This is a genomic window from Christensenella massiliensis (genome assembly GCF_040409835.1).
Taxonomy (GTDB): domain Bacteria; phylum Bacillota; class Clostridia; order Christensenellales; family Christensenellaceae; genus Christensenella; species Christensenella massiliensis.
In genome coordinates this window covers 2,411,745-2,469,415 of record NZ_CP117826.1, presented here as the reverse complement: position 1 = coordinate 2,469,415, position 57,671 = coordinate 2,411,745, and the positions used below count along the sequence as shown (strand labels likewise).

General features: G+C 48.7%; 60 protein-coding genes (1 of these 60 only partly in view). 12 read left to right on the top strand and 48 right to left on the bottom strand.

The window, feature by feature from the left end; translation table 11 throughout:
• From PUP29_RS12115 to PUP29_RS12070, 10 genes are all read right to left on the bottom strand, one after another.
• Positions 1-948, bottom strand: the 5' portion of a protein-coding gene (locus PUP29_RS12115) for a 4-hydroxybutyrate dehydrogenase (RefSeq protein ID WP_079545464.1). 165 nt of this gene lie to the left of the window's left edge; only the first 948 of its 1,113 coding nucleotides appear in the window; its start codon is at positions 946-948; its stop codon lies off the left edge, out of view.
• 14 nt (positions 949-962) lie between these two features.
• Positions 963-2,270 (bottom strand): acetyl-CoA hydrolase/transferase family protein, encoded by a 1,308-nt coding sequence (locus PUP29_RS12110; protein WP_079545465.1) that lies wholly within the window; start codon positions 2,268-2,270, stop codon positions 963-965.
• A gap of 16 nt (positions 2,271-2,286) precedes the next feature.
• Positions 2,287-2,547, bottom strand: coding sequence for a hypothetical protein (locus PUP29_RS12105; protein WP_079545467.1), 261 nt, complete (start codon positions 2,545-2,547; stop codon positions 2,287-2,289).
• Entirely contained in the window at positions 2,531-2,848 is a 318-nt protein-coding gene (locus tag PUP29_RS12100; RefSeq protein ID WP_353423451.1) for a NifU family protein, read from the bottom strand. The genes PUP29_RS12105 and PUP29_RS12100 overlap by 17 nt, the downstream gene beginning before the upstream one ends.
• A gap of 69 nt (positions 2,849-2,917) precedes the next feature.
• Positions 2,918-4,366, bottom strand: a complete 1,449-nt coding sequence (locus PUP29_RS12095; protein WP_079545469.1) for a 4-hydroxyphenylacetate 3-hydroxylase family protein — start codon at positions 4,364-4,366, stop codon at positions 2,918-2,920.
• 76 nt (positions 4,367-4,442) lie between these two features.
• Positions 4,443-4,607: a hypothetical protein gene (locus tag PUP29_RS12090; RefSeq protein WP_353423449.1), complete on the bottom strand. Its 165-nt coding sequence runs from the start codon at positions 4,605-4,607 to the stop codon at positions 4,443-4,445.
• A 126-nt stretch (positions 4,608-4,733) separates the two neighbouring features.
• On the bottom strand, positions 4,734-6,176 hold the full coding sequence (locus tag PUP29_RS12085; protein ID WP_079545471.1) for a sigma-54 interaction domain-containing protein: 1,443 nt from the start codon (positions 6,174-6,176) through the stop codon (positions 4,734-4,736).
• A gap of 25 nt (positions 6,177-6,201) precedes the next feature.
• Positions 6,202-6,867 carry a response regulator gene (locus PUP29_RS12080; protein WP_079545473.1) on the bottom strand — a complete coding sequence of 222 codons (666 nt, stop codon included), beginning with the start codon at positions 6,865-6,867 and terminating at the stop codon, positions 6,202-6,204.
• A 31-nt stretch (positions 6,868-6,898) separates the two neighbouring features.
• Positions 6,899-7,897 carry a DMT family transporter gene (locus tag PUP29_RS12075; protein WP_353423447.1) on the bottom strand — a complete coding sequence of 333 codons (999 nt, stop codon included), beginning with the start codon at positions 7,895-7,897 and terminating at the stop codon, positions 6,899-6,901.
• Positions 7,898-7,979: 82 nt separating this feature from the next.
• A complete protein-coding gene (locus tag PUP29_RS12070; RefSeq protein WP_079545476.1) occupies positions 7,980-9,005 on the bottom strand; it encodes an N-acetylmuramoyl-L-alanine amidase in 1,026 nt (341 codons plus the stop codon).
• A gap of 105 nt (positions 9,006-9,110) precedes the next feature.
• Here PUP29_RS12070 and PUP29_RS12065 point away from each other — a divergent pair, with 105 nt between their 5' ends.
• On the top strand, positions 9,111-9,866 hold the full coding sequence (locus PUP29_RS12065; RefSeq protein ID WP_079545478.1) for an SDR family NAD(P)-dependent oxidoreductase: 756 nt from the start codon (positions 9,111-9,113) through the stop codon (positions 9,864-9,866).
• A gap of 57 nt (positions 9,867-9,923) precedes the next feature.
• Entirely contained in the window at positions 9,924-10,685 is a 762-nt protein-coding gene (locus PUP29_RS12060) for an SDR family NAD(P)-dependent oxidoreductase (RefSeq protein WP_353423445.1), read from the top strand.
• A gap of 9 nt (positions 10,686-10,694) precedes the next feature.
• Here PUP29_RS12060 and PUP29_RS12055 read toward each other — a convergent pair whose 3' ends face one another.
• Positions 10,695-13,169 (bottom strand): LuxR C-terminal-related transcriptional regulator, encoded by a 2,475-nt coding sequence (locus tag PUP29_RS12055; RefSeq protein WP_079545481.1) that lies wholly within the window; start codon positions 13,167-13,169, stop codon positions 10,695-10,697.
• Between the two features lie 228 nt (positions 13,170-13,397).
• Here PUP29_RS12055 and PUP29_RS12050 point away from each other — a divergent pair, with 228 nt between their 5' ends.
• Complete coding sequence (locus tag PUP29_RS12050) at positions 13,398-13,958, top strand: nuclear transport factor 2 family protein (RefSeq protein ID WP_079545483.1); 561 nt, start codon at positions 13,398-13,400, stop codon at positions 13,956-13,958.
• Between the two features lie 110 nt (positions 13,959-14,068).
• On the opposite strand, the gene PUP29_RS12045 is transcribed toward PUP29_RS12050, so the two are convergent.
• Positions 14,069-14,911: an SDR family oxidoreductase gene (locus PUP29_RS12045; protein WP_353423444.1), complete on the bottom strand. Its 843-nt coding sequence runs from the start codon at positions 14,909-14,911 to the stop codon at positions 14,069-14,071.
• 556 nt (positions 14,912-15,467) lie between these two features.
• On the opposite strand from PUP29_RS12045, the gene PUP29_RS12040 reads away from it, so the two are divergent.
• Positions 15,468-15,710 carry an MATE family efflux transporter gene (locus PUP29_RS12040; protein WP_079545486.1) on the top strand — a complete coding sequence of 81 codons (243 nt, stop codon included), beginning with the start codon at positions 15,468-15,470 and terminating at the stop codon, positions 15,708-15,710.
• A gap of 475 nt (positions 15,711-16,185) precedes the next feature.
• On the opposite strand, the gene PUP29_RS12035 is transcribed toward PUP29_RS12040, so the two are convergent.
• The 5 genes from PUP29_RS12035 to PUP29_RS12015 form a co-directional block, all read right to left on the bottom strand.
• Positions 16,186-16,680, bottom strand: coding sequence for a hypothetical protein (locus tag PUP29_RS12035; protein WP_079547321.1), 495 nt, complete (start codon positions 16,678-16,680; stop codon positions 16,186-16,188).
• Positions 16,681-16,711: 31 nt separating this feature from the next.
• On the bottom strand, positions 16,712-17,320 hold the full coding sequence (locus tag PUP29_RS12030; protein WP_079545490.1) for a recombinase family protein: 609 nt from the start codon (positions 17,318-17,320) through the stop codon (positions 16,712-16,714).
• Between the two features lie 614 nt (positions 17,321-17,934).
• The gene (locus tag PUP29_RS12025) at positions 17,935-18,633 is read right to left on the bottom strand and encodes a hypothetical protein (RefSeq protein WP_079545491.1); all 699 of its coding nucleotides are present in this window, start codon (positions 18,631-18,633) and stop codon (positions 17,935-17,937) included.
• A gap of 63 nt (positions 18,634-18,696) precedes the next feature.
• The gene (locus PUP29_RS12020) at positions 18,697-18,960 is read right to left on the bottom strand and encodes a hypothetical protein (protein ID WP_079545493.1); all 264 of its coding nucleotides are present in this window, start codon (positions 18,958-18,960) and stop codon (positions 18,697-18,699) included.
• A gap of 54 nt (positions 18,961-19,014) precedes the next feature.
• On the bottom strand, positions 19,015-19,779 hold the full coding sequence (locus PUP29_RS12015) for a hypothetical protein (RefSeq protein WP_353423443.1): 765 nt from the start codon (positions 19,777-19,779) through the stop codon (positions 19,015-19,017).
• Between the two features lie 134 nt (positions 19,780-19,913).
• Here PUP29_RS12015 and PUP29_RS12010 point away from each other — a divergent pair, with 134 nt between their 5' ends.
• The gene (locus PUP29_RS12010) at positions 19,914-20,210 is read left to right on the top strand and encodes a helix-turn-helix transcriptional regulator (protein ID WP_079545497.1); all 297 of its coding nucleotides are present in this window, start codon (positions 19,914-19,916) and stop codon (positions 20,208-20,210) included.
• A gap of 50 nt (positions 20,211-20,260) precedes the next feature.
• Here PUP29_RS12010 and PUP29_RS12005 read toward each other — a convergent pair whose 3' ends face one another.
• From PUP29_RS12005 to PUP29_RS11995, 3 genes are all read right to left on the bottom strand, one after another.
• A complete protein-coding gene (locus PUP29_RS12005; protein WP_079545499.1) occupies positions 20,261-21,757 on the bottom strand; it encodes a DEAD/DEAH box helicase in 1,497 nt (498 codons plus the stop codon).
• Positions 21,758-22,763: 1,006 nt separating this feature from the next.
• Positions 22,764-23,669 carry a tyrosine-type recombinase/integrase gene (locus PUP29_RS12000; RefSeq protein ID WP_079545500.1) on the bottom strand — a complete coding sequence of 302 codons (906 nt, stop codon included), beginning with the start codon at positions 23,667-23,669 and terminating at the stop codon, positions 22,764-22,766.
• A 180-nt stretch (positions 23,670-23,849) separates the two neighbouring features.
• Positions 23,850-24,581, bottom strand: coding sequence for a YebC/PmpR family DNA-binding transcriptional regulator (locus tag PUP29_RS11995; RefSeq protein ID WP_079545502.1), 732 nt, complete (start codon positions 24,579-24,581; stop codon positions 23,850-23,852).
• A 224-nt stretch (positions 24,582-24,805) separates the two neighbouring features.
• Here PUP29_RS11995 and PUP29_RS11990 point away from each other — a divergent pair, with 224 nt between their 5' ends.
• Positions 24,806-27,760: a transglycosylase domain-containing protein gene (locus PUP29_RS11990; protein WP_353423441.1), complete on the top strand. Its 2,955-nt coding sequence runs from the start codon at positions 24,806-24,808 to the stop codon at positions 27,758-27,760.
• A gap of 215 nt (positions 27,761-27,975) precedes the next feature.
• On the opposite strand, the gene PUP29_RS11985 is transcribed toward PUP29_RS11990, so the two are convergent.
• From PUP29_RS11985 to PUP29_RS11940, 10 genes are all read right to left on the bottom strand, one after another.
• On the bottom strand, positions 27,976-28,512 hold the full coding sequence (locus tag PUP29_RS11985) for a 2-oxoacid:acceptor oxidoreductase family protein (RefSeq protein WP_079545506.1): 537 nt from the start codon (positions 28,510-28,512) through the stop codon (positions 27,976-27,978).
• A 2-nt stretch (positions 28,513-28,514) separates the two neighbouring features.
• Entirely contained in the window at positions 28,515-29,252 is a 738-nt protein-coding gene (locus tag PUP29_RS11980) for a thiamine pyrophosphate-dependent enzyme (RefSeq protein ID WP_079545507.1), read from the bottom strand.
• A gap of 1 nt (position 29,253) precedes the next feature.
• On the bottom strand, positions 29,254-30,315 hold the full coding sequence (locus tag PUP29_RS11975) for a 3-methyl-2-oxobutanoate dehydrogenase subunit VorB (RefSeq protein WP_079545509.1): 1,062 nt from the start codon (positions 30,313-30,315) through the stop codon (positions 29,254-29,256).
• A 33-nt stretch (positions 30,316-30,348) separates the two neighbouring features.
• Positions 30,349-30,555, bottom strand: coding sequence for a 4Fe-4S dicluster domain-containing protein (locus PUP29_RS11970; protein ID WP_079545511.1), 207 nt, complete (start codon positions 30,553-30,555; stop codon positions 30,349-30,351).
• 72 nt (positions 30,556-30,627) lie between these two features.
• A complete protein-coding gene (locus PUP29_RS11965) occupies positions 30,628-31,311 on the bottom strand; it encodes a hypothetical protein (protein WP_079545512.1) in 684 nt (227 codons plus the stop codon).
• Positions 31,312-31,388: 77 nt separating this feature from the next.
• A complete protein-coding gene (locus PUP29_RS11960) occupies positions 31,389-32,642 on the bottom strand; it encodes a CdaR family protein (RefSeq protein ID WP_079545514.1) in 1,254 nt (417 codons plus the stop codon).
• The gene (cdaA, locus tag PUP29_RS11955) at positions 32,639-33,496 is read right to left on the bottom strand and encodes a diadenylate cyclase CdaA (protein WP_353423438.1); all 858 of its coding nucleotides are present in this window, start codon (positions 33,494-33,496) and stop codon (positions 32,639-32,641) included. Before cdaA ends, PUP29_RS11960 begins: the two co-directional genes overlap by 4 nt.
• A 31-nt stretch (positions 33,497-33,527) precedes the next feature.
• Positions 33,528-34,601, bottom strand: coding sequence for a SpoIIE family protein phosphatase (locus PUP29_RS11950; protein WP_353424080.1), 1,074 nt, complete (start codon positions 34,599-34,601; stop codon positions 33,528-33,530).
• 12 nt (positions 34,602-34,613) lie between these two features.
• Entirely contained in the window at positions 34,614-34,844 is a 231-nt protein-coding gene (locus PUP29_RS11945) for a hypothetical protein (protein ID WP_079545517.1), read from the bottom strand.
• Positions 34,845-34,846: 2 nt separating this feature from the next.
• A complete protein-coding gene (locus PUP29_RS11940; RefSeq protein ID WP_079545519.1) occupies positions 34,847-35,065 on the bottom strand; it encodes a hypothetical protein in 219 nt (72 codons plus the stop codon).
• A 156-nt stretch (positions 35,066-35,221) separates the two neighbouring features.
• Here PUP29_RS11940 and PUP29_RS11935 point away from each other — a divergent pair, with 156 nt between their 5' ends.
• From PUP29_RS11935 to trxA, 5 genes are all read left to right on the top strand, one after another.
• Positions 35,222-35,503 (top strand): hypothetical protein, encoded by a 282-nt coding sequence (locus tag PUP29_RS11935; protein ID WP_353423437.1) that lies wholly within the window; start codon positions 35,222-35,224, stop codon positions 35,501-35,503.
• The gene (locus tag PUP29_RS11930) at positions 35,500-35,709 is read left to right on the top strand and encodes a hypothetical protein (protein WP_079545523.1); all 210 of its coding nucleotides are present in this window, start codon (positions 35,500-35,502) and stop codon (positions 35,707-35,709) included. The genes PUP29_RS11935 and PUP29_RS11930 overlap by 4 nt, the downstream gene beginning before the upstream one ends.
• 96 nt (positions 35,710-35,805) lie before the next feature.
• Positions 35,806-38,064, top strand: coding sequence for a glycosyltransferase family 2 protein (locus PUP29_RS11925; RefSeq protein WP_079545525.1), 2,259 nt, complete (start codon positions 35,806-35,808; stop codon positions 38,062-38,064).
• A 99-nt stretch (positions 38,065-38,163) separates the two neighbouring features.
• Positions 38,164-39,096 (top strand): GtrA family protein, encoded by a 933-nt coding sequence (locus PUP29_RS11920; protein WP_079545527.1) that lies wholly within the window; start codon positions 38,164-38,166, stop codon positions 39,094-39,096.
• A gap of 83 nt (positions 39,097-39,179) precedes the next feature.
• The gene (gene trxA, locus PUP29_RS11915) at positions 39,180-39,497 is read left to right on the top strand and encodes a thioredoxin (protein WP_079545529.1); all 318 of its coding nucleotides are present in this window, start codon (positions 39,180-39,182) and stop codon (positions 39,495-39,497) included.
• 57 nt (positions 39,498-39,554) lie between these two features.
• Here the strand turns inward: trxA and PUP29_RS11910 are convergent, their stop codons facing one another.
• The 18 genes from PUP29_RS11910 to PUP29_RS11825 all read right to left on the bottom strand — a co-directional run bounded on the left by PUP29_RS11910 (position 39,555) and on the right by PUP29_RS11825 (position 56,246).
• Positions 39,555-39,767 carry a cold-shock protein gene (locus tag PUP29_RS11910; protein WP_079545531.1) on the bottom strand — a complete coding sequence of 71 codons (213 nt, stop codon included), beginning with the start codon at positions 39,765-39,767 and terminating at the stop codon, positions 39,555-39,557.
• A 441-nt stretch (positions 39,768-40,208) separates the two neighbouring features.
• Positions 40,209-40,988, bottom strand: coding sequence for an SDR family NAD(P)-dependent oxidoreductase (locus PUP29_RS11905; RefSeq protein WP_079545536.1), 780 nt, complete (start codon positions 40,986-40,988; stop codon positions 40,209-40,211).
• Positions 40,989-41,002: 14 nt separating this feature from the next.
• Positions 41,003-42,184, bottom strand: coding sequence for an acetyl-CoA C-acetyltransferase (locus tag PUP29_RS11900; RefSeq protein ID WP_079545538.1), 1,182 nt, complete (start codon positions 42,182-42,184; stop codon positions 41,003-41,005).
• A gap of 48 nt (positions 42,185-42,232) precedes the next feature.
• A complete protein-coding gene (locus PUP29_RS11895; protein WP_353423436.1) occupies positions 42,233-42,925 on the bottom strand; it encodes a 3-oxoacid CoA-transferase subunit B in 693 nt (230 codons plus the stop codon).
• Positions 42,926-42,928: 3 nt separating this feature from the next.
• Positions 42,929-43,585 (bottom strand): CoA transferase subunit A, encoded by a 657-nt coding sequence (locus PUP29_RS11890; RefSeq protein WP_079545541.1) that lies wholly within the window; start codon positions 43,583-43,585, stop codon positions 42,929-42,931.
• Positions 43,586-43,607: 22 nt separating this feature from the next.
• Positions 43,608-44,468, bottom strand: coding sequence for a 3-keto-5-aminohexanoate cleavage protein (locus PUP29_RS11885; RefSeq protein ID WP_079545543.1), 861 nt, complete (start codon positions 44,466-44,468; stop codon positions 43,608-43,610).
• Between the two features lie 57 nt (positions 44,469-44,525).
• Positions 44,526-45,461: a cyclase family protein gene (locus tag PUP29_RS11880; protein WP_079545545.1), complete on the bottom strand. Its 936-nt coding sequence runs from the start codon at positions 45,459-45,461 to the stop codon at positions 44,526-44,528.
• 3 nt (positions 45,462-45,464) lie between these two features.
• Positions 45,465-46,400: a 3-hydroxyacyl-CoA dehydrogenase family protein gene (locus PUP29_RS11875; protein WP_079545547.1), complete on the bottom strand. Its 936-nt coding sequence runs from the start codon at positions 46,398-46,400 to the stop codon at positions 45,465-45,467.
• Between the two features lie 13 nt (positions 46,401-46,413).
• The gene (locus PUP29_RS11870; protein WP_079545549.1) at positions 46,414-46,761 is read right to left on the bottom strand and encodes a cupin domain-containing protein; all 348 of its coding nucleotides are present in this window, start codon (positions 46,759-46,761) and stop codon (positions 46,414-46,416) included.
• 14 nt (positions 46,762-46,775) lie between these two features.
• Positions 46,776-48,125 (bottom strand): MATE family efflux transporter, encoded by a 1,350-nt coding sequence (locus PUP29_RS11865; RefSeq protein WP_353423435.1) that lies wholly within the window; start codon positions 48,123-48,125, stop codon positions 46,776-46,778.
• A 131-nt stretch (positions 48,126-48,256) separates the two neighbouring features.
• Positions 48,257-48,745 (bottom strand): VOC family protein, encoded by a 489-nt coding sequence (locus PUP29_RS11860; RefSeq protein ID WP_079545553.1) that lies wholly within the window; start codon positions 48,743-48,745, stop codon positions 48,257-48,259.
• Between the two features lie 14 nt (positions 48,746-48,759).
• A complete protein-coding gene (locus tag PUP29_RS11855; RefSeq protein WP_079545555.1) occupies positions 48,760-49,728 on the bottom strand; it encodes a sugar phosphate isomerase/epimerase family protein in 969 nt (322 codons plus the stop codon).
• A 15-nt stretch (positions 49,729-49,743) separates the two neighbouring features.
• Complete coding sequence (locus PUP29_RS11850; protein WP_079545557.1) at positions 49,744-50,160, bottom strand: C-glycoside deglycosidase beta subunit domain-containing protein; 417 nt, start codon at positions 50,158-50,160, stop codon at positions 49,744-49,746.
• 37 nt (positions 50,161-50,197) lie between these two features.
• Positions 50,198-50,851 (bottom strand): nuclear transport factor 2 family protein, encoded by a 654-nt coding sequence (locus tag PUP29_RS11845; protein ID WP_079545559.1) that lies wholly within the window; start codon positions 50,849-50,851, stop codon positions 50,198-50,200.
• Between the two features lie 9 nt (positions 50,852-50,860).
• Positions 50,861-52,588, bottom strand: coding sequence for a CocE/NonD family hydrolase (locus tag PUP29_RS11840; protein ID WP_353423433.1), 1,728 nt, complete (start codon positions 52,586-52,588; stop codon positions 50,861-50,863).
• Positions 52,589-52,617: 29 nt separating this feature from the next.
• The gene (locus PUP29_RS11835; protein WP_079545562.1) at positions 52,618-53,613 is read right to left on the bottom strand and encodes an ABC transporter permease; all 996 of its coding nucleotides are present in this window, start codon (positions 53,611-53,613) and stop codon (positions 52,618-52,620) included.
• Between the two features lie 69 nt (positions 53,614-53,682).
• Complete coding sequence (locus PUP29_RS11830; protein WP_079545564.1) at positions 53,683-54,720, bottom strand: sugar ABC transporter substrate-binding protein; 1,038 nt, start codon at positions 54,718-54,720, stop codon at positions 53,683-53,685.
• Between the two features lie 20 nt (positions 54,721-54,740).
• Positions 54,741-56,246, bottom strand: coding sequence for a sugar ABC transporter ATP-binding protein (locus PUP29_RS11825; RefSeq protein WP_079545566.1), 1,506 nt, complete (start codon positions 56,244-56,246; stop codon positions 54,741-54,743).
• Between the two features lie 261 nt (positions 56,247-56,507).
• On the opposite strand from PUP29_RS11825, the gene PUP29_RS11820 reads away from it, so the two are divergent.
• Positions 56,508-57,518: a LacI family DNA-binding transcriptional regulator gene (locus PUP29_RS11820; RefSeq protein ID WP_079545568.1), complete on the top strand. Its 1,011-nt coding sequence runs from the start codon at positions 56,508-56,510 to the stop codon at positions 57,516-57,518.
• Positions 57,519-57,671: the final 153 nt, after the last annotated feature.

The window sequence follows — 57,671 nt, the reverse complement described above, 5'->3', positions numbered from 1 at the left end:
CAGCAGTTTTTCCAGCTCGTCATACACCACATCTTCGCCGCAGCCGAGAATGTCTGCAATAAAGCGGTTCATTTTTCTGATCTTCCCGTTCGGATCGATCTCCATGTATGCCTTGAATACGCCGATCAGCAGGCAGTAGTTTGCCTCGCCGTGCGGCACATGATACGTTCCACCAAGCGGATAGCTCATGGCATGCACCGCTGCGCAGCCTGCATTGCCGAACGCGATGCCCGCATAGTTGCTTGCAAGCAGAAAATCCTTCAGGAGCGGAATGCGCGCGTCTTCTCCATTCTTTGCGATCTCTTTATAACCGTTCAAAATCATTTCGATCGCCTGATAGCCGAACATCTCCGTGTAAGAAGTCGCCTTAGGCGAAAGGCTGGATTCAAGAGCGTGGATCAGCGCGTCGATCGAACTCGTTGCAAAAAATTTAAAGGGCAAACCTTTCAAAAGCTCAGGGACCAGCACGGCGCTGTCTGCATACATCTCATCCACCGCAAGGCCGAGTTTGGTGTGGCGGCTCTTCAGCTCGAGGATCGCAATATTCGTTACTTCGCTTCCTGTTCCGCAGGTCGTAGGTACGAGCACCAGCTCTTTATCCTTGACGATCTCCACCTTTCTGTCATAAAGGTCTAAGATCGGGCTCACGTTCTTGAGCGCAAAAATTTTGGAAATATCGATGATCGTACCGCCGCCGATCGCGATGATACGTTTGTAGTCGCCTTTCATATCGGCATACATCGCTTCCGCCATCTCGTCGGACGGTTCACCCGCGCCGTATTTCTCCTGATACAGCACGTCCGCTTTAATATCGAGTCCGCCGAAATACGGCTCGAAAATATACTGGTTGGTGATGATAAGGTCGCCCTCTCCGATCTGATATGCCTCGCAAAATTCCTTGCAGGTGTCAAACGAGAATATTTCCGGTTTGATCGATAATTCTTTCATAGTCTTTCTCCTCCTCAGTCCTGATCCTCATATTTACACTTAAATTTATTTTCAAAAAATTCGATCAGCTGCGGCCGGAAATCCGGGTGCGCTATGCGGATCAGCCGTACCGCACGCTCGCGCAGGGTGATGCCCCGCAGGTCCGCAACGCCGTATTCCGTTACCACGAACTGCACGTCATAGCGCGAAGTCGTAACGGCTGCGCCCTCGTCGATCACCGGAACGATCTTGGATATTTTTCCTTTTGCCGTGGAGGGCATTGCCATGATGCTGCGGCCGCCCTTGCTCATCGAAGCCCCGCGCACAAAGTCTACCTGTCCACCCACGCCGCTGATCTGCTTGTGCCCGACGGAGGTGGAAACGACCTGCCCCATCAGGTCGACCTGCACGCAGGAGTTGATGGATACCATATTGTCGTTCTGTGCGATCACCACCGGGTCGTTGACATAATCCACCGGATATACGCCTACTGCCGGATTGTCGTCCAGATAGTCATACAAACGGCGCGTTCCCATTGCAAAGGTCAGGATGCTTTTGCCGGGGTGCAGCGTTTTCTTCTTATTGGTGATGACGCCCGCTTCCACGAGCTCCACCACGCCGTCCGAGATCATTTCGCTGTGTATCCCGAGATCTTTTTTATCTTTCAGGAACAGCAGCACCGCGTCCGGGATCGCGCCGATTCCCAGCTGGAGGCAGTCGCCGTCATGGATCAGGGAAGCGCAGTTGCGGCCGATCGCTTCCTCTACGTCTGTAATTTTCGGATTCGGAAGCTCGATGATCGGCTCGTCGAATTCCACGAAATCGCTGATCTCGCTTACATGCACAAAGGAATCCCCGTGCGTGCGCGGCATGAATTGATTCACCTGCGCAATAACCACCTCAGCCTGCTTTACTGCTTCCATCGTATAGTCGACGGATATTCCAAGACTCACATATCCGTGCTCGTCCGGCGGGGTCACCGTTACGAGCGCAACGTCCGGCTTGCAGTTTGTACGCAGCAGCTCCGGCTCCTTTGAGAAGTACACCGGCGTGATATCCGCGCGTCCTTCCGCGCAGGCCGCGCGTGTCGTTCCGCCGAGGAAAAATGCGTTGTGGCGAAAATGTTTTTCCATTCCCGGCGCGCAGTAGAGCGATTTTCCCATAGAGACCATGTGGATGATCTCTACGTTTTCATACGCCTCCGCGTTCGCCACCATCGCGTCCGTCACATGAACCGGCTCGCCCGTCGCGTGCGCGATGACCACACGGTCGCCTGATTTGATTTTTTTGACCGCTTCTTCCGCAGTCGTCAGTCTCGACTGATAAATCTCTTTCCAACCCATTTGAGCTTATCTCCTTTTATAATTGTTTCAGCCGCTCCAGAAGCTCCTCATAAGCGTCCCCGCTCGTCAAAAGCATTCTTCCGTGCTTTCCCGTAATGCCGTCCGCATCCGCGCAGGCGCTCGTGCAGCCGCATACGATTACTGCATAATCCAGTTCGGCTCCCGGCACAGCGGATACGATTTCCGCCCCCGGCATATCCCCCCGCAGGCGCCGCACGATATCCGTCCTGTCATAACGCGGATTGCAGCCCCCGCAATATTTAATTCCGATCTTCACGTTTTTCTCTTCTCTGTCTCAAGATTTCTTTTGCCATGCTCCACGTTTCGTCGCTCACGCCCGTCACAAGTACGACCTCTTTTATTTCAGGTATTTCATTTTGTACTTCCGATGCGACCACCGACTCAAGCGTAAGAGAAGCGGAGGGGCAGCCCGCGCATTTTCCCAAAAAGCGGACCTTCAGAATTCCGTCCTCAAGCGATACGACCTCAATATTCCCCTCATGTCCGCCGAGCTCCGGGCGCACCTTTTCTTCCAGTACCCGTTCCACCTTTTTCAGCAGCTCTGTCTGCATCATCATTTCCCCATCTCTGCATACAGGCCGCGGCTCGGGCAGAAGCCCCGTCCGCGGCCAACGTATGCAGCAAAATTACTCCTTGATATGTGCGATTTTTTTCGCGAGCTCTTTCTTCATCGCAAGGTTGCCCTGCCGCGCGATCATGATGCGCTGCGCCTGCGGGCTGCCCGCGCCGTGCATGGATTCCGTGCGGTAGCCTACCGCCGCCGTCCCGAGCGCGAGGTTTTCAATGAGGCGCAGAATTCTCAGGCGGTTCTCCGTGGAAACGCCCTCTACGCCTTTCAGATATTTCTCAACATATTTGCCGAGCTTCGGATCGCGGAAGTCCTTTTCCGACGGAGCCGTCACCATGATGCCGCCCGCAATGTCTTCCGCGAGACGGACGATCTCGTACGGGAAACGCGTCACGTTCTGCTTGCACACATTGGCGAGCAGCAGATCGATGATATAGTTCCCGGATTCCGTTTTATGTCCCTCCGCCGAACACGCGATGCCGCACGCATACAGCGTCTCGTTGAGGTGCGTCATCTCGATCAGCTTATCCTTGATATGCGAAGCGCGCGCCGCGCCGTTGTAGTCTGCCGCGACCGCCGCCGCGCCGATCAGCACATCGCCCACGCCGACCTTGCAGCCGCCGTAGCTCTGACGGTGATAGCCCGCGAAACGCTCGACCAGCATACCCGCGAATTCCGTTTCCCCGTTGAGGAAAATGCGGTCGTTCGGAACGAATACATCGTCGAAGATCGTCAGCGCTTCTACACCGCCGAATTCCGAGTTCCCTACATCAAGCTCACTGCCCTCCAGCTTACGCGTATCACAGGACTGGCGGCCGATGATCATAAAGAGTCCAGGCGTATCCAACGGTACCGCAAAGGACACCGCATAATCCTTGTCCTCCGGTTTCATGGATACCGTAGGCATCACGATCACCTCGTGAGAATTGAGCATTCCCGTCTGATGTGCCTTTGCTCCGCGCACGACGATACCGTCCGGGCGGCGCTCCACTACGTGCAGATACATATCCGGATCAGGCTGCGCATGCGGTGCGAGCGAACGGTCTCCCTTCGGGTCCGTCATAGCGCCGTCCACTGTGAGGTCGTTATCCTGACAGTAACGCATAAATTTCAAAAAGTTCTCGTGGTAATTCGTTCCATACGCTTTATCGGTCTCGAACGTTGTGCTGTAGATCGCGTTGAACGCGTCCATACCTACGCAGCGCTGGAAGCAGGCCGCCGTCTGCTGTCCAAGCAGCCTCTGCATTTTTACTTTCTTGATGAGGTCGTCCGTGTTGCGGTGGATATTCGTAAAGCGGTTGATCTTCCTCCCGTCCTCCAGCGTGACCGTCATCAAATCCTCATATTCCGGCATCTGCGCCAGATCGTACGTCATGCGGACCGAATTAAGAGAGGGCCGCAGGATCGGATCGTCCACCGGGCTTTCGATCTTTTCCCCGAACATATAAACTTCCATTTTGATCTTGCGAATACTTTCGATGTATTCTTCGCCTGTCATGAGTGCCATTTTTCTTTCTCCCTTTCCATTCTTATATTCCTTTCCGGCCCATGCCGGTTTACTTCCTCTATTATTATACATGCAATTATCGTGCCAAGCGATAAAAAAATGTGAATTTTTTCTCAAATTTTAAATTTTTTTTATTTTGCTGCCAATAAAGCCTGTCCAAATCAATGAAAACATCTTTTTTCTTCACATATTCTGTAAAAAATTCCTGTTTCTGTTCATCCCCGATTCTCTTCATCCCCATTCTGATTCTCCCGGTTTTTGAAAACGTTTTATTTTTGCAACGAATTTGTCTGGCATAAAAATTGCATATGCAAAAAAGAACGCTTTTTCGCGCTCTTTTTCTACCGTTTTATTTTTGCAACATGTTTTATTTTTGCAACGACCCGTATTTTTCGCGATACTTCTTCCTTTTGCGCACGAAAGTCGCAGCGTCCATGCCGAGGCTTTTTGCCGCCGCGCGCACATTTCCTGCTTTCTGGTAGGCGCGCTCGATATAATCCAGTTCGAGGCGTTCAGTTACCGCCTTCAGGTCCACTTCTCCGTACTCCTGCGGAAGTCCGGCCGCGGGCGGCGTATGCAGAAAGAAATTTCCCGCCGATATATCCTCCGTACTGCTCATGACCATCGCGCGCTCCACCACATTTTTCAATTCGCGCACATTGCCCGGCCAGCGGTACTCCAAAAGTGCATCCCGACCGGAAGCGGTCAGATATTTATTCATATTATACCTGCGGTTCAGCTCTCCCAGAAAACGCTCGGCAAGCGGTATGATATCTTTCTTTCTCTCTCTGAGGGGCGGGATCGTTACAGGAAATACGTTCAGGCGGTAATAGAGATCTGCACGGAACGTCTTTTCCCGCAGCATTTCCTGCAAATTGCGGTTCGTTGCGGCGATCACGCGCACGTCCACCTTAAGCGGCTTATTCGAACCGATCCGCTCGATCTCCTGCTCCTGCAAAACACGCAGCAGCTTTACCTGCATATCGAGCGGGAGCTCTCCTACTTCATCCAAAAAAATCGTTCCCTTATCCGCGACCTCAAAAAGGCCCATTTTCCCTTCCCGGTTCGCTCCCGTAAACGCTCCGCGTTCATAGCCGAACAACTCGCTTTCGATCAGAGACGGCGGGATCGCGCCGCAGTTCACTTTGATAAATCGTTCCTTGCTCCGGCTGCTGTTGCGGTAAATATAGGAAGCGATCCGGTCCTTGCCCGTTCCGGTCTCTCCCATAAGAAGAACGGTAGTATCCAATCTGCTTACACGCCCGAGCAGCCGCATCACCGAAAGCATCTCCGGGTCATGCACCACAAGCTCGCCGTCCCCGATGATCTGGCGCCTCATCGCCTCAAGCTCAGATGCATTTTTTTCGGAGGTCTCTTCATTTCTCTTCAGCCTGTCCTTCAGCTCGTGAAGCTCCGTCACGTCCCGCACGTTCGTGATGACCATAACGACCTCTCCCGATTCGTCAAGCGTCGGCGTGCTGGTGATGACTGCGCGTTTTCCCGTCTTGAATTCCTGCTCCAGCGTTACAGGCTCGCGGGATGCGATCGCCATCAGGGTTCCCGATACATTGATGATATCGCCCTTAACGAGGTCACGCATATTTTTCCCAAGCACGTCCTCTCGCCTGAGGCCCGAAATGATCTCATAGGATTCATTGACCATGAGCGTATTTGCGTTCCCATCCGTAATATAGATCCCGTCGTAAGACCCTCCGATCACCACGTCGAGAATGCTTTTTGCTTTTGAAAGATCAGTCAGGAGCTCTGTCGCTCCGCCTTTTTCATAATAGGCCGGAACTCTCTTTTTCATAAACCTCTCCTTCCGGCGCCGCCCATCATGGCAGCCGGTATACGGTACAGGGATGCCCGCCCGTTTGATAATCGATATCTCCGACGATACGCCCTGCGTCCGCAAGCTGTTTTAAATACCGCCGTGCCGTAACAGCGGAAAACCCGAGCGCTGCTGCGATCTCCTTGGCAGTAAACCGTCCTGTACAAGAATTCTGAAAGTATTCCATGATACGTTTCTCCCATCCGCTTCCTCCGCCCGCAGCCGCTCCATGCGCATGAAGCAGATGATCGACCGCCTCCTGATCCGTCGTTTTAAGTCCTTCGGCGATACGCGCACGCTGCGCATACCGGTCGAGACATTCCCGGAACCGTTCGTAAGTAAACGGCTTCATCAAAAAATCAGCCGCTCCCAGCCGGAGCGCGCTCACAAAGCGCTCTCCCGTCCGTGCCGCCGTTACCGGTATCACGTCTGCAGCTATATCCTGTTTCAAAAGCTCTTTCATGAATTCTTCCCCGGAAAAATCGGGCATACAAAGCTCGAGGAGGATGAGGTCTACCTGCTCTCCGCGCAAAAAACACAGTGCCTTTCGGCCGTCCGTGAATTCTCCTGCTACGGTGAACCGGGGGTCACGCTCCAGATATTCCCGGCTGATATACGATGCCATGGGATCGTTATCCACGATCACGGTCCTGTATCGTCTTTTCTCCATATGTCAATTGTATGAAATTTTAAAAGCTGTGTCAATGAAGCCCCTTTTCCGCCGCCTCCGCTGCGGGAGCCTGCTTTCCGCGCGCGAAGAGCAAGCCGGGCAGAATATTGACGAGTGACCCGGCCAAGATCAGGACGATCCCCCAGACCATATTATACGGGATCGCTTCATGCAACACAAAAAATGCGAGAACAGCTGCCAGAACCGGTTTGAAAAAGAAGATCAGCGACGCCGTGTTCGCAGACGTTTTCTCCATCGCAGTGAAGTAAGATGCATAGCCGATTCCGGTCGTTCCAATATAGACATAGAGCACGAGCCAAAGGTTATCCATGCTGTATCCGGTCAGGAACGGAATATTGGCGAACGCGTCGAGCCCGCATGCCGTCATCGCTTCGGCAAACGGCGGGATATGGCTGAACCCGGCAAACGCAAGGAGCTCTGCAGCTCCGAACAGAAAGCTCATACAGGTGACCGCTGCTCCTCCGTATTTCGCACATTTGCGCTTTCCAAGCACGCCATACAGGGCGAATGTCAATACAGAAAGCAGCGTCAGAATGATCCCGTTCGGTTCTGTCTGCATGTGGAAAGGATTGATGATAAAGACGATGCCGAAAACCTCCAGCGCGATCGCAATAAGATTTCTGCGGCAGATCACTTCATGCAGCAGCAGCGCTGCAAACAGCATCACAAAAGCCGGATTACAGCTGAACAGCGTCGCAACGACCGACGCATTGGCGTCCATGATCGCAAGCTGATAAAACGTCATGCTGACGGCGATCCCGAGAAGTCCTAAAAGTGCAAAAAAACGAAAATCCCGCGCTTCTATCCGCGCGCCTCTCGTTTTTACCGCGCGCACCGCAAACGGGAGCAGAAAAATCCCGCCCGCCAGAAACCGCGTCATCGTGAGCTGCATGGGATTAAAATCTCCGGCTATCTCCTTGAGCACGATCTCAAGCGTACTGAACAATATCGTTGCGGCGGCAATATAAAGCCAGCCCTTTTTCACAAAAACGACTTCCTTCCTTTCCAAACTCCACGCTCTATCATACGCCGGAACGGAAAAGAAGTAAAGGGCAGCCTATATGCCGCGCACATTCTATCTCTATTTTCTCTCATTCGAAACAGCGCAGAATACCGGTCAAAAGGCCTTGCGCGCATTTTTCCTGATATTCCTCTGAAATAAGCAGCGCTTCTTCTTCACCGTTCGACAGGCATCCCATCTCGATATTGCACACCGGTACCGTGCTCCAGTTAAACCCGGTTTGGTCGTCCCGCGCAATGACTCCGCGGCCGCGTGCGTCCGTTGCCTCCAAATAGGCGGCAAAAATTTCCTCACCTGCGGCGCGGCTCTGTGTTTCGATCTCTTTTGTATACTCGCCGGCCGGAACGAGCATCATTGCTCCGCGCACCGAAGCGTCGTCCACTCCGTCGCAATGAAGCCGAAGCGCAAGGTCTACACCCGCATCGTTCATGATCCGGGCACGCTCCTGATTAGAGATATCTACATCTGCCGTTTCGTGTGTCATCACTACCTCTGCTCCGTTTTCCTCAAGAAGCGCACGCAGCTTCAGCGCCACCGCAAGATTGACCTGATATTCCGGCGTACCGGTATTCTTCCCCGCCGTTCCGGAGGTCACCTTATTTTTTGTTACCGCCGAGCCGGGCGCAGCAGCCTCTTGCTCAGAGTTTCCCTGTTTTTGGTGCCCGGGATCAAGACCGATCCTTATGCCTGCAAGCGGCAGAGCGCATTCCTTTGCGTCATCCGCATAAATGCGCGCCAGCGTCTCTTCTCCGGCAATTCCGTCTTCAGAAAGCCCGTTTTGCCGCTGAAAAAGGCGAACCGCACGTTCGGTCGCCGGGCCGAATTTCTCCGTATATTCCTCAATATCCAGATACCCAAGCTCTCCCAGCCGCTGCTGGAGCTGCCGGACAGCCTCGTTTTGCATTCCGCTTTTCAAGACCGGCATTGGCGTCGGCGTCGGAGCAGGTGTAGGAGCAGCCGCATCCTGAGATGGTTTTGTGTTTTCCGCCGCCTCCTTTCTTTCAGGCTGGCGTACCGTTTCTTCTGTATTTTGCGCGCAGGCTGCAAGGCTCAGGCAAAACACAGCGCACAGCAATATAACAAAAAATTTTTTCATTCTTTCCTATCCTTTCTTCTACCGTCATTATAGCCGTACCGGACGCAATACACAATCCCGCTCCGCCGTGTTATAATAAAAGCGGCACTAACAACGGAGGTATTTATGAAAGCACTCATTACAGGAGCAAGCTCGGGGATCGGGCGCGATATCGCTCTTGAGCTTGCAAAACGCGGTTATGACCTTATCGTCTGCGCACGGCGAAGAGATCGGCTGTCAGCATTGAAAGAAGAGGTCAAAACAAACGTGCGCATCATCACAGCAGATCTTTCCGTTCGCGAGGAATGTCTGCGTCTTTACAGCGAAACGCGCGGCGAGGATATCGATGTCCTCGTCAATAACGCCGGATACGGTGTTTTCGGCGCATTTAACGAAACAGACCTTACGCGCGAACTCAATATGCTCGACGTCAACATCGTTTCCGTACATATCCTGACCAAGCTGTTTCTGAAAGATTTTATTCGGAAAGACCGGGGATATATCCTTAATGTCGCTTCTTCAGCCGGTTTTATGCCCGGCCCCCTGTTCGCAGCCTATTATGCCTCCAAAGCATACGTTCTGCGGCTCACGCAGGGTATCCGCGAAGAATTGAAAAAAACAGGCTGCGGCGTATCCGTCAGCGCGTTATGTCCCGGCCCTGTCGACACGGAATTCAACGATACGGCCGGCGTCCGGTTTTCCGTAGGAGGATTGTCTTCAGCTTGCGTTGCAGCCTACGCTGTCAAAAAGATGTTCGCAGGCAAAACGGTAATCGTTCCCGGCGCGCTGATGAAAGCCGCGCGTTTCTTTGCGAAGCTCCTTCCGGATAGTCTCGTTGCTAAAGCCGCTTACTCTATCCAAAGGGGAAAGCAAGGAAAATAACGTTTGTTTTTTCTTCTTCCGTTTATGAATAAAGCAAGCCTAAGGGAGGAACAAAACGTGAAGATCGGTATCGTAACGGGCGCTTCGTCCGGGATGGGAAAAGAATTTGCAGTGCAGCTTGCGGCCTCTGAAAGGCTCGACGAGATATGGGTGGTCGCCCGCCGGGCAGACCGCCTCGAGGAGCTGGCTCAGGAGCTGAAAACACCCCTGCGTATTTTCGCGCTCGATCTTACGCACTCCGAAAGTATCGATACGCTCAAACAGGCTTTTTCAGAGAGCGCTCCCTCCGTCCATTGGCTTATAAACGCCTCCGGCTTCGCCAAATTCGGCGATTTCAGCACCGTCAGCGAAACGGATTCTCTTGCGATGATCGACCTTGACGTGCGCGCGCTCGTCTGGATAACGCTCGCCGCCATTCCCTATATGGAGCCCGGCGGACACATTTTGGAGGTCGCGTCTACTGCGGCGTTTCAGCCGCTTCCGGATATGAATATCTACGCTGCCGCAAAGGCCTTTGTTTTGAGTTATTCCCGCGCACTCAACCGCGAACTCGGGAAGCGCGGCGTGACTGTGACCGCCGTATGTCCCGGCTGGACAAAAACAGAGTTTTTTGATGTCGCACGGCAAAATGCGGATGCAGGTGCGGTCAAAAATTTTTTCTTCCCCTCACAGCCGGAAAACGTCGTCAGGCGCGCTATCCGCGATGCGAAAAGGGGACGCGATGTTTCTGTCTACGGTATTTTCAATAAGCTCCATCTTTTTTTCGCAAAGCTGCTTCCGGCCAGTTCAGTCATGACGCTGTGGGACGCCATGAAATAGGCCGCCTTTTTATTCCTGTCCTGCGAGCCGCTCGGACGTCTCGCTCCGCTCGCGGAACCGTTTGATCGCGCACATGCGGTTCGTCGCGTCCAGCTTTTGGTAAATATTTTGGATATGCCGCTTTACTGTATTGGGTGAAATGCACAACTGGTCTGCGATCTCTTTCTGACTTTTGCCTGCTTCCAGCAGCAATATCACCTCGATCTCCCGGGCAGAGAGCCCCGTCGCATTTTCGATGCGGTTCCCGCTTCCCTTTTCACAAAGCTCAAGCAGCCTTCCTGCGAACGGCTTATCCATATCGAGCAGTCCGCTTTTCAGCATGGGCAGAAGCCATTCTGCATTTTCTGCAAATGGCATGACGATACTGTCCTGCCGTGCAATATCGATCGCCTTCTGCAGCTCCTTTATGCCCTCCATCATGCCATAAATATGATATTTCGCCACCGAGCGGTGGATGTGGTTGTGGATATATCCCAATTGATTGCAAAACGTCTCGAACCGTTTTTCGAGCGTCTCCGTCAGTACTTCGAGCTGCATATAATCGCCCGTCAGCAATACCGCCTTTCCATACACGATATAATTGAACGCCATCCCCTGCGTTTTGGAGGTATAGGCCGTCATATCCCCGTTGCGCAGCCAGCCCGGTATTTTTTCCGCCTGCCCGAGACAGGCATAGATATATCCGGTACAATTATCTATAGTATTGGCAACGATCGGATTAAGCTCCGATTTCGTCATATCGCCAAGCTCCCGCAGGACAGCCTGAAGCTCGTCTGTGCGGTTCTTTTGTATAAGAAGCCGTGCCAATGTGAGGCGCGCGCAGATAGCGATCGAGCTTTGTTCCCATAGATTTGCCTGATAGAGCGCTTTCTTAGCGGGCAGCTCCGCCTGCTCGAGTTCACCTGTCTCAAGCGCGTATTCCGCCCTTGCCAAGCTGCGGCAGCCCATCCCGCAGCCGTCCGTTGCGTCGATATGGCTCTGGAAACCGTCTACAAGGACATCAACCGTCCTTCGGAACTCTCCCGGCGTCCGGTAATAAGCGTATGTGAAATGCGGCGTTCCATACGTCAGCACGCTCTTTCGGTTACGTATCATGGACGTTTTCCCCTCCAACAGGCGCAGCGATTTTCTGGAGCATTCGATCACTTTTTCCGCATCGTTGAATGCAACGGCCGTAGATACCATCGCACTCTCTGCCAATATTTGGTTCCGCGTATAATCCGGGTGATCATGACTGCGGAAATATTCCTCAAATTCCCGCAGCATCTCCGCTCCTTTCTCTTGGTCGTTTAAGATCACCAGCCAGATATATTTCAGCGTCGCAAGAGGATAAGCATGCTTTTGCTCCTCCGTTGCATTCCGGAATACCCGCGCGATCAGTTTCCTATCGATCGAATTGATTTTCCGTATGTCGGTACGTTCCAGCTCTCCGAATATCTTCTCATGGTTTCCTGCCATCATCCAATATTTGAACGCCAAAACGTGGTCCTCCTGCTCAGAATACCACTCTCCCGCACGTTCGATCAGCCGCCCGGCATTCAACTTTCTCGTCTGCCGCTCTTCCCGCAAAAAATCGAGAAATATCTGATGAAATCGATACCAGCCCTCATCGTCTAATATGATAAACGCATTTTCCGCACACAGCCGGTTAAGTCTGTTTACCGCTTCCCCGTCCTCAAACAGATATACTGCCTGTTCAGCCGTCAGCCTATCGAAAAAGGAAAGCTTCAGCAAAAAATCCTGCATAGGAGCATCATATTTATCAAAAAACGACGATTTCAGCATAGCGTGGATCGAATGATGAAATTCCGGATTGATGTTGCGCGAAAAACTGGTCACCATCAAATAGATGGCGGCGATCCATCCGCTTGCATACGAGCGTATCTTTTGCTTCTCCGCTTCGCCGCCGCGAAACCCGATCAATTCAAAATAATTTTCCAGCTCCTCCTCCGTAAAAGAAAGCTCCCTCGCGTCTATACTGCAGCAGAAGCCCTTGAGTTTCAGTTCCTCAATATGTATCTCCGGGACCTTCCGGCCCACAAGAACGATATGGAGCCACGGGATACGCGCTAAAACGAGCTGCTCTAAAAACAGGTCTATCTGCGCGTTCTCGATCAGATAATAATCGTCGATCACCACGGTAAGCCCCTGTTCCGGCTTCTTGCTCCCGATCAGGTCTATTATTCTGGATATCTGCACGCTGTCGTTCGGAAAACCCAGCTCCTGAAGCGAATCTGCAAAATCCGCCGAGATCTGCCGGACTCCTTTTACCAGCAAAAACCAGAAATATTCGCTCGCCGCGATTCGTATGGACTCCGTCATGGCAAGCCAGATATACGGAATTTCCCGCGCATTCAGAAAAGTCCTGACTGCGGTCGTTTTTCCGAACCCCATAGGCGCAGTCACCACCGTAAGCGGGAACTGCCGCAGCTCATTTAATTTTTCATCCAGCCTTTTTCTTTTTAAAATTTTAATATGTGCCATAGGACCGACCCGTCTTACCTCATGACGTATTTTTTTTATTGTACCATAGATCACGTTCTTCCGTCATGACCGTTTCCTGTTCCATCACACAAAAATACCACTTCTTTTTTCTGTTCCTCCCGAAAATATTCTTTTTAGGTGATGCCCGGCCTTTCCTGTATATGATACAATTTGTAACAATGATAAGGTTCATTATCTATCCAACATTCAGCAGAAAGGGTGAAATTCATGAAAGAGATCATAAACGGCGCCATGTGCAAAATGCCTGACGCTCCCTGCAATACTCTCGAAGAGAAGATCCAGCGATTGCTGGATATCGAAGAGATCAAAACGATTCCGTTTCATTACGCCAATTATTGCGATAAGCTCGACGCGGAGAGCATCTCGTCCATCTTCACGGAGGACGGCGTCTACTGGAGCGCAGCTCTGGGGCCGATCAAGGGCCGCAAAGCTATTTCCGATTACTTCGGCGCAGCTTACCAGCACGAAAAATCCGCAACACACCTGATGGGCAACCAGCAGGTATGGTTCGAGACAAACGACAAAGCAGTCCTGCATACCTATTTCCATTCATGGAGCACGTTCAAGGACTATCCCGTAACGGGGGACCGGTACACCTACGGCAGATATGAGATCAAGGCCGTCCGTGACGCCGACGGAGAGTGGCGCGCGACGGATATGCATATCGTATGCGCGGGTCAGACCGGAACAGGCGGAGCATGGGGCGAGCATTTCGACCGTCCGTGGCCGCCGGAGCCAAAATTCGGCTGTCCGGAAGAAAAGAAATAAGCTGTCAATGCAAAAAAGAGGCCGTATGCAAAACATTCGGCCTCTTTTTTCCTCTTACGTCACCCTTTCTGCCAGAAGAAACAGAAAAGGGAGCGCCGCTCCCTCCCGTCTTATAAAATAGGATCTGCCGGAAGAAGCGGCGTTGCGTAATCCTCACTGCCCTTTTGTCCAAAGTCGACGGCAAGATCTATCCCGCTGATATAGCTCGCCATATTGCTGTTCATGAATACGATCGGCATCGCCATCTCCTCCGGCTGCGCAAAACGCAGCTTACTCTTTCCTTTCATCTGGTCGTGCGACATAACGCTTTCCCATTCGGCAGTCAGCTGTGTCTGCGTAGCACCCGGGCAGATGATGTTAATGCGTATTCCCTGCAGCGCAAGCCGCTGCGTCATATATTTTACATAAAAATTCATCATACGCTTAGAGAAATAATAACCTTTTAGTCCCGCCATATCCCCATAACCTTTTTGCTCCGCTTTTGCCGCCGCTTCATCAAGACAGGCTACCGAGGCTTCCCAATCTGCCGCTTCTACGATTGCACGGTATTCTTCAATGGTCGTCCGCCAGCCTTTTCCGCCCCGCGAACCCATGAACGCGATCGCTCCGCCCTTTTTCATACGTGGAAGTACATATTGCTCCGTCATATATTTATGTCCGATAAAATTGATCATACAGGTCGTTTTAAAATCTGTTTTCACACCGGATACGCCTGCAATTCCAAAAAAGCAGTCGATCACATCCGGGATCTGCGCAAATGCCTGATCGATCGATTCTCTATCCGCTATATTCGTTTGGATAGACCGCTCGACCGGCAGCGTAATCTCCGCGACATCCATCGCATAGACCTTTGCCCCAAGCTCAAGCAGCATTTCACAGGCCGCTCTTCCCATTCCGGACGCTGCGCCCGTCACTACACATATTTTTCCTGCATATCCAAAATAATCTTTCATGCCGATTCTCCTCGTCTTCATTCTTTATAGCATCATTATAATCAATCGGCTGCAAAATTGAATCACACAAAATTACCATTCACGTTCTTTCGTTTACAATCAAAATGATCCTGCGGCGCTTTTCACTGTACATCCTGCTATAATATCGCGCACCGCATTCATGACCTGCCCGGCCGCTCGTTGAAGAGCTTATCGCCGCTGCAGATCATATCTCTGATTTTTAAAACATCCCGCATACGGTTCTCCTCATGTTCCTGCGTCCGCTTCACATACCCGTTGCAGCATTTTCACTCCCGCTTTCGCTTCCACAACAAAAAACCTCCTAATATTCTGCCTTGATACAAAACATTAAGAGGTTCTGACCGTACGTCATGACTCAAATGCCGCAAAATGTATACCGAACATCGCTAACTGCCGCGTATATCTCGTCATTCACACCGTACTATATAGAATAACACAGTTCAAAAAACGCTTTGCAACCGCCTTTTTATTCTTCGTCCGGCAAGTCCGCGTTGTGGTAAACGTTCTGCACGTCGTTGGGAACCTGTTCTAACAGATGTATACGATGGTAGACTCGGCGGTCGTTGGGTGCTTCATCAGCGAACATGTACTTTCCACTGTCGGTGCGTCTTATTATTCCCTAACCAATATTTTTATCTGCGTCGCGCTTGGCGGCGGGATTGGCGTATCGGTTATCGTCAGCCGCTATTTTGGAGCAAAAAATTTTGTCCTCTGCTCTGCATCAAGAACCGTTGTTGTCTGGAATTTTAATATCAGGTATGCCCTTATTCAATTATAGATGCTATTTTATCATCTGGATATTATTATATCAACTCCTCAAGCGTATTGTAAAGGTCTGGGTTATGACATACAACACAAAATTTTATGTAAAGGAATATATCTGCTAAACCTCTTTTTCCATACAATAAATCAGCAGGAAATGTTTATTGCGCCCCGCCGCTTCATCTTATTGCCTATTATTGTTTATATGCCTATCGCATGGTAAAATATAAAGGCAGGGATACATAAGCGGGCGGTTAGCCACACTTCCCTATTTAGGGCTAGAGAGTGGTGATGCCAATGGAATATTTGGTGATATTAACGGTCATATTGATTGTTGTATACAAAATCGTTTCAGAAGCAAAAAAATAACCGCCCCGTCCAAAGTAGCGGTTATTTTGTAACAACTATGTAGGGCTAACCGCTTTGCGGTTGTATCCCTGCTTTTATTATAAACCATTTTTGCCAAGAGTCAAATAAATTTGCTTGTCTATTTAAAAATTATCACAACGACTTCCAGAGATATATTTTTCGATTATCTCTCTTGCAGTTTGAATAGTCGCTATTACCGATTTCCCCGCTAACATCGATTGATAGGCCTTTCGTTGGTTTTCAAATTTGATATTAGATTTAACGTCAGCCTCTTTCCATTCGATATAAGAGTTGCTACCAAACCGAAAAGGAAAAGAAAAGGGAAAAGTTGAACTGCTAACCCTCTTGTGAATACTAATATATTCTTTGTTATGCTTCAATTCATTGCAAATAAACCTAAAAGCCTGCATAATCTTTTTTTCTTCTTCAAGCATGTTATTATTGTCTGGCGCTATTCTGCCCCATAAATCCATCATCGAGTGTATTAAAATTCCTAATTTATGATGTACTTCTTTTGAAAGCGAAACACCATTTGAATTACTACAACTTCTATTGATAGTGTCTATTGCTTCTTGGTAACTTATTTCAAAGCTATACAAAAAATCTTGCTTGCTCATAATTTGCCTTTCATACTTGTATCATATACCACTATTGCGCTTCATACCGCTTCACCAATTTATAGAACGTGCAACGTTTCAACCCTAATTTATCCATCGCCTTGACCGCTGTTATAGCCCCCTCTTTCCATTCTTTGTATACTTCTTTCCAATTATCGGGATAAGTGGCTTTTGGTCTGCCTAACACCCTTCCTTTCGCCTTTGCCGCCGCTATGCCTTGCGCCTGTCTTACCTTGATGCTTTCCCGTTCCTTCTGCGCCACATAAGAAAGTATTTGTAACGTTAAATCAGCAACAAAACGGCTGTCTATCGTTTCCCCTGTTGTCCGTGTATCCAAAAGAGGCATATCCAACACTTTAATATCCGCTCCTACATCTTCCGTGATATGTTTCCATTGCCCTTGTATTTCAGTATAATTGCGTCCCAATCGGTCAATGGATTGGATAACAAGTAAATCCCCTTTGCGGAGCGTATTTATCATTGTATTATAAGCAGGACGGTCAAAGGATTTCCCGCTTATTTTATCTGTGTAAATATCCCTGTCATGTACGCCAAACTCCTTTAATGCCGCAATCTGCCGTTCCGCATTTTGGTCTTTAGAAGATACTCTCGCATATCCGTGTATTCTCATTTCACACATTGTAGACCACCGTCCTTGTTTGATACCGGAATTATATCGAGTACATCTCTAAATGTCAATATGTTTACAGATATATCTTTAAATTATTTTTTATAATTTAAAGACGGTTATTTCCTACGATTCAGTCCTCTTTTTTCTTATCTGTAAAGGTATACCTTTATAGACATAAATCAATCAGATATAGCATTGTCGTCTCATATAACCTCCTCAGAACAGATTTATGATACAAGCCATCAAAAAGCATCACATGCCTGTCAAAACATCTTAAAACGCAAAATACACATTCACAGGCAAAATCAAAAAAATGATTTTGCTTCCGTATAAATATAAGCATAAAAAATGCCTATAAATTATATAGACATTTTCTTTTACTTTATACCGTAAAAAAATGTTATACGGCATTGTTATTATAAGGGAAAAGCGGGAATATATCACTTAAATATCATTATCAAATCTTCATAGTCCAGTTGAATTAACACTATATATGACTTGTTTATGTGTAAACCTTCATATTCTAACTGGTCTATCAATTCTTATCTGGAAAGTGTCTCTAAAATCCTTTTTATTGTCTTTTTCCCTGTGTGATTTTGCAATCTGCTGTTGTATCGAATTAATTATATAGCATCATCAGATTCTTGCATTTTTTCCTTCACCTGTTGTTCAATTTCAGGTTTTAATACCTTAAGTTGCCCATAAGAACTTTCAAACTGGCTGGATAAATCTTTTACGGCAGAATTAAATGTTAACAACGAACCACTAGGATTTTTAGATTGGTCATAAATTTGTATATATATTCCGTATATTTCTACTAACGATGCATAGGCTTCTGTATAATCGCTTGTAGGATTCTGTAAGGCAATCATATTTTCATCAATAGTAGATTTTAAATTATCAATTTCAGAATCTGGTTCTTTACCATTTTCTAAATCTTGCAGAAAGTTTTGAATCACCTCGTTAAAATCCGCACCATTATCAATAGCTGTTCCCCATAATTCCGATATCAAAGAACACTGATATTGTGAAAGAAAGCAATCAATATATATTGAGGCCGCAGTAGTGCTAAATAATTCGCCATATAAATCTTGGCATTCTTTTACTTTATCCGCAGAATCTTGATAATCCTGTATTTCAGAAAAAGCAACTTCCGCTTCCCCATACTTTTTGGAATCCATCAATGCTAATGCATCATTATACTTAGTTTGTAATTGAAAATTATGTACAAAAAATACTAAAGCTACAGCTACAGCTGCTATAATTGCAATTATCGCAATCATTTTTTTGTTGTTCCGCTTTACATTCTGTTCTTCTACCATTATTAAATCCCCCATTTTTTAATTGATGCGAATACTACTATACTACTTACGTATTTCCCGCCGTTATTTGTCATACGTCCGCATATTAGAATTTTCTACTAATTGTGCAAATCCCAAAATCAAACTTTCAACTGCTTCTCTAATGACAAGTAGTATAATACCTGTAATCAATATTGGTAGACTCGTAATCAAAAGACTAAAATCAAATACGATACTCACCGCTCCTATAATTGTTTCGATGATGCCAAATAGCAACATTACCATATTTACGGTCATTGCCGCACCCTTGATTCTTTTCACTAACTTTTCTCTGTTCTGGTTTTCCATAATAATCTCCCCTCATTTCTTTATTATTTAAAAAATTTATTCTAAAATAAATTTTTAATTGATAGATTTATAATGGTATGATGTCCCTATATTCTTATTAACTACCGCGCCAATTCTAACCGCAAATAAGTAAAGCATATTTCTGATATCCTGTATTCCCTGTAATTGAACATCCCGGCAGTCATCCCTATAAACCCTTTTTAATATATAGGATTTTTCGTCCGTTCCCGATAAAACGGCTATTTTCTTATTTAATGCCGAAAATATTCCGTTCATCGCATTGGAAATATATTTATCAAGCGAACCATTTTCTTCCCTTTGTATATGCAACCGTATCACCTGTGCATCCGCGCGGCGCGTTGCCAATGTTAAAATAATTTCATTTGGATATAATTCTTTGATAATCCCCTTAAGCGTTCGGGCAGGCGCAGGCGGTAAGATGCTTTCGTCTACTGTTGTTTCATAAATGCGCCGCGCGTCCGTTTCCAATCGGACACCTAATATATCGTCAAAATCAAATAGCAGAAAGTCATAAGCGCGGCTTTCATCTTCAAGGGCATTGGTTTGCAGTAAATCACCCGAATAAAAAAACAAAATTATTTTCCGGTGGATATCATCAACGGCTATCCCTTCCATGCGTGGTAAATCAATTACATTACACGAATCCCATTTCACCCAATTTCTGTGGCGGTTCAAATTGACTGTCTTTTGTAATTCAAAACCATATTGCGGGGCAATATTATTTGCCCGCAATTCTTCCAACAGAAATTGAATCTGCATATTATTCCATTCGCAGTAATCAAAAATACTTTGCTTCATAGTATATTATAAACCTCTTTTTGATAATTAAATTATAAATGGCATATTCTGTTAAGTCAATTCAAAACCTCTTTTAGATAATGCAATATTTTATTTGATTATATAACATCAAAATAATCAGAAAGGATATTGCCATGATAATCAAAGATAAAATTGCTAACCGCATCAAAATGCTTCGGGAAAAATATGATATGACACAGGCAGGATTAGCCAAACAATTAGAAATAACCCGCGCTTCCGTGAACGCTTGGGAAATGGGCGTTTCCTGTCCTACCGTGCAATATGTGATTGCTATAGCTGATTTATTCCATGTTTCTACCGATTATTTGCTTGGGCTAGAAACGAATATGTTGATTGATGCAGATGGCTTATCCGATAAAGAAATTGGCATGTTGACTGAATTGGCTGAATATTTCCGCAGTCAAAAATAAAATGCGTACTAAAAAACTGCACCTTATTATATATAGAAAAATGCAGAATTTTAGTTCTTCCGTCTTATCGTCCAATATGTTTGTCTTTTTTTTGTTTCGGGATTTTTCCCTTGCTTACTTACAATTTCATAACTTTCGTCTAATTTGATTTTTTTAAGATAATTATTGATTCCCTTTAACTTATTGCATCGGCTGTCTTTTTTTAATCTATATAATCCATTTTTAAAAAATTGTGATAATTCTTTTTGTTCTTCTTTCCATAATATTTTGTCAATTAAACTTTCTAATTTTTCAGCAGTATCTATAGAATTAAATTCATCTTCCAAGCACCTGAATATTTTGAACGAAATCCCCAGTTCATCACATAGGCGTTCAACAAACGCCGTTCGCCCATGTCCGACAATATCTTCAAAAAATTCTATATCATAGCGTATTTTATAATAAACGCTATCCAGTATTAAAAATGGTTTTTCCCCAATATCTTTGTATTTGTCTGTAAATACAAAGCCTTCTTTAAAAAATATTTCATTATATGCCGTTGCAAAATCCGCAATATCACTTTCCTGATAATCTAACATAGTCTTTAATTTTTTCTTGTATTCCGTTAATAATCCATGATACATTTGCGGGTCAATCTTGATATACAGGTTGATTTTATCATCTGCATGAAGAAACCGTTTTCTTCCAATACATTGTTTCACCGTAATCCAATCCGGGTAATCGCAAATAATATGTTTTACCTGTAAATCTTCAATATTGATACCATTATCCAAAGCGCTTGTCGTAAGTAGTATTTGCGGTTCAAATTTGTTATTTTCAATAAGATAATCACGCTTTTCCGCATCTACATTTTTTCTAAAATTATCATTGGATTCCGCGCACACGAACATACAGCGTTCATTATACTTTTCTTTTAATTCTAATAACCTGTTTGTCTTTCTGCCAAAATATATAACCTTTTCGTCCATAGGTATTGAATCAATTTTTCTTTCAATTGCTTCATCATTGGAATAATAATATGCTTTTTCTATCTGGGGAGGTTTTTTGACGACAAATATATTTTCATCTTGAAATGGTACATACCGTTGTAAAATCGGCGGCGTTGCCGTCATAAAAATAGCGGGAATCACCAACAAATGACATATTGTTTGAAGCATTACGTTGGGAGCCGTCCCCGCCCAACTATCAGTAAAAAAGTAATGCGCTTCATCACAAACTACCATATCATATTGTTCGTTGATTGCCTTCGCTAATTCATCCTGTCTGATGTCTGCCCACGGAATATCGCGGTAATCGTATTCCTTTTTTTGGTAATTAAATAATGTAAAAACATCTTGCTTATCGACGATTTCTAGTTCTATCTGCTTCTTTAGAAGATTGCGGTTTGATAGGTAAAGTATCTTCCAGCCATGTTCCCGTGCATATTCATATAGTTCATTTAATACGAATGACGTTTTCCCTGTGCCGCAATCCGCATTTAGCAATATTTTTATATTGCCCTGCCAATGTTCGATTGCTTCCTTTGGTATTTTTTCCGATATCCACATTTCAATTTTTCCTTTCCGAAGGGTACAGAAAATAGACCTTCGTTCAAAAAAATTTACACTGTGTACCCTTCTATATATATTTATTTTTACTTTTGGGGTTTACTTACATCTTGACTTGATAATATTTTTCCTTGTACTTTAACTTTGCTATATCTAATATTGTTAATTATTATTTACCGTTTATACATTTATTCATCTATCTACCTTCTTTCTTGTTTTTAGGCGCACAAATATAAATGAATAAAAATTCATTATATTATACATTATATGCCCATTCTTTTTTTTATTTGAATTATTGGTTACGGCTGTAACCTTGCTTCTAAAATGCCATAGACAAAAGGAACGTCCTTTGCCCTGCCTTGTTTGGATTATTCCAGAAAACACATATGATGTCAAGGGATTTGCGTTCTATGTGCCTGCTGTTTCCACCCTGTATCAACGTATTTTCGCTTGCGCGTATATTTATTTATATATGTTTATATGCTTATTTCATGCTATAATCACCCCTTTCCAGAAAAAAACGTACACAAAGCATAATACACCATACCCCTTTATCTAATAAGGGGCTGCAATGCACCTGTTTACCCTACTATTCTGTTTTACCATGCATGGATTTTGGGCTGCCCGGATATCCATTACATAAACAGCCCGCTTCTGCTTCCAGAAAGCAAAAAGCGAATGAATTATTTCCGCTTCACCCGCTCTCTACGTATAAATATAACATATAAATGCATATTTGTCAAGCATTTTGCATAATATGATGTTATCCACCCCCACATGATTAGCGCATTTCGTTGCTTTATCCCTATGAAATCCGCATAAATAAAGGATTTAGGGGCTAGTTTCGCGCTTACAATCGACCTTGCGTTTTGATTTAGCCCCCCATTTTTATACTATTCTCCCTATCACTTCACTACAATATCATCCAAAATTGTAATTTTTCGCTATCATATTCTTGCCCTGCCTTTCTCTGTACTGTCTGGCGCATGTTTTAACTTCTACCACTTTACAGGTTCATCAACGGGCTTGTATAAATACTATTTACTACAATATCTTTATCTTTTATAGAATCAAGGTATATTTGTGTTATCTTCACATGTTTATGTCCCAGCAGTCGCGACAATGAATATAAATCCAATCCGTTCTTTAACTGTTCCTGTGCAAACCAATGACGGCAAGTGTGAGGCGAACATCGAATGTCATCCGATACTTTCGCCTGTTTCCCTGCAAATTTTACAATGCGTTCCACCGCTTCAGGTGTCAGCGGCTTTCCTGTCCTGCTCAGAAAATAATTGGTCGGTGTCATTATCTTATCGCGAAAATAAGCATATCTTGCCGCAGTATAACGCAACAATATTTTTTCCAGATATGGGCTTTTTCCAACGGAACGTTCCTTATTTCCTTTTCCCCATACCGTTATGTAATTATCCTTTACTGCATTACTTTGAAGGTTACACAATTCACTGCAACGGATTCCGGTATCAAATAACATCGCCAGTATCGCCCTGTTCCGTACTTTAAGAAAATCACAGCCGTTGTATGCCTTTATCATCAACGCTACTTCTTTATGGGTAAACGTCTTAATAATCGGCTTGTTCTGCTTTCCCCAACGCACTTTTTCCATCGGATTTACCTGTATGTATTCTTCTTGCTTTAAATACTTGAAAAACGACCTGAATGTTTTAATTAATCCGTTTGTATAGGTTGTCTTGCGCCCATTCTTTTGCAAGAACATCAAAAACGCCTTTATATGTAAATGTGTGATTTCCTCAATTTGGATAATCCCGTATTCCCGCTCAATAAAATTTAAAAGATAAGTATTATTATTTCGATATCCCTTAATTGTCTTTGCTGATAATTTGCGCATCTCGCAATCCAAAATAAATTCTTTCAATACCATTTTTGCTTCCATAATAAAAAACCTCCTCATTTCTTGTAGACATACAAGATATTAAGAAGGTTTTATTGAACACCGTAGTTCAGTAAGTACCAACCGTATGCCGAACGTCGCCACCCGTTGGCGGTATATCATAACCCATGCTGTACTACTTGCGTATCATACAGCTTGAAACCCGCATAGTTATGCCGTTTTTTACTCTTCATCCGGCAAGTCCGCGTTATGGTAAACGTTCTGCACGTCGTCGTTGTCCTCGAGCATGTCCAGCATTTTTTCAAACTTCACCTGCTGCTCCTCGTCAAGGGCCGTCGTCGTCTGGGGAACCATATCGATCTCCGCGGACAGGAATTCGTATCCTTGTCCTTCCAATGCTTCACGCACAGCTGAAAAGTCTTCCGGCGCGGTCGTGATCTCGTATGCGCCGTCCTCTGCCGAAAAATCCTCCGCGCCCGCTTCAAGCGCCGCTTCCATCACGGCTTCTTCGCCGCCCGCTTCTGCATCGATCACGATAACACCTTTCTTATCGAACAGGAACGACACGCTTCCGTTCGTTCCAAGCGAACCGCCGAATTTATCGAACGCATGCCGTACTTCGCCGACCGTCCGGTTCTTGTTGTCCGTCATGGTCTCCACGATCACCGCAACGCCGCCTATTCCATACCCTTCATAGGTCAGCTCTTCATAATTGATATTACCGAGCTCTCCTGATGCTTTTTTGATGGAGCGCGTGATATTGTCGTTCGGCATATTATTTGCCTTTGCCTTTGCGATCACGTCGCGCAGACGCGAGTTGCTCGCAGGATCGGGGCCTCCCAGCTTTACCGCTACCGCGAGCTCGCGTCCTATTTTCGTAAACACCTTGCCGCGCGCGGCGTCTGCTTTTCCTTTCTTATTCTTGATCGTCGACCATTTAGAATGTCCTGACATAAAATTCACCTCAATCAATCTCAATATGCAGGGAAATTCCCTTTTTATCACCTTAATGATAGTATCATAACTTCGCTTTCTTGTAAACGCCGCACCCGGAAAGCTGTGAATAATTTGTGAAAATCATTTATCCCCGCGCGGTTTTATGCTAAAATAATAAGGTATATACTTCGGTATATTTTTAGAAACAGAGCATTTTTCAGCGCTGCGGAGGTAATAGATCCATGACTCCTAAAAAAGGATTTCAAGATATCATAAAAAAATTTGGTGAAAAAATCGCCGGAATCGGTTCGCGCATCAAAGGCTTCTTTACACTCAACGATGCGGAGAAAGAGGCAGAAGCCGTTTCAAAAAAGCGTCTTTCTTCAAAGCCGCTCCCGAAAAGTGCAAATAAAAAGGCCTCCGATACCCCAACGGAAGAGACCGTTATTTTTACGGATGATATGACAAAGCGTTTTTCGTCCGATTCCGTCAAAAAAAAGGCCTTTGCCAAAAAGCTTCCTGAAAAAGAGTTTACCCAGCCGGTTCCTGTCGCCGGAAAGCGCTCTATTTTTAAACCACGCGATAAAAAGCCAAATTTCGTTCTTGGTGTCGTTCTCACCACGATCAAACTGTCTTTCGTGGCTATTATCGTGGTGATCGCTATTGGCTTCGGTTCCGTCTTAGGCGTTGCCAATGCATATCTCGGCAGTACGCCTGAACTCGATGTCTCCAAAATAGAAAATCAGAGCGAAAATACAATTATTTATGACTCAAAGCATAATTATCTCGCGACCTATACCGGTCTTGAAAACCGGGAATGGGCAAACCTTGAGGAAATCCCAAAGGACCTCCAGAATGCGGTCATCGCAGTAGAGGATATCCGTTTCTATCAGCATAACGGAGTAGATTTCCGCCGGCTTCTCGGCTCTTTTATCTCTAACCTTACATCCAGTTCAACACAAGGTGGCAGCACGATCACGCAGCAGCTTGTCAAAAATGAGCTGCTTACAAACGAGCGCTCCTATAAACGCAAGCTTCAGGAGGCCTATCTTGCCATGGAGCTTGAACAAACCTACAGTAAGGACGAAATTCTGGAAGCGTATCTCAACGCGATCCCGCTCGGCGGAACCGTTTATGGCGTAAAAGCTGCGGCGAAAGACTATTTTGGCAAGGAGCTTTCCGATCTTACCCTGCGTCAGATGATCTGTATAGCCTCTATCACTCAGAACCCTACAAAATATAATCCGCGCCGAAGCACCTACACAGTAACGGAAAATCTTCCCGCGCTCATCAACCGTATGAATATCGTGGCCGAACGTATGTATTGGAGCGGTTATATCACGGAAGAGCAATATAATGAGGTGTATGTTCCCGCGAAAGAATATCTCGCGGATGAATGCCTTGAACTGAACGAGGACGGCGAGTGGCAGTTGAAAGAGGATGCAGACATGGTGCTGCGGGACGGATATCTCGATACTTGGAAAACCGAAATGAGCATTTTGGAGACCTCGCCGGCGAATTCCGTCTATCCTTATCCTCATTTCATCGAATATATGATCTATGATGTGCAGAACTTCATGATGGATCAGCAGGGCCTCGAGCATACGGACGCCAACCGCCAAATGGTGGATAAGGAGCTGCGTTCGGGCGGCTACCGGATTTATGCAACGATCGATACGACCATTCAGCAAAAGGTGCAGGATACTCTCGCCACATGGGAAAACTATCCCGAAATGGAAGCTACCACCGAAACTGATTCAAACGGCGAAACGATCACCACACCCCAGCCGCAGACCGCAGCCGTCGTTGTTGAAAATTCTTCCGGTCAGCTCAAGGCGATCATCGGTTCCCGGGAAGAGCCGAATCAGATGCTTACTTTTAACCGTGCATACGAGGGCAAAAAAGAGGTCGGCTCCTCCATCAAGCCTCTTGCCGTCTATGGTCCCGCTTTTGAGCTCGGCTACGGGATCACTTCTTATGTGCCGAATATCGATAACGACATCCAAGGTTGGATTATCAATGAGGAGGGCGACTTCGGTCATCCCAAACTAACGGGAAACGATGAGCCGATCACCATCAAAGAAGCAATCGTAAAATCACGGAATGTAGCGGCAGCGCAAACCATCACAAACTATGTAGGGGTTGACGCCTCCGTGGAATATCTTCATAAGCTCGGCGTGTCCGACGCGAGCCTCGAGGGTACAAAAACGCCCTCCGGCCTTTCGATGGGCGGCTCCAATATCACGCCGATCGAAATGGCAGGCGGCTATGCGACCATTGCGCGCGGCGGGGAATATAAACAGCCCATCTCGTTCACACAGGTACTCGATTCGGATGGGAATGTCGTGATCGACGCGGAAGCGGAACGCGAAGTGCATGAAGCCTTTTCCCCCGCCACCTGTTATATGCTCACGGAAGCGCTTACGGAAGCAACCAACTCCGGCACAGGATGGCGCGCAAAGCTTGACGGCATGACCACCGCCGGTAAAACGGGAACGAATGCCAAAAATGAGGGAGTCTATTTCGCGGGTTATACGCCCTATTACACCTCTACCTTATGGCTCGGACACGATCAGAATGAGCATCTACCCGGTGATGCCGCAGGGCTAAGCGCGCCGATTTGGAAATCTTATATGCAAAAGATTCACGAAAATCTGGAAGATAAAGAGATCATCGCCGGGACTGATGCCGATTATGGCATCGTAGAAGTGACCGTATGTAAATATTCGAACAAACGTCCGGGCAGCGGCTGTACGCCGGTAACAGCGCGTATGCCGGAAAACAGCCCCCTCTTGACTGAAGAATGCGATGTGTGCGTATCTGTATCAAACGAGCCCATCAAGATGTGCGGAGAATCGAATATGCGCTTTGTGGAAAGCAAATGCCCGGAGGAAAAGGCTTGGTATCTGGATAATACGACCTATACTTTTGCCGAGGATTCGCCCTATTACGGCTGGCGGGGCGGCGGAAATCTTTCCGCTACTGCACCGACCCTCGATGAAAACGGCAATGTCGTTTCTGCCGGGAACGATCCGACGCAGGACTGCAATCTGCCGCATCTTCCTACAGCTTCACCGAGTCCGGCGGTTCCGGCTCCTTCCTCTGTGCCGTCGTCTGCGCCGTCTACAGAGCCTTCTCCAAGCGCGACACCGACACCGGTTCCTTCACCAAGCCTGCCGCCCGATCTTGAGGAATAAAATAAAAACATCAGATAAAAAACCTGCTTCTGGTCGATAAAAGCAGGTTTTTTACTGTTCCGCAAACTCTCTTCCCCTGCCGGTGGGTTTCCTTATGTATATCAATTCAATACTTCTTTCGTTTGTTTCAATGTCGCCTATTTTCCCTAAAAAAAGAACCGCGGTGCGGTTCTTTTTTTATCAGGCATTTTTTATTTTTTGTTTCACCGGCAATCTTACCGTGCCGCCTGCGCGCCCATCTCCAATGCTTTCTCATTCATGGGGATCAAATGTGCTTTCTTTTCTCCCATAATTTTTGCGAGGCATTCTATGATCGTCTTATTATCTACGATATGCGCGCATTCATTATATGCCCCAAGCATCACCATGTTTGCCGCCTTGATGCTGCCCGCTTTCTCCGCAAGGGAATTGGCCGGCACCTTTACCACCTTGATGTCGGTGCGCGTAGGCTCAATCTCGATCAGATCGGAATCGATCAGCAAAAGTCCACCCGGCTTCAGATTCTTCTCATATTTTTCAAGGGAAGGACGGTTCATGACCAACACGCAGTCCGCCTCCACTACAACAGGAGAACCAACTTCCTCATCAGATACGACTACGTTACAGTTGGCTGTACCGCCGCGCATTTCCGGTCCATAGGACGGGAGCCACGAAACATTTTTTCCCTCATTCATTCCCGCGTATGCAATGATCTGCCCGGCGAGCAATACGCCCTGTCCGCCGAAGCCTGCCAATATAATCTGTTCCGTCATGCTTATCTGCCCTCCTTCGTCACGCCCAGAGGATAGTGCGGAATCATATTCTCCTCAAGCCATTTCAATGCCTCGACCGGTGAAAGCCCCCAGTTTGTCGGGCAGGTAGACAGGATTTCTACCATCGAGAAGCCTTTTCCTTCCATCTGATACTGGAACGCCTTTTTGATCGCTTTTTTCGTTTTGTTGATGTTGGGAACGTCGTGCACCGAGGTCCGCTCGATATAATACGCTCCGTCCAGCGTGCCAAGCAGCTCCGCCATGCGTACGGGCATTCCCTGCGTTTCCGCGTTTCTGCCGTAAGGCGAGGTCGTCGTCACCTGCCCCACCAGCGTGGTCGGCGCCATCTGACCGCCCGTCATGCCGTAGATCGCATTGTTTACAAAAATGGTCGTGATCTTCTCGCCGCGTGCCGCCGCGTGTACGATCTCTGCCGTGCCGATGGACGCAAGGTCACCGTCTCCCTGATAGGTAAATACGAGATCGTCCGGGCAGGCCCGCTTGATCCCCGTTGCGACTGCCGGAGCACGCCCATGAGCCGCCTCCATCATATCGCAGTCAAAATAATTATACGCAAATACCGCACAGCCAACCGGTGCGATACCAACCGCCTGATCCTGTAATCCCATTTCCTCGATACATTCCGCTACCAGCCTGTGAATAATGCCGTGCGTGCATCCCGGACAATAGTGGAAGGGCACGTCTGTCAGCATTTTTGTTTTCTGGAATACTTTTGCCATCTTATCTGCCCTCCTTCAGCTTCATCAACGCCTCTACAACGGCATCCGGCGTCGGTACAAAGCCGCCTGTCGTGCCGTAGAATTCCACCGGAACCTTTCCGCTCACAGAAAGCCGTACGTCCTCGATCATCTGGCCTGTGTTCATTTCCACACACAGCATTCCTTTCACCCGTTCCGCCGCTTTCGCAAAAGTCTCTGTCGGGAACGGCCACAGAGTGATCGGCCGGATCACGCCAACCTTTACGCCCATTTCGCGCGCCTTGAGGGCCGCATTTTTCGCGATGCGTGCTGTAGTTCCGAACGCTGCTATGATATAATCCGCATCCTCACACATGATCTCCTGTACGCGCGTTTCATTTTTTGTGATCTCAGCATATTTTGCCTGAAGCTGACGGTTGACCTCTTCCATTGCTTCCGCTTCGATATACAGAGAATTCACGATATTACGCGGACGCGATTTATCCCGCCAGCCGTTTGCCGCCCATGTTTTCTCCGGCAGCTTACGGCTCTGATGCTCCTTAAACTCCACCGGTTCCATCATCTGGCCGATCATACCGTCCCCGAGAATCATGACCGGCGTGCGGTACTGGTCCGCAATGTCAAAGCCTTCAGCAACGAGATCTGCCGCTTCCTGCACGCTCGAGGGCGCAAGGACGACCAAGTGGTAATCTCCGTGTCCGCCGCCCTTTGTTGCTTGGAAATAGTCTCCCTGCGAGGGCAGGATACCGCCGAGCCCCGGCCCGGAACGAATAATATTTACGATCAGACAGGGAAGCTGCGCGCATGCGATATAGCTGATCCCCTCCTGCTTTAAACTGATCCCCGGCGAAGATGAGGACGTCATCGCCCGCGCTCCCGCGCCTGCCGCACCATACACCATGTTGATCGCGGATACTTCGCTTTCTGCCTGAATAAATGTTCCGCCTACCTGCGGCATGCGTTTTGACATATACTCAGGAATCTGATTCTGAGGCGTGATCGGATAACCAAAAAAATGCGTGCATCCAGCTTTGATCGCCGCCTCCGCAATCGCCTCATTTCCTTTCATCAATACCTTAGCCATAGTAATTCACCTATCCTAAAAATTTAAATAGTTTTATCTGTCTACTTCAAGTGCACAATCCGGACACATACGCGCGCAGGACGCACAGCCAATGCAATCCTCCGGGCGCTCGATCCCGATCGGATGATACCCCTTTGCATTCAGGTGCGACCTATCGATCGCCAAAAGATTCTTCGGGCAAGCCCCGATGCACAGCCCGCACCCTTTGCAGGTGTCTTCATAAATTGTTAACTTCGCCATTGTTTCTCACCTTTTTATGTAAATTTTCTTTTTTCTTCTGACAAAATGCCAAAAACACTTCTAAATAGGATATCACTTTTCATCTTCACCGTCAACAAGCCAATCCGGAAAAGTATAGATGGTAAGCGGTATTTCCTCCGCTCCCTCTCCATACGGACGGAATGCGGAGAGGATATCCGGCGTGCCGGAAACATACGAAACCGGCACGCCCGTTCGCTCGCTGACTGCCCGGCATATCTCCTGTCCGTAAACAAGTTCTTCGGCCGTCGTTTCCCTGCCAAGATTCGTATTGTTGATCAGTCCGTCCACCTGAAGCCGGATACGCGTACTGATCTGCTCCATCATTTCCACGACTTCATCTGCCGTCTGCTGCAGCGGCCGGCGGGCGTTGATCACATAATACAGCATCGTTTCGCTCCGGTGAGCGCTGAATTCTCCGAACAGGCCTCCGAGCGCAGCCGCCCCCACCGGATCGCCGCCCGCGTCGAATACTGCCGCCTCGCTTTCGAACGCCGCCATCACTTCCGCCGACAGAACGGGAACGTCTACATTCGTGTTGGCGTAAGGCGGTGCGATCAGCCGCACGCCATGTTCTGTCAGGAGCGTTTCACTCTCTGCGCTTCTGAAATATGGGTTTACAACGTCCATGTCCACAAGCACCGTCTGTTTTTCCGCTGCAAGACGGAGCGCCGTATTCAGCGATATCTCTGTTTTCCCGCTTCCGTAATTTCCTGCAAATATATTGAATCTTTTCATCCTGTCCTCCGGTCAGCAAAGGCACCCTTGCAGGTGCCCTCGCATCTTTTTCATCTTTTCAGCGTTTGTCTTTCCGTTCAGCTTACCGTCACCGTAACGCTCGGCGACGAAGCCACCGGCCGCACGCCTAGATCCGGCTCATTTTCAAATTTCACCGGAACGTTCCGATGGATTCCGCGTCCAAGTCCTGCGAGATCTACAAACGGTCTTAGGCGCAAAGCGGAAAAATCATCGAGCGCTGCCTGCGTTCCAAAAACCGTGATATCCGCCGCCGACGGCGAAATGGAAACTTCAAGGCTGTCGTCTTCCAGATTTCTCGCCGCTATTTCGACCCCCGAATAGGTCCTGCTCAGCTCCGGCTGCGTTATCGCAAACCGCACCTGCACCACGGAGGGCTCAGCCGCCACTACGCCGTCCGGCAGTCTGACGCTTGCTTCTACAACCGTATCTCCCGCAGCGCCATCCAAATCGATCGCTTCGAGCGTGACCGATTCGATCGTTTCGATATTTTCAAGCGCTCCCGCAATATAGACGGTCTGCGGTTCCACCGTAACGCCGGTGATCTCATATCCCTCCGCCAGTCCGGTCGTCGTATTGCTGACCGCAGTCAAATCGATGCCGACTTCCTTTTCCGGATAAACCGGTACCTCGGCGATGACCGACGTGCTCCCCGTAAAGAGATTAGAGCGTATCTCCTCGCCGTCGCTGTCTACAAAGCTTACCGTATAGCTTGCCGTGGTCGGCTCCATCATATCCTCTGCATTAATGGTGCATACCGCCCGCGCTACCTTTTCTACGTTAGAACGCGCTCCCGTCACATCGACTGTCTCCGTCTCCAGAATCGGCTCTCCGTAATAAAAGCCCTCCTGCTGGTTGATCAGCTGGATATCCACCGGAACAGTGCGGGTAACGATCTCTTCTATATTTACCGTGATCGTAGAGGGCTCCACGCTCACGATATGTCCTTGTGTCAGTGTCGTCGCCCCTTCTACCCGAAGCACATATTCTCCTGCTTCATTGATCTGCGAAAGGTCTACCGAGACCTCCAGCATGTTTTCGTTCCAATAGTCGAGCGCATCCGCCGGAGCCTCTGCCGTGACCGTCACTGAATTTAAAATCTCCGTCAGCGGGGTGGAAGAGGTAAGGCCCTTTTGGCGCAGCTCGTCCGCCGCTGTATAGGTGACGGGGATATCCTGAAATATTTTTGTACGGGTCGGGTTCTCTTCTGCGATGACAAAGCTCCAGAGAATAAAGGCAAAAACAAGCGCGACCAGCTTCATTTTCCAGTTCTGTACGAACAGACGTTTTATGATTGCGGCGATCTTGCTCATTTGTCGTCACCCACCTTGCGCTTGAACCGGAAAGATACGAACTTTCCATCGTTTTTCTGCTCTCGCTGCGGCATATACAGCTCGGAAAGGATATCCTTCAGCGCCTTTGCATCGATATAACGTTTTAAGACGCCGTCATAGGCAAATGAAATGATTCCCTTTTCCTCAGAGACGACGATCACATACGCATCCGAAACTTCTGAAATACCAAGGGAAGCGCGATGCCTCGTTCCAAGCTCCTGTGCCACTTGCTTGTTGTCTGAAAGCGGAAGGAAGCAGCCTGCGCCGACGATGCGGTCGTCCCGCAGGATCATTGCGCCGTCATGCAGCGGCGTGTTCGGATAAAAGATATTTTCGATCAATTCGCTCGATATTTCCGCATCCAGCATGGTCCCGGAATCCAATACGTCCGCAAGACCTGTTTTGCGTTCAAAAACAAGGATCGCTCCCACTTTTTGTTTCGACATGCTGAGCACAGCGCGGGAGATCTCCTCTATGATCCGCTCCGCATTTTGTATCTGCACCTGCGCCTTGCTTGCAAAGCTGAATATTTTTCCCCGGCCAAGCGTTTCAAGCGCCCGCCGGATCTCCGGCTGGAATAGGATCACAATAACGACTGCGCCTGCCGGGATGATCGCATTCATGAGCCATGTCGCGGTTTGCAGCCCCATCGCTACAAATATGCGTGCTAAAATCAAAATCACGCCGAGGCCTATCAACACGCGGATCGCCCGCGTTTTGGCCAAAAGCTTGATCAGCCAATATAGTATAAGCGCTACGATAATGATGTCAACCACGTCAAGCCAGTTGAACGCCATCAGGCTGTTTCTAAGCGGTCCCCAGAAGTCTACCAAAGCTCCCCCCTGTTAATGATCCTCGTTTTTCCTATCCTCTCATGCAAAGCAGCATCGTAAGGTCGTCCTCCGGCTTGCTGTGCAGTTCTTCCCTCACTTCGCTGATAAAGCGTCTGCTGCTGAACGGCTCTTTCCCGAGCAGCTCAAACAGCCTGTCCTTCACCTTAGGGTCACTGTGGATATGATCCACGCCATCCGTATAGATCAGCATCCGCATCCCTTTTTCAAACTCAAAAAAGCCGTCTTCAAATTTTTCCCCGCCAAACCAATCGCAAAGCGGATGAGAGGGCATATATAATTCCTCAAACCGTTCCTCATGACAAATGACCGGCATAACGGAAAAGCCCGCGTTCGAATATGCCGCCCGGTTCGTCTTCAGGTCCACCACCGTCATAAAGGCCGTGATATAGATAGAATCTGAAAGATTCAGGTCTAAATATTCTTTTTCCGCATAGCCCAATATCTCGGACGGCAGAAAATTTCCCATCAAGCAGGCTGCCCGGACTACGCGCGAAAAAAATACCGCCAGCATAGCGGGCATCACGCCGTGCCCCGAAACATCAGCGACATACATGACCAGCTTATCGCCATAGACCGTACAGTCATAAATATCTCCGCCTACGGCTTCGCATGGAAAAAATCCTGCAGAAAGCTCATATCCGCCTCCCACCTTAGGAAGCGCCCCCTTTACAAGGGCCTCCTGCAGCTTTCGTGCCAGCTGCAGGTCTTTTTGCATTTTAGCATTCTGCATAAGCAGATTCTGCTTGATATTATAATCGAGCGTGATATCCCGGAACACCTCAACAGCGGCGAGCGTTTTATCTCCCTCGTCTTTCAGCGGCGAGACCGTCACCGAATATACTCTGCCGGAAAGCTTACGCGTCAGCCTCTGCGTCTCTCCTGTCAGGATCACTTCCCGCGATAAACACCGCTCGCACCTCGCATCCTGATGAAACGGAGCGTAGCATTCCATCCCTTCTTCATATCCGAAGCGCTCGTCAAAAGCACTATTTGTCATCAGGACCTTTCCGTCCCTGCCGATCACACGCACCATGTCGCTCATGGCATTGATGATCGACGTAATGTATTCTGTGCTGTATGTCACGCGGTTCAAAAATCAGTCTCCTTCATATTCATCCAAAAGCGCCTGCAGACGCGTGATCGTAATGCCAATTTCACCGCACGTCTCATTCTGCTTCAGAAGCTCTCCGTCGGTCAGCGGCCTGCCCAATGCGATCCTTTCAGAACTCATCTGGTTCAGCTTTTCGCGCTCTTTGGCAAACTCGCGCATTTTATCGTCCAGCTCGCGCAGCATCTCGCTTTTCTTATTGTCCTCTTTTTCTTTCATTTTCAGCGCTCCTGCTCTTCCGCCAGCATCGCAGCCAATATCCCGTTTCTCGCAAAAACACGGATGCCCCGCTTTTGCGTACAATATACCGTCACCTTATCTTCCGATATCCCGCGCACATAAACTCTGCGCTGCGTGAGCCCCTTTTTTCCCTGATATACAACGATCACGGGCCTGTCTTCACGCTGTGCAAAAGACAGCGTATGGTCAATTACGTCCATTTTGTCCTTTGCCGCCTGTTTCCCGACATTTTTCTTACTATAATAGTAACATAAACCGTATTCTTTGTTAACAAAATTTCCGTAAATTTTTTATGTCTATGCTTTCTCATCTATGCCGATACATGGTATAATAACCTCAAGGTATGAATAATGGATATGACAATGTGGATGTTTCAAACGATCGGCACGGCTGCTTTTTTTGCAGGCGTCGTATTGCTCCTCGTCGAACTCGCGCGGCGCGGCCTCACAAAATTGAGCGCCCTTTCCTACGCCTGTTTCGTCGCGAGCAGTATTTTTTTGTCAAACAGTATTCTTTCCTGCGTTCTTGCAATCGCAGGATTATCTGTCCTGTTCGGCATTCTTCTTTTCTTTTACCGCCGCGAGCAGCGGCGTACCAAAAGCAGAAGCGGCAGGCGTAAAGATAGGAGCAAGCCATGAAAATATGCCCTCTTTGCCATACAAAATTCGAAGATTCTGCTGAGTTCTGTCCAAACTGTAAGGCGCAGCTTGAAGACTGTGAAGAGGTCAAAAAAGAAGAACAAAAAAGGGTTCCGCGTTCTTTTTGGATCGCTCTGTTCGGAACCTTTGCGTTTATCGGCGGAATGATCCTGCTGTATAAGGTCGTATATGGCGCGCTGATGTAAGCTGTTCCAAAATGCTTCGGCATTAGACTGCCGCCGGATCGGCTCCGCTTGTCTTCGTAATAAAATAATTTAGTTTTTAATATCCGGAGGTATCTCATGTCAAAGCTTTCTAATCTTCGCAGCGTTACAAAGCGGCTGAAAAATCAGAAATGGAAACGGGCGTTCGCTATTATCAGAGATTACGGCTTCGCCCATTTTCTTTATAAAGTACGCGAAAAGATGATCTATGGCGATTCGGCCGCTTCTCAGAATCGGGATATCATCATCAACGAATCTTTTCTGAAAGACCCCCAGCATCCAAAAGGCTTCCACGCAGAATCCCGCGTAACTTTCATGACGCGTCCCCGTTTTCAAAATTTCTGGCGTATCGATATCCTCACACACGATCCGTCCGGAAAAGGAAAGCTTACACTGACTGTTTCTTCAGCAGACGGAACCGTTCTTCTTAAAACTGCTGCCGATCAGGTCGCTCATAATGATTTTACTTCCTTTTATTTTCTGCCGGTCATCGATGTGCTGCAGGTTCCCTGCTATTTCACCTTTGCATCAGATACGCCCGGCTGCGGCGTGCTGGTCAATCGCCGCAAGACCCGGCCCGGCTTTGAAGTCGAAGGCGGCGGCTGCGTCGCATGCAAGATCTATATGAATCATGACGCCACATATCTTCACTGGATCAAAAATAACGACCCTTCAGCAGAGGAGCTTGCACAGCAGCGCACGCATAGCTTTCCCTATATGCCCAAAATCAGCATCTTGGTGCCGCTCTATAATACGCCCGAGAAATTCCTGCGGCAAATGCTCGATTCTGTTGTACAGCAGACTTATGCCAACTGGGAGCTGTGCCTTGCGGACGGAAGCACGGCCACGGAGCAGCTCGGCGCGATCGTTTCTTCTTATAACGACCCCCGCATTATTTATCAGCGGCTTCCCGAAAACAAGGGGATCTCCGGCAATTCCAATGAAGCGATCAAAATGGCTACCGGCGAATATATCGCTCTCCTCGATCACGACGACACTCTGATGCCTCAGGCGCTGTATTCCAACGTCGCTATGCTCAATCAGGACCGCGATTATGAATTTATTTATTCCGATGAGGATAAAATAACGGAGAACGGCGAACAGCGCTTCGCTCCCTTCTTCAAACCTGATTTTTCTCCAGATATGCTGAATGCGTTCAATTATATCACACATTTTGTCGTCATTCGCAAAGCGCTGCTCGACACGGTAGGATATTTCCGCGCCGAATTCAACGGCGCGCAGGATTACGACCTGTTCCTCCGCCTGACGGAAAAAGCGAAGAAAATCGGACATATCCCGGATATTCTGTATCATTGGCGTGTGTCCTCCGAATCTACGGCGCTTGATTCCGGAGCCAAAAGCTATACGGTGGAAGCAGGACGCAGGGCTCTCGAGGCTTCTTTTCTGCGCAAAGGCATCACAAACGCACACGTCGCCAACAATAAGCTCGACAACTACTATATCACCAGCTACGATATCCCGCAGCCTCACCCGCTTATTTCCATCATCATCCCGAATAAGGATGAAAAAAAGACGCTGAAGCGCTGCATCGATTCCATTCTTTCGCAGTCTACCTATGATAATTTCGAGATCCTCATTGTCGAGAACAACAGTACCGGCAGCGAAATTTTCTCTTATTACGAAAGATTGAAGCGCGATCCGCGTATCCGCATACTCGAATGGCAGCATCCGTTCAACTACTCTTCTCTGAATAATTTTGCCGCAGAGCAGGCTAAAGGAGAGCTTTTGCTCTTTTTGAACAACGATATGTCTGTCATATCTCCCGACTGGCTCGAACAGATGGCAATGCACGCTATGCGTCCTGAGATCGGCGAAGTGGGCGCAAAATTATATTATCCAAATGATTTGATCCAGCATGGAGGGATCGTTTTGAAGATCGGCCCGGTAGCCGGTCATTCCCATAAGCATTTGAGCCGTTACGATGTCGGTTCGTTTGCCCGTATGATCCTTCCCCATAATGTCTCCGGTGTGACCGCCGCATGCGCTATGATGCGGGCCGAGGTGTTCCGGGAGGTAGGCGGATTCGACGAGCAATTCGTTGTCGCTTTCAATGACGTTGACCTTTCCCTAAAAATACGCGATAAGGGTTACCGCATTTTATGGACGCCATTTGCCGAGCTTTATCACTATGAGTCATTGACCCGCGGCTACGAAGATACGCCTGAAAAATGTAAACGCTTTGAGGGCGAACAAAAAAAATGGCTCGCTAAGTGGGATAAAAAATATCCCTACGATCCGTATTATAATCCCAATCTTACCGACCGCGCCGAGGATTATTCCGTCAATCCCGCTAAAAGAAAATATCCGATTTTTTGATTTCCCATCTGCGCGGCCGGGCCATACAAAGGTCCGTCCGTGCGGTTTTATACTTTTCGCATTGCATGAACGCATGTTCAATGTTAAAATGATATCATTATGGACTATCAAAACTGTGAGCTCCTGCTGTTCGGGCAGGACGAAAAACTGACGAACGAATTAGAAGATACCGGTATGCGCATTCATGCCCTGTCCGGCTCCGGATACTACGAAAGCCTGCGCCGCATATTAAAAGAAACCTCTGCTTCTTGTTTTATAACTGTAGCTGCGGCAGATCATTTCAGTGCGCAGGACATTTTGCAGGTAGCCGGCTTTTTGCTTGCCGATCCGGAAAAAGTTTATGCAGGGGAACGCAGAATGCCGGACAAGAAAGCTCTTCCGCAAACGGTTTATGGGTTTCTGTCCGGGATCGAAACAAAGGATATCACGACATCTCTTTACGGCGTGCCCCGCGAGGTCCTCGAGGCTCTCGCCGCCCTCAAGAAGCCGAAGGATGCTTCTTTGTTTCAGAATATTCCTCTTCAGGCCCGTTCAAAGGGTATTGCTGTAGAGACCGTACCGGCAGAGACCGTTCAAGAGGAAACGCCGGGCTGGAGTGTTCTCCTTTCCACAACGAAGCTCTATCAGGTTTTCATTAAATTCAGTATCGCTGCCTTTATTGCCTATCTTGTGGATATCGGCACTTTTTATCTGTTCCAAAAACTGTTTTCCGGGCTGGACGATGAGTTCAAGATCCTGACTGCAACGGTGTTATCCCGTATTCTTTGTTCCGTCGCGACCTATCTTCTGAATCGCGGCGCCGTATTCAATTCAGGGGCAAAGTCGGCCGGGACCGTTGTCCGATTTATTATTCTTGCCGTCGGACAGCTCATTGCATCATGGCTGCTCGTATGGGGCATCGGTTCCCTGCTTGGCGGCGGAGATGCGGTCAACACGATTCTCAAGATCATTGTCGACCTTGTGATCTTTCTTGCAAGCTTCACTATTCAGCGGGACTGGGTGTTCAAGGAGAGTAAAGGATTGCTGAAATGATTTGAAATATCATGATTTAGATGTTTCGTCATTTCCGATATTGTTTAATAATAGAACAGAAATCAAACGAGGAGTGAAACAAAATGAGTATCAAGCATATCAGTGAAGCACAATTTGATGCGGAAGTTCTTCAGGAAAAAGGTATTGTACTGGTAGATTTTTACGCCGACTGGTGCGGCCCCTGCCAAATGCTCGGTCCGATTCTGGAAGAAGTAGCAGCCGCTCTTGGAGACCGTGTCAAGATCGTTAAAGTCAATGTAGATGAAGCGCAGGGCCTCGCTCAGCAGTACGGCGTGATGTCTATCCCGACGGTATATCTGTTTGACGGCGGCGCTAAAATGTCCAAATTTGTAGGGGCAAAATCAAAGGATGAAATCATCGATTTTATCGAAAACGCCTAAAATTTTTTCAAAAGAAAAACACTCCCATTCGGGAGTGTTTTTTTGATTCATGCTTTCTTATACGGGGCAAACGTTGACCGCACGGATCTTGCTCGAATCGCGTGTATCCTGTTCGGTGTCATACGTTACTTTCTGACCTTCGGAAAGGGTTTTATATCCGTCAATCTGAATCGCCGAAAAATGTACGAATACATCATCGCCGCCATTGTCGTCCGAGATAAAGCCAAATCCTTTTTCTGCATTGAACCATTTTACCGTACCGCTGTTCATCAACCAGTACCTCCTAATAATAATAACCCACGTACGGGCAATCACAATATGCCGGAGGCATATCGGACTACAACCCGGCCATGAAACAAAAAACACATATTTTGCAAAGCATCTACCGTAATAAATGACTTGCAAAATATGTGAAATCATTAATACATCCGAATTGCTGATATGAATATAGCACGGAAGATACCGTTTTGTCAAGCATTCGATCGTCCTGTTCCACGATCTTTTTTATTTGATACAGCCGATACCGTAGTGTCGGATATTTTCACAAGGCCGCGGTGCGTTTCATAGCATAGCTTTGTATTATAAAAAATATGATCTTCTATCGGGCCGCCTTCTTTACTTCGCTGACCGTATTTTGAGAAATACCGCCCGATCAACAATATTAACGAGGCGGTATTTCTCCTCCAATATGGATTTTTGACTATATCCGGTTTATCCCGCAAGATAACCGCCGTCCACATAAACGGTCGTTCCAGTAATAAAATCACTTGCCGCGCTCGCAAGGAAGATACATATCCCGACAAAATCTTCCGGTTCCCCCAGCCGTCCGATCGGGATACGCGTGAGGAATTTCGTGCGTGCCGTATCGTCGTCAAACATCCATTGTGTAAGCTCCGAACGGAATACTGTTGGGCCGATCGCATTTACGTTGATGCCATATTCTCCCCATTCACACGCAAGAGATTTTGTCATCAGGTCGATAGCCGCTTTCGACGGGCTATACGCCGTATAATTCTTCATTCCCAGTTTTCCGCGTGTGGAGGATACAAGGATCACTTTTCCTCCTCTGCCCTGATCTGCCATCACTTTTCCAGTATATTTGCAGAAGAGCCATGTTCCAAGCACATTGGCATCCATGATCTGTTCCCATTCCTCACGCGTTTGGGAAAGGATCGGTTTGGGAGCGTTCATTCCCGCCGCTGTAACAAGGATATCGATCCCACCAAATTCGCGGACGGTCTCTTCCACTACGCGTACGACGTCTTCTTCCACTGCCGGATCACCTGCCGCATAAGCGCATTCGATCCCTTTTTCAGCAAGCTCTTTGCGCAAAGGCTCCAACTTCTTTTCCGAGCGTCCTGTCAGCATGACCTTTGCGCCCGCGAGCCCATAGCCCTCAGCCACTGCTTTTCCGAGATTACCGGTCGCTCCCGTCACAAGCGCGACTTTGCCCTGAATATCAAACATTGTTTCTATAAATTGTTTTTCCATTTTTTCTCCTCCTTTTATATTTTTTCTACGATTGTTGAAACGCCCATTCCGCCGCCTACGCACAGCGTCGCCAAACCATATTTCACATCGCGTCTTATCATCTCATGCAGGAGAGTGACTAAAATACGGCAGCCGGATGCGCCCACCGGGTGGCCAAGCGCAATGGCACCTCCATTTACGTTGACCCGCGCTGCATCCCATCCAAGCAGCATCCCGACTGCGATCGATTGCGCGGCAAACGCCTCGTTCGCCTCGATCAGGCCGATGTCGCGTATCTCCAGCTCTGCTTTTTTCAATGCTTTCTTTGTGCTTTTCACCGGACCTATCCCCATGACTGCAGGATCTACACCCGCAGATGCAGATGCCAAAATGCGTGCCATGGGTTTTACACTTAATTCATCTGCTTTCTCTTTACTCATCACAACAACGGCCGCCGCGCCATCATTGATACCGGAGGCATTAGCCGCCGTAACGGTCCCGTCCTTTTTGAATGCCGGGCGCAGCTTGGCAAGCCCCTCTGCCGTCACTCCATCCCGCGGGAATTCGTCTGTGTCGAACAGGAGCGTCTCTTTCCGCCTTTTGATCTCGACCGGAACGATCTCTTCTGCAAATTTTCCAGCTTTCCGTGCCTCTTCACATTTTTGCTGGCTCGAGGCTGCAAAGGCATCCTGCGTCTCACGCGAGATCCCGTAGCGCTCCGCTATATTTTCCGCCGTGAGCCCCATGTGGTATTGATGGAATGCGTCTGACAGCGCATCCTTTATCATCGTATCCACCAGTTCTCCATTGTTCATCCTGTACCCGAAACGGGCATCCATCAGCGCATAAGGCGCAGCGGACATATTCTCCGTTCCGCCCGCAACTATGATATCCGCTTCCCCTGCGGCGATCAGGGCAGCCGCCGTATTCACGGCTTTCAGGCCGGAGCCGCAAACATTGTTCAGCGTCATTGCCGGCACATGCTCAGGAAGCCCGGCGAGCATCGCGGACTGGCGCGCAGCATTCTGTCCGAGGCCAGCCTGCAGCACACAGCCCATCAGCACCTCGTCCACCTGCATGGGCGGGACCCCCGCACGCCTAAGCGCTTCTTTGATTACGACCGCTCCCATTTCGCTCGCCGGTACACCCGCGAGCATACCGCCGAACTTTCCGATCGCCGTGCGCACGGCTCCTGCCAGCACGATCTCCTTTTTCATTTTAAACATCCCTCCTGTCGTCTGTTCGGCAGCGATGCCGCCGATCTGTTATCCTTTCCATACTTTTGGCAGGCCGCCCTGAAAACACTCATTTGTTTTCATCACACCGATCTCCTCCGGCAGGATCAGGGGCGCGCCCGTTGCCTCCTGCACATCATTTACCATATATCCTTCCGCGATCTCGCGCAGCAAAAGCCCATCCGGCGTCACGTCGATCACTGCCATATCGGTTATGATCCTGTCCACAACGCCAGCTGCCGTCAGCGGGAACGTACATTCTCTGAGTATTTTATGGTTGCCTTTCGCCGTGTGCTCCATTGCCACGATCACACGCTTTGCGCCCACGACAAGATCCATCGCGCCGCCCATTCCCGGCACCTTTTTCCCCGGCACCATCCAGTTCGCAAGATTTCCCTTTTCGTCTACCTGCAGCGCGCCCAGCACTGTCACGTCAACATGCCCACCCCGGATGATTGCGAAAGATGCGGCGCTGTCCACAAATACCGCGCCGGGCAAAACCGTAATGCAGCTGCCCCCGGCATTGACGATATCCTTGTCTTCTTTTCCTTTTTCCGCTGCAGGGCCGGTCCCGAGTATTCCAAGCTCCGCCTGCAGAACGACTTGAACGCCATCCGGTACATGATCCGCCACCATGGTAGGCAGTCCAATCCCCAGATTGACAACATCGCCGTCTTTCAGCTCCTGCGCAACGCGCTTCGCAATAAAATTTTTTTTATCCATCGTTTAATCCTCCGCCTGCACGAGCGCGTCGACGAATATCCCCGGTACTGTGACCAGCTCCGGATCGATCTCTCCTACCTCTACGATCTCTTCCGCCTCCACAACCACATAATCGGCTGCCGGCGCCATTACTGCGCCAAAATTTTTAGTTGATCCGCGCATAAAGCAGTTCCCGAACCGGTCCGCTTTCGTTGCGCGGATTAGGGCCACATCGCCGCGGAGCGCCGTCTCGAGCAGATATTCTCTGCCGTCGAACTCCCGCTTATCCTTTCCTTCCTCCACAACGGTACCCACGCCCACCGGCGTATAGAACCCTGCCAGTCCGGCCCCGGCCGCACGCAGCTTCTCCGCCAGCGTTCCCTGCGGAAACAGCGTTACGCTTCCCGGAGCGTCTATCATCATTTTCCCTGTCAGTGGATTCGCCCCAATATAGGACGCCACGACGCTTGTTACGCGTCCTGTCTCCATCAGCCGGATCATGTTCGTTTCCGCCGTCCCCGTATCATTCGAGACGACAGTAAGCATATCGGCGCTGCTTGCTTCAAGAACTGCGCGGATCAACGTCTCCGGACTCCCTGCCTGAAGAAAGCCTCCGACCAGAAGGGTGTCCCCGTTTTTGATCTTTTTTACGGCGTTTTCCGCCGTCGTGATTTTTTCCATTTCAGTACTTCCTCATTTCCACTTAGGAGGGTTCTTTTGCAGGCAGACCAAGTATCCGGCGCGCCTCGTCCGGCGTGGCCGGTTCGCAGTTATATTCCCGCAGGACGCGCACCGCACGCGCAACAAACTGCATGTTGCTTTCGGCAGCGACGCCCTTTTTATATAGAACATTATCCTCCATTCCCACCCGGATATTGCCGCCCAGCGCGATCGCGGCATACATGATCTCCATTGCTCCCGCGCCTACGCCGAAAGCGCTCCACGTACTTCCCGGTGCGACTGTCTCCATCGTATCTTTCATGAACACCAGATTTTTGGTAGTCGCGGCGATCCCGCCTGCAACGCCCATGCAGAACTGAAAATGCAGCGGTTTTTCAAGAATCTCTTTTTTCAGGAAATAACCTGCGTTGTATATCATACCCGGATCAAATACTTCAATCTCCGGCTTGACTTCCGCTTCGCGCATCATGCCCGCCAGCTTTTCCAAGAATTTCGGATTATTTTCAAAGACCGTCGTGTGCTGCCAGTTCATCGTACCGCAGTCAAAGGACGCCATTTCCGGTCTCAATTCATAAAAAGGCCGCAAACGGTCTTCCTCTTTCAGATTTACGCCGCCGCTCGTTGTGATGTTCAATATGATATCGCAGTCCTTGTGAGCACGGATAAGAGAGACCGTTTTCTCAAATTTTTCAAATTCCATCGCAGCGCGTCCCTGATCGTCCCTGCAGTGGATATGCGCCACAGCTGCGCCCTCTTTCCAGCAATGATAAATTTCTTCCGCAATTTCCTCAGGCTCAAGGGGCACGTTCGGCGTGTTTTCCTTCGTTGGCCACGCTCCTGTTGTTGCAACCGTGATGATGCGTTTGTTTTTCAATCCTTCCATTGTCCTCTCCTTTTCTGAAAAGGGACCATACCTCCCAAAGGTACGGTCCCGCGCTATTTAGAATACACCGTAGGGATAGGTCCTTTCCGGCACGTCGTTCAGTTCCTCCTCGTCGATCTCCGCTACGCAGCGCGCCATTGAACCGTCGCCCATATACCAGCGGATCGGGAAGCAATAAAAACGGAACCGTTTCCCCGAAACCTTATCGAGGTCCCCTCCAAGGTTTTCCACGCCTACGATCCCATGCCCAAGCATCTGCTTGTGGCAGGGCTCCCACGTTCCCCAGCATCCAATGGCCTCAAGCTCGCCGAATTTCTCATCGTATGCCTCTTTGCCGTGCAGCTTGATATATAATTCTTTGTCGAATTCGGCATAAGCCTCTTCTCCGAATTGTTCAATATATTCTTCAGTGATCGGCTTTCCGGACGCTCCTATCAGATTCATACGCGTCATTCCGTTGTTTCCCATTGCTGTATGAAGCGGGTGGTCGAGCGCCTGCATATCCATCGCGACGCATTTCACCTTATGTTCTACGAACCACTTCCCCGCTTCCACGCCCGTTCCGCAGGAATAATGGTAATATTCCTTGGAATCGTCAAACCGGCGGTGCATTCCCGTATTCAGGCAGACGACCATGCCTTCGAGCTCTTCCGGCCTGATGCCCGCCCGTTCACAGGCGTCTTCAAGGTGTTCCGGACCGATAAGCCCCCAGCGTCCGATCCTGATCTCGAGGCATACCGCCTCGCCCGTATAGGCATCCACTGGCATTTCATGTGTATAACGCGCCCGCCGTCCGTCGAATTCGCGTTCCATCACATGACGCGGCGCGTCGCAGTGGGTCCCTGTGTGCATCGTACAGCAGATAGACTGCGTCAGGACGCCCCCCTTTGCCATCGTATGCTTGCTGTCGATCAGCGGCTTATCAAAATATGGCCAGCGCGGTATTTCAGCGCCAAACGGGTGTGTAAGGTCTACAAATATTTTCTTTCCCATTTTTTACTCCTTTTCCTTATTGATCTGATCTATAAGATATTCGTTCAGTCCTACTGTCCTATCCAGCATTTCCCTTTCGGATAAATCATAAAAGCCATGTCCGCCGGACTTGAAGCCAAGTCTTCCCTCGTTTACAAGTTCTTCCAATAAAGGAGAAGGTTCATGAGAATCCTCCAAATATTTCAGAACATAGCGATGTATACTGAGCGTCAGGTCGAGGCCGACCATATCTGCATTTTCCAGCGGCGCTATCCGTGGCAGGCGCAGGCCCGGCCCATATTTCAAAGCCATATCCACCGTCTGCGCGTCTGCGATCCCGTGCTCCACGAGAGAGACCGCTTCCCGCCACAGGGCATGCTGCAAACGGTTCGCTATAAAGCCGGGAACATCTTTTTCGCACACTACCGGCTTTTTCCCCGCCTGCCGCAGCTCCCTTGCGCACAGTTCGGCAATATCCTGCCGTGTCTCTTTCGTTTTGACCAGTTCTACAAGAGGCATAAGGTGGGCCGGGTTCCAAAAATGCATACCGATGAACCGCCCCTTGTGTTTCAGATCCTCCGCTATCTCTGTCGGGCTCATCACCGATGTGTTGGTCGCGAAAACCGTTTCCGTCCCGCACAATGCCTCGAGCTCGGCGAACACCCCACGTTTGATCTGCATATCCTCAAACACACATTCTACGACCAGCTCCGCCTCTTCCACTGCCTTTTGGAGGTGGGAGCAGAAGCCAATATGCTCAAGAACGTACTTTTTATATTCCTCATCGGCTGCGCATTTGCCGATCATGATATCGATATTGGCTTCTACTTTCCCAATAGGATCTATACCGATATTGGTATCGTATAGCGTAACTGTTTTTCCCGCCGCTGCAAAGACCTGCGCGATAGAGCATCCCATCAATCCCGCACCCACCACGGCGACCTTTTTTATCTTATCCACTATATTTTCTCCGTCAGTCCGGATAATTGATGATGACCAGCATTCTGGCGGGCAGGTTGCTTTCATTGGAAAGGCAACGCCCTTCGTTGGGTGCGAATGCGATCGCCTCATCCTTACGGATCACATATTCCTTTCCTTGCTTATCACGCACGGTCATCTCTCCCTCCAGCACGTAATATACTTTTTCGAGCGGATTGTCTTCATAGGCATACTCTGCCCCGCCGCCCGGCAGGAAGGTCGAGAGACCCACCCAGAACTTCTGTGCGCCCGTCTCGTCCTTTCCGTGGACACGCATCGCCGTCATGCCATAATGCCCCGGCGCTTCGTAGGCTTTTAATTCTTCCAAACTTATTTTTTTCATCGCTTTTTCCTTTCTTAACTGAGTTGCTTTATCCAGCGGTAGCGGTTGACCTTCGCGACCGCCACAAAACATTTCAATATCTGGTCGGACTTCAGGCAGATGAACACCAACACAGGCGACCAGCTCCATACAAACGCTGCAAAGGCCGATATCGGCAGAACGATGCCCCACATGAAAATCAGGTCGTTGATCATCACGAACTTCGTATCGCCTCCGCCGCGTACGATCCCCGTCAGCGCAGGCATCTGGTAGGCCGTTCCCACTACCGTGACGGAGAGAATCGTCATAAATTCAAGCGCGAGCTGTTTTGTTTCGGGAGTTATGGAGTAAAGCCCAACAATCATGTCTTTCAGAAAGAACAGGATGATCCCCGTAGCCGCGCCGATCATAAGGAAAATCATTTGCAAGGTCCGCGTGTACGGCTTTACCATCTCTTTTCTGTCCTCGCCCAGCGTTTTTGCAATCACTACCGCTGCCGCGCTTGCCGACGCGTACGCCACCACTGTGACCACCTCAAACACCGCTGCCGCGATGCTGTTCGCTGCGATCACCGTCTGCCCCATGTGTCCGAGGATCGCTGCCTGAATCGCCATTGCTACGCCCCACATGGCACCCGATACGATGACCGGTGTTCCTACCTTGATATACTGCCGAAAAATCGTTCCGCTGATGCGCAGTAGTTCCCGCATTTTCAGCCTGATTTTTTGATCGATACGGAACACATACAGGCATGTCGCCCCCACCTCCACGATCCGTGCAGCCAGTGTGGCGATTGCCGCACCCCGCGCCCCCAGCTCCGGCGCTCCGAAATTCCCAAAAATCAGCATATAGTTCAGGAAGATATTGACGCCGAGGGAGATGACCGACACGATAAAGCCGATCTTCACCGTCTCCACACTCCGCAGGGATGCTAACAGGATGCTGTTGACTGCAAAAAACACATAGGAGAAGCATACGATCTGCATATACTGCGTTCCTTCACCAATGACCGTTTGCTCGAAGGTGAACAGCGAAAGCACCTCGCGCGGCAGAAAAAACACGGCCGCCCACATGCCCGCCGCGGTTATGATGCCAAGCAACAGCCCGACCGCCGTTGTTTTTTTGATGGACGTGATATCCTTCGCCCCCCAAAACCGCGACGTCATCACGAGCATACCTTCGCCGATGCCCCCAACCACCATCTGGAGCAAAAACTGGATCTGGTTGACCAGCGCCGCTCCCGACAGCGCCGTCTCACTATACATTCCGAGCATCACGTTGTCTGCGAGCGCCACCACGAACGTGATCACATTCTGTAGCGCGATCACCGCGATCAGTGGAAACAGCGTTCGGTAAAATTTTCTGTCCTTTACTAAGATGCTCACTTTCCCATCTCCCGTTTTGTTTTCAGCAACACGAAGCAGACTGACGTACAGCATGCCCGTTTTATTTGGCGTCTGTTACCGATCCGTTTAAAGAGCGTTTAGCGTTTAAGGTTTTGGAGTCTTACTTTTTGTTACTCCGTGTCGTATTTTCTCTGCATTGTCTGTCCGACCTGTTCCATCAGCTCGATCGGTGTGCCGTCAGGATCGACGATCCATGCGATCCTGCACCCGTCTCCGCCCCAAATCGCATCTTCAAGGCCTGTCACACGCTTTGTACGGTCGGGACCTGTGAATACCTCGATCCCCTGCTCTGCAAGGCTGCGGATCAATACACCGATGTCTTCCGTTTCAAGAGCAAAGTGCCATGCCGTCTGATTTTTATCGTAATGCACAGTGCCTTCATTGTCCGGGATCCCTTCCGGCGTTCTTGCATGGACGGGCTGCAATTCGAGATACTGCCCGTGCGCGATCTTCATATAGATCACCCATGGTTCGGCTTCTTCTCCGCCCTCTTTCAGCTCGAACATATATTCTAGTCCGAGCTTTTGATAAAATTCAATCGATTCCCGCGCGTTGCTCACATGCAGCGAAACGTGAAATAATCCTTTCAAATTGCTCATAGTCGTTTCTTCCCCTACGCATTTTCATACAGCTTCTTCGTCATTTTACTATAGCGTTCAAGCTGCTGAGATTCATTTTCCCGGATACTGAAATGATGCCCCTCGTATTCCGCTATGAGGTATCCGCCATATTGTTCCGTTTTCAGGATTGGCATGATCTCTTCATAGGGAATGCACGGATCATATTCGTCTTCTCCCAGATAGTAAAACTTTCCATGGAGCATTTGCGCATATTTCAGCAGGGGCGCAAGCTCTTTGATATCCGACGGATTGGAAAATTTATGATAAAACTCGTCTGTAAACCTTTTCTCTACGTCATTCAGCCCAAGCGCTTCTGCTTCTTCCATCGGCTTTTTGTTCCGAATCATGCTAAGGACTGCCTCTAATTTATCTTCCCGAAATCCGGCTTCCACCGCCTGATCGATGTGCAGCTGATGCGGATATTTCTGGAAAATGCTGAGGTCCGGGCACGCACCGAGATAGCCGCCCGACTTCTCCATGATTTTGAAATACTCCAGCCATACCGGCACGTGAGGGTGGTGGGGATAGTGCATTTCAATGTTCAGCTTTATATCCATTTTTTCGCAGAACGGCAGCATCGCTTCAAAATTCTGCGGCGTGATGGAGTGCTGTGTTTTCATCATCGGGAAGCCTGCTTTTTTTGCGTAAACGATATCGTTCCGGGTATACTCCGCTAACTCCTCCTGATTCATGTCTCTGTCGCTCCGCATTCCAATGTCGAGATAGCCCTCCCAGCAAACGGGCTCCATTTCATATTTTTCCATGATGTCGCGCAGACGATACAGCCATTCATCGGAAATGAACGGATATTCCCTCGCGCTTTGCGCGGCGACTAACGTAACCCCCGTATATCCAAGCTCCTTCGCGCGGCGGATACAGCCCTCGATGTCCAGTTCTCTCGTATAAAAGGAATCTGAAAAACTATAGAGCGATATACCGAATTTCAATTTCCCGTTTTCCATTTTCATTGCCTCCCCTCACTCTACGTCCAGCGTCTTTTCGCAATCGCTGTCCACTACCAGATAGTTTCCAAAATATCCCGTGTAAGGGATCTTATGCTTCATCTCCACCTTGACCGTATGTCTGCCGTCCGAAATTCCCTTTTCGTCCAGAATACGCATAGTGGCTTTACTTCCCGTAAACCAATATTCCGTATTGAGTTCCGGTATCTGACTCATCAGAAACCATTTCCCGTTTACACCAAACCGCATATCCTGCGGGGCGATCCTGCGGCCGTCTACGGTGACGTTCAGCTCCTCTACATTGCATACATAAGCTCCGCGGTAGGTTGGATATCTCATCTTGAATTCATATCCGAGCGGTATCCCTTCCGCTTCATAGCGCTTGATTTTGTCTTCGCATACCATTCGTTCATTAAATGCTGTAAAATCCATAATTACACCTCTCTTATTTGTTTCTGGCGCGCGCCGTTTATTTCTCTTTGCGCGGCGTCATTGTATTGCCATCGTATGTTTTATATGGTATGGGAGGAACCGGCCAAAGCTGCGGCTCTGTTTGGTTCGTATAGGCTAAAGCCATGGCCGGCTTACTGTCCGGTGCGAGCATATCCGGCGTTGCCGGAGTAGTATATTCCATATCTACCCATGATGTATAATAATCGCTGCAAAAATCCGAAAAAATCGTGAAGTGCCAAAACTTCCACGTTCCGTTTTCTTCGATAAAATCTACCGCGTATTTTACCCATACCCAATAGGAGGTCAGTTTCCCTGTTCCGGGCTCCCTGCGCGTCTCGCAGCCGGGTGACATCCAACATGCCTTGGCAGTCCTAAGGTCGTCCGCCACTACGATGACCTCCGTCGTCAGGCTGTGCTCGCAAAAGGAGCCCCGTATATCTTCCCCGTCCATATTCTCATGAAACTCTACAAAGAAGCGTCTGACGCTTTCCGGTCCGTAGAAAAAACCAAGATCATAATTTTCGATCCAGCAGTCGTTCCTTGAAAGCGCAAACAGCTCGTAGGTCTCCGCATGTTTTTTTGCAGAATGCAGATATTCATAGCGTGCCATTTGATTGCGGCACTCCTGTATGATCCATAGCTTTTTTATTGTTTGTTCCAATCGTTCCATCGCTTATATTTACCGTTCTACATACGGCGCCGTAAGATAAGAGCAATATTCTCCGCCCGTATGTATCGTTAGCTTTCCCTTGTTTATCGTAGGTAGCGGCGGAAGCTGCGGCCATTCCTCCGGATTCAGATTATATCCGCTGATAATAAGCGCCAAGGCCTGCCCCTGCCGTACTTTCATGCCGATCGGCCACAGCGGGATATCGACCCGGTATATTTTGCCCGGCTCGAGCTTCTCGCATTTCGCATGCAATAATACCGGCTCCGCTTCTGTGGACCGCATTTCATCAAGCCCGCGGCTGGATGCCCGCAACCTGCCGTTCGGAACGAACAGCTCCGTCCCTTTTTCTCCGCTGAACGGCGCGCCCTTTACGATTGGCGGAAGCAACCGCCCCGTTTTGTCCTGCTTGACCACATAAACGAACAGGTCTGTATCGTCCGCAACGTCCGTGCTGACATACAGATGTGCCGCAAAATAGCCGGTGAATTCCATATCCATTTGGGCCGGCATGGAGAACACTGCCTTGCCGGCATGGTCATCTGTACGATAGGTCACGTTTCCTCTCTGCTTCGGTGGCTGCGGTGTCAGTGCACTGCTGTCCGCATCAAGGAATAGCCTGAGGTACTGTGTATCCGGAAGCGGCCAATCCTGCTCCGGCCTGTTCACGACGTCGGTTCCTTCTCTGTCCAGAACGGACAGTCTGACCTGCGGCGTTTGTTTCCAGTCATTTTCTATCCCTTTCAGATAACAGTCGAAAAATCTTTTCAGGTCTTCCTGATATTCATAAAGGTCCGGCCATTCGTGCGTATTGTGTACGCGCAGCCATTTTTCTTCGCAATTGATCCTCCGGTATACGTCGAACGTACCGTGCGTATGCAGCGTGCTGACATAGCTGGCGACGATATAGGCCGGAACCGTGATTTTTTCCGCGGGGACCCGCTTGCTTTTCCAATAGGGATGGGAGGCCTGCGGATATTTTTCAAGCATATCGGAAGCGCTTTCCGCGTAGCCGCGCCCTGTCATCAGGCTGGCACATAATTTTTGGAACCCCATATCCGGTACTCCTCCGCGGCACAGCACTTCGCCGTACATGTCCGCAAGCCCTTCCCACGGGGCGATCGCCGCGAGGTGCGGAGGATTTTGCGCAGCCGCCCACCACTGGCCGACCGCGCCCCATGAATTGCCGTTCATGCCGATCTTTCCGCTGCACCATTCCTGACCTGCGGCCCACTCGATGAGATCATAGGCGTCTTTCCCCTCTTCTTCTCCCCATTGGACCGTATCTCCCTCGCTGTTCCATGCACCGCGTGTATCCGGCTGTACTACGGCATAGCCATGGGCACACCAGAAGCCCGGATCCGGACATTCCTGCTTTTGCAGGTTGGAGACGGTCTCCCGCGGGATACCACCGGGAAAATCGTGGATGTGAAAATGCTTGCCGTATGGCGTCCATGCAATGATCGCCGGTATTTTTTCCTGTGTATCCGGCCGGAAAATATCGGTGTAGATCGTGACGCCATCCCGCAGCTTCACGGGTACGTCCCGCTCAAAAACAATATCGCAATCAAGCGGTTTTGCGTTCTCGCCGTTCACCGAGCCTTTCTTCAGCACTCTTACCTCCTGACGGAAGCCCGGGTAATCCGAGCCCTCCAACGGAAGCTGCTTTATGAATACAACATCAAACCGTTCGCCCTCATAGGTTCTTGGTACCAGTTTTCTTTCTCTGTCTTCCAGCATTTTGAGCATCTCCTGTCTGATCCCACCCGTTATGCCATCTTTTTCTTTAATGCCTTGGCACTCAGTTTCGCACTCTGTGCGTCGAGAATGATCGCACCGAGGATCAGAAGCCCCTTGGCGATAAGCTGCCAGTTGGAGTCTACGTTCAGCAGGTTCAGCCCATTATTGATAGAGCCAACGATCAGGCAGCCAACCACTGTTCCGATTATACTTCCGTGGCCGCCGGAAAGCGGAGTTCCACCGATAACGACAGCTGCGATGGAGTCGAGTTCCATGCCCTGTCCCGCACTCGTCTGTGCTGACGCAGACCGCCCGGTGATAACAAATGCCGTAATTGCCGCACAGATGCCCATCATCATAAACACGCCATACATCACCTTCGTCGTATTGACGCCGCACACGCGTGCCGCCTCTTTATTCCCGCCCAGCGCGAGAACATTTCTTCCGAAGACCGTTTTTGTAACAATGATCGTTCCCACGACTGCAACGGCTATCATGATCCAAACCGGCACCGGTATTTCAAGAAAATACCCTTGTCCGATCTCTTCATACCATTCCGGCAGCTGCGAGACCGGGGTACTGTTTGCCGACAGATAACAGATGCCCTCAAAAATCGACATATTTGCCAGCGTCACGATAAACGACGGGAGATTGAAGAGATTGATAAAGAATGCATTCAATGCACCCGCGCCCAGCCCGACGGCTATGCCCACAAGCAGCACGGCGATCATCGGCATCCCCGGTATTTTAGAGAGCAGGGCCGTCAGTACGCCAATCATGCCAATCATCGTGCCCACCGACAGATCGATATTCCCGGAGGCAACGACTAACGTAAACCCTACGCCCAGAATGGAGGACGCGGCAATCTGGCGCACCAGATTCATCAGGTTACGGCTCGAGAGGAATACATCTGAACAGATCGACAGTACTACAAATATTACGAGGAAAATAAATACGCACTTATAGTTTGTAAAAAAATTAGCAAATGGGTTATTCCTGTTTTTCGTCAGTAACGTTTTTTCCATAATTCTCACCTTACCGGCGCGGCGGATTATGCCGCCGCGCCTTTCATTTCCTGATTATTTGCCGAACACTTATAGATACTCCTGTACATTGGACGCATCGATCAATACCGCCGCACTCTGAGTGATATCGAAAACCGGGTCCGTATATTCGCCGGAGGCCACTCCTATCGCAAGGTTCACGCCCTCAGTTGCCATTACTTCAAAGTCAAATGCTACCGTCGCCGCCATGTTTCCTTCTGATATTTCCTGCAGCGCACTTGCGCCGCCGTCAAGACCGAGCGCGATCACGGGTGCGCCGGCGGATTTGAATGCCTGCAGTGCACCCACGCACATCTCATCGTTGCATGCAACGATCGCGTTCATTTCCGGGAATGCCTGCATCCAGTCTTCTGCGGTCGACTGTGCAAGCGACGCCTGAAAATCGCAGTTCTTTGTAGCAACGACCTCTACCCTATCCGGATTTACATTTTCTACAAAGCCGTTCATTCTGACCGTCATATCTTCAACGCCTGCGAGGCCTAAAATATAGCCTACCTGCAGTGTTTCGTCCGGATTTTCCTCCAGATAATCGTTCACCCATTCAGCCTGCAATTCTCCTGCCTTATAATGGTCTATTGTTTTATATACTGTCGTGCATTGGTCATAGTTGACATTGTAGCCAAAGTCAATGACCGGAATGCCCGCTTCTACGCACGCTTCATAAGCCGGAACTGATCCGTTCGCGTCCACTGCCTGAATGCAGATGACGTCCGGTTCGCGCACAATGAGGGATTCCACATCGGATATCTGCTTATCTACACCGCTTTCTGCATTGGTAAAGAAATATTCGATCGTATACGGATTATCGCCTTCATTATATTCATTGATGGCCGCTTCCGTACCGTCCCACCATACCGTCATGCCTTCATCTAATGATCTCCACGAGAAGCCAATCGTCAGCGTTTCTTTTTCGCCCGCGCCTTCAGCACCGGCTGATGCAGTCTCTTCGGTCCCTGTCGCTTCACCGGACGGTTCTTCAGCCGCAGGCGTGCCTGAACTGCACGCAAAGAGCGAAAATGCCATGATCGCGATGACCGCAATCGTCAGGACTTTTTTCATTGTTTTCATTTGTTGTGAATCCTCCTCTTTTATTCGCTTATTTTATTCGCAACGCCAAAGGCGTGTGCAAGCAATGTTTGCTGCTCAAGTCCTTCATTTTCCATGATACATACGATCTCTCCCTCCCGGACGACAGCGATCCTATCGCTCATTCCGAGGATCTCCGGCATTTCAGACGAGACCATAATGATTGCCATGCCCTGCTTTGCCAGATCGTTCATGATCTTATAGATCTCAGATTTTGCACCTACGTCGATCCCCCGCGTGGGTTCGTCCAATATCAGTATATCCGGGTCCATAAGCAGCCATCTGCCAATGATGACCTTTTGCTGATTCCCGCCGGAAAGCGAACCGATATTGTTTGCGAACGATACCATATTGACCGACATCTTTTTTGCCATCTGTTCGCACTGTTCCCTTTCCTTTGCATCATAGACAAAGCCCATTTTGCTCAGCTGCGGGAGAAAGGGCAGAGACATATTTGTTTTAATATCCAGAGAATGGATCGCCCCCTGCCTCAGGCGGTCCTCCGTCACCATACCAATTCCATTTTTGATTGCGTCCTGCGGGTTTTTGATCACAGCCTTCTTCCCGTTTATCAGGATCTCGCCTGAATCATACGGATCTATTCCAAAAATTGCCCGCATGATCTCTGAACGGCCCGCGCCCATCAAGCCGCAGAAACCGAGGATTTCTCCCTTTCGTACTGCAAAGCTGATATTCCGAAACGTTCCTGTACTCGATAAATTTTTCACTTCAAGGGCAATATCGCCTTTTTCAAAATGGTCCTTTGTATAAATATTATTGATCTCACGGCCTGCAATCAGTTTGATCAGCTCATCATTGTCGATATCCGTAGTATCCCTGCAATCAATATACTGGCCGTCGCGCATGATCGTGATCCGGTCGCATATCTCAAAAATCTCCTCCAGCTTATGTGAAATAAAGATGATAGAAGTCCCCTGTGCCGCAAGGTCCCGCACGATTTTATACAGAAGCTCTATTTCAGCGTCTGTGAGAGCCGAGGTCGGCTCGTCCATTACGATCACGTCCGCGTTATAGGAAACAGCCCGCACCAACTCAACCAACTGCATATTTGCGACGCTCAGCGTCTCTACTGTCGCCGCCGGATCGATCTGTATCCCCAGTCTGCCGCAAAGCTCGCGCGTTTCATGCATGAGCTGTTTATGGTCGATGATACCCATTTTTGTAAAACGTCCGGTCCGCCCCATCCAGATATTTTCAGCGGCAGACATCGTCTGCACGAGGCTGATCTCCTGATGGATCATAGAGATACCTGCATGAAGAGCGTCATTCGGTCCTTTAAAATTCACCTTTTTCCCTTTGAACCATATTTCCCCGCCGTCGATTTCATACATTCCGAGCAGGGCTTTCATCAATGTTGACTTTCCGGCACCGTTCTCTCCGATCAGTGCATGGATCTCTCCCTTGCGAAGATTGAAATCGACTTCGTCAAGCGCCCTTACTCCGGGAAATATTTTTGTGATTTTCTTCATCTCTAAAATAGTTTCCATTACCGCTCTCCTATTTCACATAAATTTAGAATACAGGATCTTTCTATTCATTATTTATTTTTAAACGCTTGAATAATTTTCTGAAAAAATTTATATATTTTCATGTAAATTTTCTTATAGGCTTATTATAGACAACAAAAAACAAGTTGTCAAGTACATAATTGCAAATTTTTTATTCTTTTTCTGTAAATTTACATATTTTGTTTGATTTTTTTCAATTTTGTGCTATAATGAAAAAAAAAACAGATTTAGGAGTGCCTTATGGCAAGGGAAAATAACATTACGATTTCTGACGTCGCAGCTATGTCCGGCGTTTCCATTGCTACGATCTCCCGGATATTGAACAATAAGGGAAACGTTAAGGAAGAGACGCGTAAAAAGGTGATGGCCGTGATCCAATCGGTGGATACGAACGGCACGCTGCTTAGTAAATTCAAAAAGCAAAACGGTAATCTGATCATTGCTGTCGTGACCAACGACGCCAACCCTCTCATCAGCCCGTTTATCAATGGCGTCAATACCTGTGCGAACAGCAAAGGCTTTCACGTTCTTCAATATAATTGCTTCAACAACGCCTACGACCGTATTGAATTTGAATATATGATAAAGGAACTTCCTGTTGCGGGCTTTATTTTCCAACAGATCGTAGGTGGCAGCGAGCTTACAGATTTTATTGCAGCGCGTTTCCCTACGGTCGTAAGCTTTGAGCAGTATCAGACCGAAAATATTTCCAGCGTTGGGATCGACGATTATGCAGCGGTCAAATCGGCAGTGGAATATCTGATCACGCTGGGGCGCAAAAAAATTGCCCTTTTGAACGGTGACCTCTCTATGCCTTTCACAGTCCGACGGGAGCAAGGATTTTTAGATGCGCTGAAGCAGGCCGGTATCCCGGTCTGCCCGGAATATATCACTCATATTTCCGTTTCTGATTTCAATTACAATCTGGCGCGTAACGCAGCCCGGCAAATCCTTTCCATGCCGGATCCGCCCGATGCCTTTTTCGCCATTACGGATACCTTTGCCGCAGCAGTTTTGAAAGAGGCGAAGCATCTTGGGATATCTGTTCCGCAGGATCTTGCCATTATCGGCTTTGACAACACCGACGTATCTACCATGACCGACCCGGCGATCACGACAGTGAATCAGCCGTGCTATGAGATCGGCTATCAGTCCTGTAATATCCTGATTGATAAAATCAATGATCCGTCCCTCGCTTCCCGTCAGGTTTGGGTGAATTCGGAATTTATCGTGCGCGATTCCACACAATAATGCCGCGCCTTTCACAAAGCGTTTCAAAAACGGCAAAGCCTTCGCGAAAATATTCACGGAGGCTTTATTTAATACTTACTTGTTTAGTATGCCGGAATGGATATATGCAATTGATCATCTTGTGGTCTATAAAGTAACCAAACGCCAATCCAA

Coding starts and splice junctions, on each gene's coding strand:
- PUP29_RS11940 (WP_079545519.1), bottom strand. CDS start 35,065: ATGGACGTAATTGACCATACGCTGTCTTTTGCACAGCGTGAAGACAGG.
- PUP29_RS12070 (WP_079545476.1), bottom strand. CDS start 9,005: ATGAAAAAATTTTTTGTTATATTGCTGTGCGCTGTGTTTTGCCTGAGC.
- PUP29_RS11855 (WP_079545555.1), bottom strand. CDS start 49,728: ATGGAAAACGGGAAATTGAAATTCGGTATATCGCTCTATAGTTTTTCA.
- PUP29_RS11845 (WP_079545559.1), bottom strand. CDS start 50,851: ATGGAACGATTGGAACAAACAATAAAAAAGCTATGGATCATACAGGAG.
- PUP29_RS11995 (WP_079545502.1), bottom strand. CDS start 24,581: ATGTCAGGACATTCTAAATGGTCGACGATCAAGAATAAGAAAGGAAAA.
- PUP29_RS11830 (WP_079545564.1), bottom strand. CDS start 54,720: ATGAAAACAATGAAAAAAGTCCTGACGATTGCGGTCATCGCGATCATG.
- PUP29_RS11920 (WP_079545527.1), top strand. CDS start 38,164: ATGGACTATCAAAACTGTGAGCTCCTGCTGTTCGGGCAGGACGAAAAA.
- PUP29_RS11825 (WP_079545566.1), bottom strand. CDS start 56,246: ATGGAAACTATTTTAGAGATGAAGAAAATCACAAAAATATTTCCCGGA.
- PUP29_RS12055 (WP_079545481.1), bottom strand. CDS start 13,169: ATGGCACATATTAAAATTTTAAAAAGAAAAAGGCTGGATGAAAAATTA.
- PUP29_RS12000 (WP_079545500.1), bottom strand. CDS start 23,669: ATGGAAGCAAAAATGGTATTGAAAGAATTTATTTTGGATTGCGAGATG.
- PUP29_RS11850 (WP_079545557.1), bottom strand. CDS start 50,160: ATGGATTTTACAGCATTTAATGAACGAATGGTATGCGAAGACAAAATC.
- PUP29_RS12030 (WP_079545490.1), bottom strand. CDS start 17,320: ATGTGTGAAATGAGAATACACGGATATGCGAGAGTATCTTCTAAAGAC.
- PUP29_RS11960 (WP_079545514.1), bottom strand. CDS start 32,642: ATGAGCAAGATCGCCGCAATCATAAAACGTCTGTTCGTACAGAACTGG.
- PUP29_RS12040 (WP_079545486.1), top strand. CDS start 15,468: ATGTATACGATGGTAGACTCGGCGGTCGTTGGGTGCTTCATCAGCGAA.
- PUP29_RS11900 (WP_079545538.1), bottom strand. CDS start 42,184: ATGAAAAAGGAGATCGTGCTGGCAGGAGCCGTGCGCACGGCGATCGGA.
- PUP29_RS11870 (WP_079545549.1), bottom strand. CDS start 46,761: ATGAAAAAAATAAGTTTGGAAGAATTAAAAGCCTACGAAGCGCCGGGG.
- PUP29_RS11965 (WP_079545512.1), bottom strand. CDS start 31,311: ATGAAAAGATTCAATATATTTGCAGGAAATTACGGAAGCGGGAAAACA.
- PUP29_RS11860 (WP_079545553.1), bottom strand. CDS start 48,745: ATGAGCAATTTGAAAGGATTATTTCACGTTTCGCTGCATGTGAGCAAC.
- PUP29_RS11840 (WP_353423433.1), bottom strand. CDS start 52,588: ATGCTGGAAGACAGAGAAAGAAAACTGGTACCAAGAACCTATGAGGGC.
- PUP29_RS11935 (WP_353423437.1), top strand. CDS start 35,222: ATGACAATGTGGATGTTTCAAACGATCGGCACGGCTGCTTTTTTTGCA.
- PUP29_RS11925 (WP_079545525.1), top strand. CDS start 35,806: ATGTCAAAGCTTTCTAATCTTCGCAGCGTTACAAAGCGGCTGAAAAAT.
- PUP29_RS12005 (WP_079545499.1), bottom strand. CDS start 21,757: ATGTGGATATCGGAAAAAATACCAAAGGAAGCAATCGAACATTGGCAG.
- trxA (WP_079545529.1), top strand. CDS start 39,180: ATGAGTATCAAGCATATCAGTGAAGCACAATTTGATGCGGAAGTTCTT.
- PUP29_RS11980 (WP_079545507.1), bottom strand. CDS start 29,252: ATGGCAAAAGTATTCCAGAAAACAAAAATGCTGACAGACGTGCCCTTC.
- PUP29_RS11885 (WP_079545543.1), bottom strand. CDS start 44,468: ATGGAAGGATTGAAAAACAAACGCATCATCACGGTTGCAACAACAGGA.
- PUP29_RS11880 (WP_079545545.1), bottom strand. CDS start 45,461: ATGGGAAAGAAAATATTTGTAGACCTTACACACCCGTTTGGCGCTGAA.
- PUP29_RS11970 (WP_079545511.1), bottom strand. CDS start 30,555: ATGGCGAAGTTAACAATTTATGAAGACACCTGCAAAGGGTGCGGGCTG.
- PUP29_RS11905 (WP_079545536.1), bottom strand. CDS start 40,988: ATGGAAAAACAATTTATAGAAACAATGTTTGATATTCAGGGCAAAGTC.
- PUP29_RS12065 (WP_079545478.1), top strand. CDS start 9,111: ATGAAAGCACTCATTACAGGAGCAAGCTCGGGGATCGGGCGCGATATC.
- PUP29_RS12110 (WP_079545465.1), bottom strand. CDS start 2,270: ATGGGTTGGAAAGAGATTTATCAGTCGAGACTGACGACTGCGGAAGAA.
- PUP29_RS11930 (WP_079545523.1), top strand. CDS start 35,500: ATGAAAATATGCCCTCTTTGCCATACAAAATTCGAAGATTCTGCTGAG.
- PUP29_RS11835 (WP_079545562.1), bottom strand. CDS start 53,613: ATGGAAAAAACGTTACTGACGAAAAACAGGAATAACCCATTTGCTAAT.
- PUP29_RS12015 (WP_353423443.1), bottom strand. CDS start 19,779: ATGAAGCAAAGTATTTTTGATTACTGCGAATGGAATAATATGCAGATT.
- PUP29_RS11945 (WP_079545517.1), bottom strand. CDS start 34,844: ATGAAAGAAAAAGAGGACAATAAGAAAAGCGAGATGCTGCGCGAGCTG.
- PUP29_RS11975 (WP_079545509.1), bottom strand. CDS start 30,315: ATGGCTAAGGTATTGATGAAAGGAAATGAGGCGATTGCGGAGGCGGCG.
- PUP29_RS11890 (WP_079545541.1), bottom strand. CDS start 43,585: ATGGAAAAAATCACGACGGCGGAAAACGCCGTAAAAAAGATCAAAAAC.
- PUP29_RS12080 (WP_079545473.1), bottom strand. CDS start 6,867: ATGGAGAAAAGACGATACAGGACCGTGATCGTGGATAACGATCCCATG.
- PUP29_RS12025 (WP_079545491.1), bottom strand. CDS start 18,633: ATGGTAGAAGAACAGAATGTAAAGCGGAACAACAAAAAAATGATTGCG.
- PUP29_RS12045 (WP_353423444.1), bottom strand. CDS start 14,911: ATGAAAGATTATTTTGGATATGCAGGAAAAATATGTGTAGTGACGGGC.
- PUP29_RS12020 (WP_079545493.1), bottom strand. CDS start 18,960: ATGGAAAACCAGAACAGAGAAAAGTTAGTGAAAAGAATCAAGGGTGCG.
- PUP29_RS11895 (WP_353423436.1), bottom strand. CDS start 42,925: ATGGATAAAAAAAATTTTATTGCGAAGCGCGTTGCGCAGGAGCTGAAA.
- PUP29_RS12090 (WP_353423449.1), bottom strand. CDS start 4,607: ATGGGGATGAAGAGAATCGGGGATGAACAGAAACAGGAATTTTTTACA.
- PUP29_RS12010 (WP_079545497.1), top strand. CDS start 19,914: ATGATAATCAAAGATAAAATTGCTAACCGCATCAAAATGCTTCGGGAA.
- PUP29_RS11910 (WP_079545531.1), bottom strand. CDS start 39,767: ATGAACAGCGGTACGGTAAAATGGTTCAATGCAGAAAAAGGATTTGGC.
- PUP29_RS11820 (WP_079545568.1), top strand. CDS start 56,508: ATGGCAAGGGAAAATAACATTACGATTTCTGACGTCGCAGCTATGTCC.
- PUP29_RS12100 (WP_353423451.1), bottom strand. CDS start 2,848: ATGATGATGCAGACAGAGCTGCTGAAAAAGGTGGAACGGGTACTGGAA.
- PUP29_RS11990 (WP_353423441.1), top strand. CDS start 24,806: ATGACTCCTAAAAAAGGATTTCAAGATATCATAAAAAAATTTGGTGAA.
- PUP29_RS11985 (WP_079545506.1), bottom strand. CDS start 28,512: ATGACGGAACAGATTATATTGGCAGGCTTCGGCGGACAGGGCGTATTG.
- PUP29_RS12095 (WP_079545469.1), bottom strand. CDS start 4,366: ATGGCACTCATGACAGGCGAAGAATACATCGAAAGTATTCGCAAGATC.
- PUP29_RS12085 (WP_079545471.1), bottom strand. CDS start 6,176: ATGAAAAAGAGAGTTCCGGCCTATTATGAAAAAGGCGGAGCGACAGAG.
- PUP29_RS12050 (WP_079545483.1), top strand. CDS start 13,398: ATGAAAGAGATCATAAACGGCGCCATGTGCAAAATGCCTGACGCTCCC.
- PUP29_RS12035 (WP_079547321.1), bottom strand. CDS start 16,680: ATGAGCAAGCAAGATTTTTTGTATAGCTTTGAAATAAGTTACCAAGAA.